Source organism: Stappia taiwanensis (assembly GCF_014635285.1).
Taxonomy (GTDB): Bacteria; Pseudomonadota; Alphaproteobacteria; order Rhizobiales; family Stappiaceae; genus Stappia; species Stappia taiwanensis.
Window position 1 is genome coordinate 399,206 of record NZ_BMCR01000001.1, and the last position, 55,383, is coordinate 454,588.

The following is a 55,383-nucleotide window of genomic DNA, read 5'->3' on the forward strand; positions in this document are numbered from 1 at the left end:
AAACCTTCGCGTCCGCCATTCTCCCCGTCACCCCCCTGCAAACACAGGGGGAAGCCCTCCGTCTCCCGCGCTAGCTTCCCGCATGGGTGGTATGCCGAGGTAGAGAGGGAGTGTGCGATGCGTGATCCTGTATTTTGCGCGCGCGTATCTCCTCCATCCCGCCAAGGCCGGCCGTCTGATGCCGCCAGCAAGGGCTCCACGGATATGACCATGAAGATGAAGTCTGTTTCCGCAGTGGCCCTGGCTCTTGGTCTGACAGGTACGCCCGCTCTGGCGGCCGACGATGTGATGATCGTCTCCGACGGTCTCCATGTGGGGGCAGATCGATGGCATTCCCAAGATCGAGATTGCGCGGGAGGTCATGGGGGATCTGATCGCGACCTGGCCGCAAGTAACCAATCTCGGGTTGATCGCGTATGGCCATCGTCGCGATGGGGATTGCTCCGACATCGAGGTCAAGGTGATGCTCGATCCGGTCGACCGGGCAGCCTTTCGCGATGCCGTCGATGAGGTGGTGCCGCGCGGGTGAAAGCTCCCGATTTCTCGTGGCCTTCTGCGGCTGCCGTCGGAGATGAAAGCCTGATGAAACTGACTATGCCCGACAAACCCGGTCACTCTGAGATCCGCTTCCTCGATCTCGGCGGCCGGAAGATTCTGGGGCGTGCGATTGTGGAGGTGATGGAATGACCTCATGGACCGGCCGGACGCAGCTCCTTGCTGCTCTACTCCTCGCCTCGGCGCTTTGGTCGGGGCAGGGGCAGGCTGAGATCGATGGACATGGACCGGACGCCTGGCGCGTTCGAGGCGTGGCAGCGAACGATGTGCTCAACATGCGCATGGGGCCAGGTACCCACTACGGTGTGCTCGGGGCGTTTCGCGCTCACGAGCGCGGGCTGCAACAGGTGACCTGCGTCCCGTATGTGCCTGCCGCGCGCTACATGGCCCTTTCTGAGGCAGAGCGGGCGTCTCTTCCGCCGCGCTGGTGCCTGATGCGTAGCCGCGACCTGACCAGGGCCGGTTGGGTCCGCGCCACCTATCTGGTGCCCGATCATGGTGGCGGGGAGGCGAGGGCGCCTGCAGAAAATGGCGATGCGCAGATACGCGAAGCCGAAGACGTGGTACGCGCGCTTTATGAGGCACGCAGGATCGAGGATGCTGGCGGCAAGACCGATCTCCGGCGCTCTCGCGGCGCGAGGCGATACTTCTTTGCCGATGTGGCCGCCGATTTCCTGTCCGGGCGCGCCGGGGCGGACCCGGTCTATGGCGGGCAGGATTTCGATGGGAGCTGTCAGGCGCCAAGGCGGGATCCGCAAACCCCGATGCTGCGCGGCATGATCACCGTCAACGTTGATTGCGTGAACTTCGGACGTGCCCAGCGGGCCGTCTATCGGCTGCGCGCGGACCCGGACCAGCCGGGGGCTCCCATCCGCATCTTCCGCATCGAGCATGAAGGTTGGTCCTTCCCATAATGGGCGGACTGTCGACGACAGTCACTTTGTTAGGCATGTAAGGAGCTTGACGTGTTTCAAACCGACATCAAAAGACTTGCCCCCGTGGCGATGGCGGGTGGGTTAGCCACCCTCCTGTCCTTTGGCGCCGAGGCCTTCGACGTGAAAGCGATTGGCAGTGTGACGGCGACCATCGACGAGGCGTCTTACGAAGGCGAGACGCTCCTCGTGTCCGACGATCAGAGCGCTACGGCAACCTTTCGCTCCTTTGGACCCGTAAATCAGATTTCCATCCAGGCCCATGCCAAGGCCAACGAAAACAAGACCCAGAATATTCTGAACATCGAATTTTCCGTTATGGGCAAAGGGGCTGCCGCGACCGTCACGAATGCGAGCGTGTCCTGGTGGCCTGAGGGAATGAATGGGGAGTTTTTCGTTGCCGGTGATGAGGGCGGGACGGCAAGGGTAACGCTCGAAACGTTCGTTCTTGATGCGTCTCCAAATGCTTCGGGAACGTTTGAGGCGGAAGTCTGCGCGAAGGAGAGCTTCTCTGCCGAAGCGGACCTCGCAAAGTGCCTTCCGATCAAGGGAACGTTCCAGACGTCGTTGGCCGAGGGAAAATAAGGTATTTCAGGCGGGGCGGCGGCGCGGCTGCCCAGCCGTGCAGCGGCGAATGATCAGATCTACGCCGCCCGGCCAGCCTGTTCAAATTTCGTGGCCGGCAGCGTCGCTGGGTATCCAAATCGATTTTGGGAAAAATGGTGAGCCCGCAGGGGCTCGAACCCTGGACCTACTGATTAAAAGTTATGAATAATTTCATTGAAAACAATGGCTTATGAGATTCGCGCGGCAAAATCTCACGAGATATGCCGGATGCCAATAGGTGTCCGGCGACGCGCCAACGACTACGGGCCGCCGCCGTTTCGCGAATGAAGCGCAATCACTTTGTCCAGCCGCTCGACGAACTCGCGCCGCATGTCGCGGATATCCCCGCGCATGTCATCCACCGACTTGTCGAGCCGCTGAATGTGGTTGTCGAGATCCGACCGGCGCACATATTCGTCACGGGTGCGGTTGATCCGTTCGTGGAGCTGATCGAGCGCGGATTGCAGGTGGCGCCACATCTGGCGATCGCGCGCCAACAACGCCAGCACCAGACCGACGGCGGAGATCGCCATGCCGATCACCGGCCAGGCCGTACCTTCTCCCATCACATGCACCTCAAGCGATAGTTCGCGTCATTGTTTTTGACCCGTTCCGCCGCCGGCCGGTCGACCCGGATCAGTGCGACATATCCGGCCGGTGAGAGGTCATTGAGGGTTCGGCCGCCGCAGCCGGTCGCACTCGTCGTCTGGCAGGCCGCCAGCGCCAAGGTACTCATGACAGAGATCGTAGTCAGACAGAGAGCGTGCATGGGCATCGTCCTCGCTCCTTTTCCGGTAGGCATCGAGATCGTCGCGGAGCTCGTCCGTCACCCGTGCCTGATAGCCCTCATCCCGCGCCAAGCCGACGCGCCACAGATGCAGGCCGACAGCAAGGATGACCAGAGCCAGTGCCCAGACCAGCCGTGATCCAAACGCCTTGCGAATCGTGGCGCGCGAGATCACGCTGCCACTGCCCGCGCACGCTCCAGCCGATAGACCGCATAGACCCCACCGGCCACCAGCAGTCCGGCGATGGCCCAGGCGACCGGCCCGGAGCTGGTGGCTATGGTCGCCACCGTGCCGGCCAGGCCGGTGATGAGCCCCCACAAGCTCGGTTCCTTCGCGGCCTTCTTGGCGATGGCGATCGCGCTAGTATCCTCGTCCAGCGCCTTGCCAGAGGGCTCTCGGGCCGGTTTGGGCGCGGGGACTGCGGTTGGTCGCATGGTGGCGAGCAACGTCGCGCGGTCGATCACCCCAATGTCATCATCCTGCGCGCCGGCCGTTCGGCCCATGACACGTGCAGTCCAGCCGCGACCGAACGTCGACCAGGTGCGCAAGCCGCGCAAGAAGACCATGCGCCGCTCGCACAGCGCTTTGATCGCGTCGATGATCCGTGCGGACCTGGCAGCCTCCAGCGTCTTCTCGCCCAGGTGACCGTCGACGCGGACACGCAACACCTCCTGCAGGTGGCGGATGCCGCGGCCGGGCCCCGAATTGACCGCATAGTCAAAGACCGCGTAGTCCAGACCGGCGGGCAGGCTGTCGCCCTGCACCGCATCCCAGTACTGCCGACGATAGATCGACCGCACTTCATCGTCTTCGATCTGACGCACCGACCGGGTGGGCAGCTTCTGCCGCCGGCGCCAGGCGGTATAGACCTGCTGGGTCACTCCCTTGTTCGTGGCTCCGCCAGGATCGTTCGGGTGATCCGAGTACCCACCCTCGTGCGCGAGAACCCAAGTCAGGCATGCGCTGAAATTGCCGATGGCCATAGGGAGCCCTCCATTGCTTTAGATCTCAGAATAAAGTGGGTCTGATGAGATCAATTGCGGTCCTCGATCATGTCGGCGACAGCACAAAGGCCGGCAAAATAAGATTGCGAAAATTTGAAATGCAAAATATGGTTGCGTCGCGCAATCGCATGAATTCCAAATTCTTTATTGGCGGACCTGATGCTGAATACTATCGAAAAAGAACGTTGCTATAGAACCTTCCTATCTGAGGATCAGGTTATTTGGGCTTACAGGATAATATTGGATCGTGATCCAGAGTCGCAGGAAGCGATTGAAAGGCATCGCCGCCATTCCTCATTGGAAGAACTTAGGTCTATATTGCTAAATTCCCCAGAGTACAAAGAAAAGAAAGAAAAGGTTTTTTGGGGTGCGTCCGATCTGGACCGTTTTGTTATGGAGGTTGATAATAACGGAGGGCCAGAGGCGCCCAAAACGAAGGAGTTGTACCGAAAGTTCCGTTATATATCATCGGTTTCAGTAGATAGTAGCCTCGATCCGTACTCAGATGCGTATGTGAAACAGCAAATTTCTCTTCATGAAGAAATCTCTAACCGGCATCTAAATCAGCACGAGAACGAACAGACACCTTTTGATATGGATCGTCATATTTGCGCCCCGAACCCTTATGGCCGGCGAAGCGTCGAGAATATTGGTTATCACATCAGTCAACTCGCGAATGTTATGTTCCGCTCAGGTTTGGCGCGGGGCACGAGACTGCTCGATATGGGATGCGGTTGGGGGATGACCAGCGAACTGTTTGCTTTCGCTGGAATGGACGTAACGGCAGTAGATATAAATCCACGATTTGTTGAACTCATAAATAGAAGGCGTGAGAAGTCAGGTCTCCCGATTAAAGCCTTGGTCGGATCTTTCGAAGAAATACCGACAGAGGGAAAATTTGATGCGGTGTTGTTTTATGAATGTCTTCATCATGCTGTTAGGCCTTGGGTTGCGCTGAATCAGGTTCAAAAACTACTAAAGCCTGGTGGTAAACTCCTTCTCGCCGGAGAGCCGATTAATAATGATTGGCCCAATTGGGGGCTGAGACTCGATGCGAGGTCAGTCTACGTCATGCGCAAGCATGGATGGTTCGAAAGTGGGTGGAGCCCTAAGTTTATTCGCGAATGCATAGAAAGGTCAGGTTTCCATGTGACGCGCCTTAGTAAGGATCCACATCCTGTCGATTGGATTGTCGTTGCCGAAAAAATCTAGGCGTGCCGTATCAAGGTAATCTTGAGTGCTCCGGTCACGAGATCTTGCGTTGACGGAGTGCGGTTATGAAACCGCACAGAGATAACGCCTGGGCTGGATACGCATCCGGACAGTTGCATGTTGCTGTTCACGACTGCTGTGTGGTTGACGATTACCGTGTCACCAAGGCGCGCGCCAGGCACGACAACCGTTGTGTTCTGGTGCGCGTCAGCCGCTGTGGATGGTATGTCCCAAGTGGAAGAGACGCGGATGATGTCGGAGCCCTGCAAGACTTCTGTGCATGGGTGTTCGGAATTTATTTCGCCGCTGGTATTATTCGAGAATCTAACGCTTGAGTAGGTAACTCCATGATCGGAGACGTTTGTATTAATTCCGTAGCCACTATTGTCATGAATCGCACTGTCGCCAATATTAATGCGGGCTAGTGCATCATCAACACGTATTCCATCCGCGCCGCAGTTGAAGAACCTGCATCCTCCAGAAATTTCCATTCGTCCACTGAGCCGCCTGACGTGAAGCCCGTGCGTTGCGCTTGATGCAATCCAAGTGCGGCTCATTTGAATGAGAAGGTTACCAGGATCGTTGATGTCGATACATGGCCCGTAATTGGTGACATCGTATGCCCCTCCCAATAGAAAGAGCTCGCGATTGCGCTCGGCAACAATTGATTGATCTACAAGCAGGTGACTATCGTTCTTGATGTAGTCGCCATCGCCGAGATAGAGGCCGCCAAAGCCGCCTGCTAGGTGAACTGCAATGCCGTTGCGCGCGATCTTGTAGGGCGCCCTAAAAAAGAGGCCTGCCTTTGGGCCGGAGAGTGCGCCATTCACGATGACCGCGGTGCCGGCACAGCCCCAAATATTATGGGGATCAAAGATTGTATTATCGACAGCATCAAACCATACGCCATGATTGAGCTTCTGGCCGACAGCGTTCCACCGCTCCTGCGACATGGCGTCGATAGAGAGCTCGCTGTTCACGAATTTTCTGAGGTGGACGGCCGTCCCCGAAGTCATTTTGCGTATGCTGTCAACAGTAATTGATTGGATATGGACATTATGCACCGTGGCGACACCGTCGCCGAGTTCAAACAAGTCCACGACTGCGCTCGGCCCGGCATAGACCAGCCTGACCGAGCCCGCCCCTGCGGTTTGAATCGCATAGGACGATGTGTGCTTCGTAAGCGTTGCAGTGAAAAGCGCCGTGCCAGGGTCGATGCGAGCACCGCCTCCTTCAGGTATAGCGTCGAGCCATGCCTGCAACGCAGCGGTGTCATCACTTCCATAGCAGTACTCTGCGTCAAAAACGCTCGTGCTCGCAGCGTCTGATAATTCTACGCTTGTAGATGAGTTGACGCTGGCGATCACCGTGATGAGTTCAGTCCCTCCGGCGCCAGCTCCCTCTACTCCGATAATCTTGCCAACGTCTTCCGGCTTGAAAATTGCCAATGCGCTGTTGAATGTCGTGGCAGATGCTGAAACGCTTCCAGCGCGACCAAAAACGGCATCGAACCGAGCGCCATACATGCGTGGTGTTGGCTGCCTGACAGATAATCGCCAGAAAGCTCCGTCGGCTGATTTCAACCAACCAGCATTAACCGGTTCACTCGCAAAGCGCGTGTAGAGCCCGCCGCCGCCGTCTCCTGGCAGGTAATATCCGGCGACATAGATAGCTGACACACGCGCGGAGATCCTGGCATTCTGGACGTCGCTACAAGTGTCGAATCTCGCGGTGGCGATCTGTGCAGCCGTCGCAGCCGCATCCGCAGCAGCCATTTGAGCTGCATCTGCGGCGGCCGCTGCCATCACGGCATTTTCAGCAGCGGTCGCAATGTCGTCCGCGCTGCCGCCGTCAACGAGATTGCCGGCCTCATCTGTGACCAGGAAACGACCGGCATTCGCCGGTATGTTAAGCACCGGCGGCGTGCGGTCGTGCTGCACAATCATTGCGCGGCCGAGATCGCGCCGCAGCTCTTGCAACGTGGTGGCTGTTTTGCTCAGCTCCTTTTCCAACTCGGACGGCTTCAGGCCACCACCCATGAAAAGTGCGACGGACCGCTCCGGCGTGCGGGCGCTGTAGACGACGAACGAGGTTGTGATCGGATGGACGTGATCAAAGGTGATCGAGAACGTGTCGTACGTTGACCCGCTGGTCTTGGTGACCGTGACGCTTGCGTCGCGGGAGAACCCGGCATCGTCAGAGTGACGGACATCGACCACCACATCCTCGATGTCGAAGATATGAAAATCGAACGGTCCATAGGTTGCGCTGGTGCCGTCGCACACCAGCACACCCGACGAGCGGGTTTCTCGGGGCAGGGGATAGGGTTGCGCCACTTTAGCCTCCATCGTTCACACGATGATGCAGGCGTGACGGAAGAGTTAAGTGGGGTGCTGGCAGGTCGGGATGTCAAGGACGAGCAGCAACGCCAGGTGCCCGGTCGGGCGAGGCATCGCCGGGCTCCCACCAGTATTCCTGACCGGTGCGGCGCTTGAGGTTCTGCTGACGGGCCTTGAAGCTCTTTGCCGCGCCCGGGTCGACCATCCACTGAAGCTGATCGAGCACCATTCGCCGATAGGCGGCGCGCGTGGCCCACCAACTGGAGAGCACCGGCGTGTAGCGCCCGGCGAAATTCACCGCTTCGCGACCGGCGTTTGTCTTCTCACCGCGCGCGCCTTCCAGCGCATTGCCCACGGTCAGGCCGAACAGGTCGGAGCCGAAGTTCAATCCCGGACCAACAAACGACGAGGCGACGCCGCCACCGAAGCGGTTGGAGCTGGCCGAGGCGAAATCTCCGAGCAGGCCGAAGCCGCCACCCTGAAAGGCCGCACGCACCCAGAACTGGCTGTTGCGCGGATCCATCTCCTCAAGGTCCTTGCCGTCGGCCAGGTTCTTGATCTGTATGGCGATGGCGCCGCCGATCGTCAGGCCGATGGCGAGCTGCGCAAAATAGGCCGGGGCCGCGAACCGGCCGGCACTGTCGAGCGCTCCGATCCGCGTCATCGCCTCGATCTGCAATGTGGTCAGCGACAGCCCAAAACTCTTGAACTGGAGGCCGAAATCGGCGAATTCGCCCAAAGGCGTGCCGCGCTCCACACTGCCGGTCACCCAGCTCCGGGCGTTCGGCGTGCCGCTTGGTACCGCCCGTTCGGTCCAGCTCGCGATCAGCTCGGCATATTTCTCGGCGACCAGCCGGTGCGGAATGCGGTCTTGCTCCGCAAGATCCGACAAGCGCCCCTCGCTTGCCATGATCGAGGATGGGGTGATGAAGCCGTGATCATCGACCGAGTCGCGCATGATGTCCCAGTCGTCTGCGGTGATGCCGAACCCCTCCAGCGCCGCGCGCAGACGCTCCGGCAGTGCCTCCAGGCGATTGCCCGCCATGTCCGCCAGCGCGGCATGCCAGCTTCGGGCATGTGCGATCCGCCGACCACTGGTGATCGGCTTGAGGCCGAAGGCCATCATCGAACGGTCGACCATGTATTTCGACCAGTTGGAGCCGAGAACGAGCCCGGCAAAACGCGCCTCGGCTTCCATCACCTGAAGGTATTCGTCCCAGATGGCCCCGTCGCGCAGGACCTCCTTGCGGGTCTTGGCCGAGAGTGTTTTCAGCAAACCGCCAACGTCGCGCATGACCGGGAGGCCAGCGAGCTTCTTCGACATAGCCTCCACGAATGGATCCGTCGCGGCCGCGACGATCGAGGCGGAGCCGAGCAGGGCGGAGTTCATCACGTTCTTGACATTGGCCGTCAGCGTGGCGACCCCGGCAGCCGCGACCGGCCGGCCGCGCAGATGGGCATAGAGGCCGCGCAGGCGCCATTCAGCGTGACTGCCGGGTTGGGTTCCGGTTGCCCAGCGGGCCGTCTGACCGGTCTCGCGCGCGAGCGAAGGGGCGCCCGTGGTCGAGACGGCAACCTCGCGCCGGACGTTCTGGATCATCCATTCAAGCATCGCATCCGGGTTCGGCCCGAGCGTTTCCATCGCGGCGATGTCCTTCGCCATCGAATTTATGTGGTTGAAGATCGTCTCGATCACGTCGCCGGTGCCGAATTCCGCGTTGTAGCTCTGCCAGTGCGCCGGCGATTTGGCCACGAGAATTCGGGCGTCCTGCCGCTGGCTCGCCAATGCGCCCTTGCCGGTCCCGCGCAAGGATGGCTCCATATGCGCCCAGCCTTCGGTTGTGACCTGGTCGAACATGCGGTCAAGGAACCGATCCGCACCGGCATCGCCGATCGGCTCACCGGTGAGCGGGTTCACCGACCGGTCGAAATCGAAGGCTTCCTTGGCTTTCGCGATCCAGTTGGCCTTGGCCTTGACGATCGTTTCCGCGCCGCCGGCCTTGCGCATCTTCAACCCGTCATGCGTATGCGGAAGGCCGAAATCCTTCAGCTTGGCAATCGCGCCGCCGGCGGCATTGAAGCGCTGGCGCAGATCTTCAAACACCTCGGAAATCGACTGCGCCAGGGCGGCGGCCGTCTCATTGCCGGACGGCTCACCGTGAAGATCCTTCACCAGGTCCTCGATGTCGGCGAGGTTATGACGCATGCCCGTGACCGCGCCTCGTCGCCAATGCCACATGGCTTCGTTGAGCCGGCCCTGGGCCAGCATGATGATGGCTTCGGATCGACCACGGATCGAGGAATAGCCCCGATAGCCATAGTGCGACAGCACGCCCATGGCCGCCTCGAACACGTCCGGGCGTCCCTTCTCGTCGCGATAGCCAATCAACTCGCCCTTGAGCCGCTGCCGCGCCCGCTCCATCAGGGCGGCGCGGCGGCGCTTCTCGATCGCTTGCATCTTCAGTTCGCTGGAAAGCCGCTCGCGGGCGAGCCGCGCCGCCTCCTCATCGCCCAGCGACATGCGCGCTTCGGCAAAGCGGGCGTCGAAATCATCGTTGAGCGCCTGCGCTTCCTCGCGTGAGAGCGCGCCCTGTTCGACGGCAGAGATCAGGCAATCGCTGAACGACATGATCAGTCCTTTTCTGCATCACCTGCGCGCTTGCGTAAGTTATTCTCTCTTAGAAGATCATCATATTTTTTCGTATTGGGGCGATCTGTTATAAGGTGGTCAATGATTTTCAGCATAGCATCATCTTTCGTTGCGAATTGCCCCTTCCAGAGACTTCGCTTTATATCGAGGCTGTGCCTTAGAAGCTCTTCTTTCGCCTTCTTTGAAAACGGCACGCCTGAGTACTTTTCCACAAGCTTGATCCCCCAATCTCGTGCGGCAGAAATTCCGTCCTTCCTCGGCGGTTCTCTAAGGATGGCAAGACCAATCTCCACCATTTTGATGTTGTGTTCACGTCTCTTGGCCATCCATTGAAATACTCCTGTAACAGCACCGCCTCCAAGGAATGCACCGAACAGGGTCACGAAGAAGTCCATTGATCAATCCTTGCAACTGTCGACGATGGCTGAAAGGTCATCGTCGCGTGTGGCCCGCGCCACAGCCTCATCACCGGTAGTGAATCGCTGATTGCCATCGCCGTCAACGCCATCGGGCAGCATATCCCACATCGAGCCCTGACCGGCCTCTTCCAGCTCCGCAGCCGTGGCGGGCTGTGGTACCAGCTCGTCAGCCGATCTTGCCGCATCTGGCGAGCCTGGTTCGACTGTCGCGGCCGGCTTCAGCTCCGGCTCGGCAGGCGAGAGCAGGCGGCCAAGTCCGCCTTCGTCGATCATGGTCTTCACATCCGCCACGAATGCGCGCGCCGCTGGTCCGGGCTTCGCCCCTTCCGCAACCTGGCGCGCGGCGGCCGACAACGCATCGGAGACCGGGCCGCGTGTGCGCGCCATCCGATCCAGCAGCTCGCCGATCATCTCGGCGGTCGCCGCGCGGCTTTCATTGCCGCCCGTATCGAGCCGGTTGCCTGCGGCCTCGATCACATCGGCGTTGTCGGCGAGCGTGGCGAACAGGCGCTTGTCCGAACGCAGCGCCTTGATCGCCGCATCCAGCACCTTCACGCGCTCGCCCATCAGCGTCCGTTCGATGCGGAACGAGCCGAACATGTCGTTCTGCACCTCGACCTGGCGGCCAGAGGATAGGCTTTCGCCGATCAACAGCCGTGCCTGGCGATCGGTTTCCGGCGCGAAGTGTGCAAGATCCTGGAGCACACCGGAATGAAGCGCGGGATCGGCGACCATTTCACCGACAAGCGCCGCGTGGTTCTCCGGCACCAGGCCGTTGAGCGTCATTCCGAAGGCATCGTCCGACAGACGTGAAAGGCCCACCGCCTTGCGCATCATCGGGCCGGACACCGGCAGGCTGTCGTCAAGCAGCTCGGGGCTGTCGCGCAGGATCCGCGCGGCGTCGAGCGGCGTTCCGCTGCCCTCCTGCATGTTCTTCTTGGCCGCGAGTGCACGAACGTCGGCAGTCGTCCAGCCATCCGCCTCGCGAAACACAAAGCCGTCCAGCACGACGCCCTCGGCGCCGTCTTGCTGGAGCCGCTTCGCGAGCCCCAGGCGTTGATGGCCGTCGGCGACATAGCGGGCGCCACCGCCCCGCTCATGCACGAAGATCTTCCCGCTGGCGGTCGGGTCCCATTTCTCCACCCCGGCGAGCCGGTCGGTGACGCCGGCGGCATCGCCGCCGCCCTTGTACTGGTATGCGGCTGCGTCCGTCTCCAGCGTGCCGGGATCGAACCGGGAGAAGACCGCCGGCTTGCCCTGCACATCGATGCGGCCGGACGGCGCTTCGGCGGCCTCGTCCAGGACCTGAGCGACGTCGGGTGCCCGCGTCGGCTTTTCGACCGCGCCGGACACCGGCGGGCCATCATCCGCGATCTGGTCAACGGCCTCGGTAGCCATGCGGCCGCTTTCCTCCGGCGTCACGCCCTTCGGTGGATCGGCGAAGGCGGCGGCTTCGTCGCGGCCGACTTCGAGGGCCGCGTCGAACTCAGCTTGCACGTCCGGATCGAGCTTTTCACGCGCCGCCCGAACCTCGGCCGGCGCCGCGCGGCCAGCGCGGATCATTTCGCTGACGCCGGTCATGGCGCCGCCGAGAACGCCACCGAGGCCGGCCGCAATCGCGACATTGCCGGCAGCCTCGCCAACGCCCGCTTCGAGCCCGGCTTCGGCCCGGCCCATCTGGGCGGGCACCTGCAACACGGTTTCCACTCCTGCATTGATCGCCGCGTTCCGTCCGACCGAAGATAGGATCCGCAACGCGACATTCGCGGCGGCGCCGCCTTCGGGGCCGCCGACGAAAAGGGTTCCGACCTGCAAAGGATCGCGCAGGTAGCCGCGCATCGTGCCGGCAAAGCCGGCGAGCCACGAACCATCTGGCGCGTTCGGGTCCGCGTTGACTGCCTCGGCGCGGGCCTCCGCCGCGCGGCCAATCTCGCGCGCCTGGTCATCGATCGACAGGCCGGCGCGGATCCGGTCAGCCTTGTCCGGGTACTGTTGTTGGAGCTGGTGCAGGCGATCGGCGAACAGGCGTTTGCGGGTGGCGACGATGTTTTCGTTCGGATGCCGCCGCCGCAGTTCGTCCATGGTGGGCATGCGGGCCAGCCTGAGAGGGTTTTCAAGCTGCACCCCCGTCGCCTCCTTCACGGCCGCGATGCGCTCGTCATAGGCCCGTTCCCGGCGGGCCAGGAGGTTCATGGCGTTCTGGGTGTAGGTCTGCGCTTCGTCGTTGGCGCGAAAGGCTTCTGCAAAGCCCGCGAAATCCCGATCGCGACGTGCCGCGTCACGCTGGCCGGCTTCCGACCAGTTTCGCGGCGCGGCCTCCGCAAGGCTGGCGTCGCGCGCATCGGCCGCGGGCGTCAGGAAGATGCTCATGGCCGCCACACTCCGGCGGGCAGGCGGTCGCGCAGGGCCGGAATCGCCTCGAAGGACAGCACGAAGGGCCGCCCGTCGGCGCCGCGTACCCACATTGGCGTGTCGCTCTCTGGATCTCCGGTGGCGAAGCGATAGCCGCCAGCCGTGGCGACCGGAAAGGCGCCCTTGATCTGGGCCGCCGGATAGGGGCGACCCTCCGCGTCGACCGGTGGAACGGGAAGGGCGCGAAGGTCGGTTTCGGTGACAGCATCGAGCACCTGGCCGAAGGCGTCGGCGCGGATGCCGGTCGGAACGAGCACCTTGCGCGAGGACCACCACAGGCCCGGATCGTGATCGGCGAAGCCGCCATACTGCACGTCGCCGATGTAGGTCGCGCCGGCCGCTTCGTTGAGCGCGCGTTCATAGACCGGGCGCGCGTCGTCGGACTTGGGATCGATGCCGGCCGCATCGAGCCGCGCGCGGGCGATGGACCCGGCCGCAGCGCGAATGCGCGCACCCTCGGCGGGATGCAGCGAAAAGGCCGTGCCGATCACCTCCGACGAAACTTCACGCTGACGGTCGCGCGGCACCTGCGGCCGCATTCGTCCGTCCTGTCCAGGTCGCGTGCCTTCCAGGACCAGGCGCGCGGCCTCCGGATCGCCGCCGGCGGCGATGATCGCGCCCGCGTGCGACAGCGGCTCGGCATCCTTACCGAGTTCGCGCAGCATAGACGGCAAGGCGTCACCGCCGGCGCTGACCATGCCGGCCGCCAGCGCCATCGCCGCTTCCGGATCGTTGTCGATCAGGCCGCGCAACAGTTTTGCCTCGCCAGCGCGGAAATACAGTGCCGGCACGCCGAACCGCTCTGCCGCCGTCTCCGCTGCATCCAGGCGCTTTTCGAAAGCGGCAGCAGCATCGGCCGGCGTCGGCGCATCGAACGGAAGCGGTTCGACTGGATCGATAGCCCCGAACCGTTCGGCGACGCCGAGCGGATCGGTCGCAAGCTCTTTCTTGTGCCTGTCGATCAGATCGCGGCCGAAGGCCAGATCCGTCGGATTGGCCCGACCGCTTTCGTCACGCACCAGCTCGGGAAGCGCGCGTTCAGCATCCGACAGCGGCATGGTGCGGATAGCCTCTGCCACCTGAAGCCTGCGCAGGGCCGACCGCCCGATTTCGGAGCCGTCCGGCGCCTGGGCCAGTTCGAACTGGAAGGCGGCCAGTTCATCCGCCCCGGTGGTTTCGCCCACCGCATGCCGTTTGGCGAGGTCATCTCCCTCCCGCCGCAGGCGCTTCGAAATCTGCTTGTCCTTCGTCCGCCGGTCGCGCTCCAGCTTGGCTAGTTTCGCGTCGATATCGGCGAAGGCGTGGCGGTCGACGCCGGGCAAGTCACCGGCCGCATAGTCGCTGCGGATCTGGTCGCGCAGGGCAGCGATATCATCGGCCGGCAGCTTCATGCCCTGGCTGACATAGAATCCCGTCATGGTGTCGCGGCGCGAGCGTTCTTTCGCCTGTCGGGCTGCATCGGCGGACATGATGCCGCGCTCGGCCGCGCTGTCGTAATGATCGTCAATCGTGGCCTGTGCGGACAGAAGTTGTTCAAGCGCACCATCTTCCGTGACATCCAGACCGGCCATCAGGCGAGACTTGTCTTCTTCAGCGATGCCGAGCCGGTCGTTAAAGGCCGCGCGGTCGGCTTCCTCGGCGCGCTGTGCCGCCTCGGCCTTCGCGCGGCCGACGGCGGAATTGGCCTGCCTGTCGAACGCAACGGTGTAGTCGGCTGCGATTTCCTCGAACACATGCTCGTTGAGATGTGCCGCCTTCAATTGGCCGAGCGCAGTTTCCAGCTTTGCCGGATCGTCCTTGTAGGTCTCATAGACAGAGCTGATGTCATCCCGCATCGCAGTGTCGAGCATCTGCAAATAGGTGCGGCTGCCCGCCTGGTCATAGGCCCTGCCACGCAATGTGGCGGACCCGGTCGGCTGCCAGGCCGCCGACCGGCCAGCAGCAATCGATGTGGCGCCGCCGGCTTTCGAAATCCACAGGTTGGCAAACTCGCGAGCGGTCATATCCGACCGGCCGCCATTCAGCGCAATCGCCTCAGCGCCGACGAGATCTGCGGCGCGGCGGCCCGGATTGGCCAAGAGTTTGGTTGCGCCGCCGGCCCCTTGCTGGTGTGCCAGATACAACTCTCCAGCGGTCGGCTCACGGCCGAGAGCCTTGCGCAAGGTCGCTGCGTTATCACGAGCGAAGCGCGCGGCCGCATCTGAGGCTTGCGCTGGGTCGAAACGATCGGCAAGGCCATATTGCGCGGCGGTGCCATCAATGAACTGAAACAGGCCACCGGCGGAGGTGGCCGGGTTTTTCGCCGCTGGATTGAAGGAACTTTCCAGTTCGGCGATTTTCAGAAGCGCGGCAGGGTCGATGCCGTGACGCTGCGCCGCAGCCGAAATCATCTGGCGGATGGCACCGGGAGCCTGCACCTGCGCGCGGGAAGGGCGGTCCGAGGCCGTCGCGCCAGCACTACCGTCGATCGACATCGGCCGGCCAGCCAGTGCGTCTGCTTCGCCGCGCCGCCCGCCGTCAAGAATGGCTTCTCGGTCGGCGATCGCGCTGAACTTTCCAGCAAGCCGGCTCATGCCGGCGGCCACGCGGCGCTCAAGGTCGCCGCCTTCGCGAGCGACCGGCAACAGACCTTCCGCAAGCAACGGCCGCGCCTCGAACTTGCGATACTGAACGGGAGTGCGCCTCTTGTTGGTCATTGCTACCCCCGCTCCAACCGGTCGGCACCGTACGAAAAGGCGAGACCGAGCGCGTCCATGAAGCCGCCGCGCCGCGCCCGCCGCGCGCGACCACGAAAGACCGAGGCGCGTTCCGACAGCCGCGCGGTCCGGGTTTCCTGCGTTCCCGCATCCGAGGTCAGCGCATAATCAGCCTCGCGAAACGCCTGTTTCTTCGCGACCCTGGGCGTGCCAAAGCTGAGATCGACGCCGCTTGCCGCATAGGCGGTGTCCTGATCGCCGATCGCCTCGGCCAGTTCCCGCTTGATCGACGCGCGACGGGAGATTCCCTGCAGCGTCTCAAGCGGAATTTGCCGTTCGGCATCCTCCGCCTGAAGCTCCATCATCTCCGCATCCGCGTAACCGGCGCCGATCGCCGAGACGGCCCCGAGCACCGTCGCGGTTCCCTCCAGCAGCGATGCAAGGGAAAATCCACTGCCAGCCGCTGCCGCTCCAGACGTAGCCGCCGCCCCCGCCGTTGCAGCGGCCGTGCTGGTCGCGGCGGTCCCCGTCAACGCTTGAAAGCCGGATGTCAGAAGCCCGATGGCGATTTCCATTACAGCGCGGCCTCCACCGTATAGTCGCGGACCCGCAAGCGGCCGGGACGGTTTTGCGTGATCACCAGTGTCGGAGCGACCGTCATGCCCGGCATGCCGGTCACACGCACGGGTTTCGTTTTCGCCGGTGGTGGCGCGCCTGCAGGATCGGCCGTCGTCAGAAGATCGACCGGCTTTGGCGCACCGCCATTGGCGCCGACGGCGAGACTGTCTGTGTCGATGATGTTGATGGTCACTGAATGAATGCGGCCCGGGCGCAACAGGATTTCATCGTTCGGCAACAGCTTGTGGTAGCCCATCGATTCATGGACCGGCGGTTGCCACAAGCCGGCGCGAACCTCGGCGAATGGGCTTTCAAGATCGATCGCGCCAGCGGTGACAACGAACGGGCCGAGGATATAACCGTCGGCCTCAGCCCAAACCGTGCGCCCTTCCCACAGATCAAGGCCGGACATCTTGCCCGCGAGATCCGTGGTGCCGGTGATCGCGCCCTGGAACAGGTTGGTTTCCTGTTCTTCCATGATTTCATGCGTGACGGTGCCGCCGCGATCGACCGTGAGCCAGACCCGGTTTTGCCCATCCACTGACAACCCAGTAACCTTGCCTGCATCGGCCGCCACCCACTCGACAAGAGCCAGAATTTCCTGGTCGAGCACCACCAGCGCGCAGATGAGGCGACCGGTCGATGACTTCAGCCACCAGCGTGCGGCATCATTTTTCCGGACCTTCTTTTGCAGCGCGTCCATGTCCAGTTCATTGACAAGATGCGAGGCCAAGAGGCTTTCCGGTTTCGAGCTGTAGCGCGTCGAAACGTCGTCATAATTCGCGGAGTAGAGCACCTGACCCTGACTTCGGTCGCCATCGGGTCGATCGTTGCCCGACACATAGAAGACGCGCCCCTCCATTTCGACCGGCGGCACATGCGGCTGGATCCCGTTTGACGAGGTGCGCACCCAGTTCAGCGGTTCGCCTTGTTTGATGGTGCGGTTGGACGCGAACCACTCCCCCTGATCCGTGAAAACGAGAAGATACTTGTCCTCGAAGATCGCAAGGATCCGTTGTGATGTCTGCGTGCGCAGGGCTTCCAACCGGGCGGCGTTGTCCCCTGAAGCTTCGATGTTGAGCCGGAAATACTCCCCCACTTCAGACATCGCGAGAGCCGCCTGCCGGGCCTTCGGGGTGAGATATATTGCGCGATCCTGGTACAGCCCCATACCGGCGAACCATCCGCGTTCGTCGCTGACAATCGGTTCTCCGTCGGTCTCGCCGATCTCCCGATGAAACGATAGAGCGGAGGCTTCCGCCGTGTTCACGATACGTGCATCGACTTGGTATTCGGCGCCAGCCAGGTCCGCACCAAAGGTGATACGCAGGACGCGATAGCGTGACGCTGCCTGTGTTTCATCCTGGGCAACGGTCACGCCATCGGAAAGCGACGGCAGGCTGCGCAGCTCGGCCTGCAGCGCGGTGGCCAACAGATCGTAATGCGCGGCGGTCGAGGCGTCCGGAGCAATCGGGTCTCCCATCGCATCGACCAGTGGGAGCCCCTTCGTCTCTTCACCGTTCACACTGACCGACAAGACAAAGCTCGCGGTGCTACCCGCCCACCGCAACGCGATATCCCAAACATCGTCGGTTTTCGGGTATACGTCGCCAAGATCAACCTTGGGTATCCGGTCATAGGGCCAAAGGTCCTTGGTCCAGACGGTATCGTCCGCGCTGTCGCGCAACAGCCGGATCGTCTCCAGGTCCTCATGGAAGATGCCGACCGTCGCCGCTTCGCCGTAGAATTCCAGCTCAGGCAGAAGCGCAGCGGTGATTTCCGGCAGCGCAATGCTTGCGACAGCCTGCCGGTCGTTTCTGAAAATGTCGCACCAGCCAGCACTGAAGATCAGCGTATACGAGACGCGCGCACTCACGGGCAGCGTGAAATGCCGGACCGAAGCGGATCTGGCAACCGCCACGTGGGCGGTGCCTGGCATAAGCCGGAAACCCGATTGAGGAACAGGCTCGACATTCTTGAAGCGCTTTCCCGCCGAATAGTACTGGCGCATGCCGACCTTGCCATACAGGTCTTCGCTGAATTCACCCGCATTGCAGGATGACTTCTGCGGTCCGGATTGTGTCACCATGCACTAGAACCTTCCGTGCCAGGGGCCCGACCCCGCCAACGTGAGCGGGTTTTGGTCGCTCAACGGCTGGCCGATCGGGGCGGCAGCCTTGTTCTGTGCCATCAGACGGCCGAACATGCCGCCCGTGCCTTCCTTGGACGGCGTGCCAAAGGCTAGCTTGAACTGCTCATCTCGCAGGTTTGTGTTTTGGGTTACGGGGACCGCGAGATATCCGGCAAGCGCGGCCGTGAAGGCGGTTCGAAACGCCGGGTCCCAATGCTCTGGATCCCGCTCGACCTTGATGGTGACCCAGATATCCATGGCCTCCGCGTAGAGGAAATCCCCCTCCAGATCGAAGTTTCGGCAGGGCTGCCGGCTGCGGGGATCGGTCATCACCTTCAGCGGATCGCCGATCCGGCCGCCAGGGAGTGCGAATTCATGCGGCCAGCCATTGACCGGTTGGCGGCCCGTACGGGTCAGCTTGAAGGTCTGCTTACAGAACTTCCAATCAGCAAGGCCAAAGCAATGGTCGACACAACGTTGCCAGGTCCGCTGGATCTGACCGGACAAATCGTCGTCGCCGTCGACGCTGAAGGTCGCGAAGGCTCCGATATCGGTCAGTGCCCAGTTGATGATCACCACCTTGTCGATAACCCCGGTCATGTGCCCCCCTTCGAACCGCAAAAGAGAGGAGGCGCCAGAAGCGCCTCCCGCTCATCATCATGCAGGTGCGTTCACGCCTGCCGTTTCCAGGTTGGCAATGAGTGCGTTGACCGTGGCCTGCACGCTCGCAAACCGCGCGTCGACATCGGCCGCGGACGCCGCATTGCTGCCGGCACCATCAACGCCGGTGACCGGCGTCAGCGCCAGATCCGCCACATTGGCCTGTCCAAGCACGGGACTTTCGAGCTTCACCGTCACGTCGCCAGTGTCCGGGACGCTGGCAAAGGTGAGGACCACGAACGCGGGGCTGCCGTCCTTGTCGATCATCGCCAGGACAACATCGCCCGCGCCGATCGTAGTGCGGCTGTCGTTGAAAAAACCGGCCGAAATCACCTCGGCCAGAGTGTGGTTGCTCGAATAGACGTAGAAGTCGGTCTGGTTGGTGCGGCCCATGTCGGCCGTCATGAAGCGCGAGAGCGCCTTTTTCGAATGTGCCATTTTTTTGCCTCCGGGCAATAGGGACGATGGCGGCCAGGGCGGCCGCCACATGCTGTTATGCCGGGCGTTCAGCCCGGTTGATCGCCTTGAACCGAAGGCGCACGACGCCTTCCGGGAGGATCCCGACCGCGTTGCCGGACAGCCCGACCTTGCCGAGCATCGGCGTCCCTTCGTGGTCTGCATGGGTGGTCAGGCTCATGTCCTCCTTGTCCCACTCTGCTTCCGCACCGACCGCATCCTTCGCCCACATGAAGGTGTCGAGGTAGCCGGTATCATTGAAGGCACGCGATCCGGCGCCCGTGCCAAACTTACCGGTGCCATAGGTGAAATACTCGTTCGGCAGGGCGAGCAGGTGACAGCCCCGAACCGTGCGCTTCTTGACCTTGGTCGCCTTGGCGAAGGGCAGGTTGTCGGGACCGGAGTACTGCGAGTTTTTGATTTCCTCGTACATTTCGAGCTGGCTCATCCAGGCGTGGGGGATCACCCAGGTCATCATGTTGTCGTCGTCGTCATTGCCGGCGCCGGCGACATGATCGATCGCCTCCATCATGTCGACGATGTCGATCCGCGCGCTACCATCGCCAATCTGCAAGCAACTCTGCGGGGCATCCTGAAGCGCCGAAACGCCATTCACGAAGGTGTTGAGCGCATCGAGCTTCAGCGTGTCGCGCTTGCGGCGAATGGCCCCCGTCAGCATACGGCCAATCGCCGCCTGCTCGTTCGGTCCCTGGCGGCGCGCGTCCTGCACACGCATCCAGGCGGACGCCTCGAAGTCACGCATCGACACCTTGATCAGGTCGAGCGACGGATTGGTGTTTGTGATCTTCTGAATCGATCCGGAAAGCTCATACGCTTCCACGCGGCCAACGACAGGAAACTTGATTTCACCCGCGCCGCCATCGCCCTGCACCATCGTGCCGTCGAGATAGCCGCCCATCGCCTGATAGCGCGCGCGGACCTGGTCACGGATTTTTTCCCGATACCAGTTGGGTGCCTGAGTGGTCATTTTGTTCGGACCTCATGTGATTTGCATGGAAACCACCTGGGGCTCGATTGGCCGGAACGGGCAGCGGGTCCGGTGAAGGATGGCTACTGCACAGTCCGGGTCGCTTCCGCCCGGTGAACAGCTTTGGAGTGTGCGGCCTGTCCACCGGGCTTAAATGCAATGCTTCAATTGCCGACGACGCGCTCGTACTCCTTCTGGAGCTGGTCATAGCTTGCCCGGTCGAATTTCGGATTTCCCGGCGTGTTCTCGGGCAGGGCGGCTTTCCGCGCCAGTTCGGCGCGCGGGTCGGCTCCACCGCCATTCGCGCCCCCGCCAAAAGGACCCGTGCTCGTATCGCCGCCGGCAAGCCGGCGCACATACTCGATGAACATGTGACCCTTGGCACTGTCACCGAGCTCGGTTTTCACATAGTCGAAAACCTCCTTCGATACGCCGCCTTCGCGCCCCGCTTCACGGCTTGCAAGCTGATCGAGAAACGACTCGTTCTCCTGCATGCGACGCTCGCGCGCCTGCTGTTGTTCGGCCGGTGACAAATCGCGAGCGTTTTCGGGCGTCAGCGCCTCGCGCTCGGCGTCCACGTCCAGGAACGGCTCCAGCACCCCCATTTCCTGGGCAACGGCATAAAGCTCCGTTGTCAGTGACTGGAAGTCACCGACCGGGATGCCGCGCTCATGGGCGATCTTGGCGACACGCTGGAAAGCCGTATCATCCGAAAGCCCCTTGATATGCGGCGCCAGGGCTTCGGGAACGTCGTCGCCGAAGGTACTGTACGCGGCGGGATCGGCCGGCACCCCGCGATCCGTGTCCTTCTGCCGGTAACCACTCAGCGCTTTCGCCATCTTGTCGATGGTTTCGCGGTCGGATTGACCAAGCATATGGTCAGGCAGGCCATCGGGTCGGTAGATTTCGTTCCGCCCCTGCGGCGGCAGATCGCTGGGCGGAGCGCTGTCATTCGCGCTCCCGCCTTCAGCATCGCCGGGCGGCGGCGCATCATTACCGCTATCGGCCGCGCCGCCGCCGTCTTCCGGCGCCCGCAAGATCATGTTGTGCAGCCGCAGCTTCTCAATAAGCCAGTTGGGCATTGCTATTTCTCCAGCAGTTTCTGACCATGCTCGATGGCGGCGAGCACCGCTTCGCCGACACCGTTGATGCCCTGCCGCGTCGCCGCGCGCAGAGCGGTTTCCTCAAGTGTCTTGCCCGTCGGCCGGAAGGGTTGGCGCAGGGTGATATCCATCAACCATTCGATGACCTCGCGGCTTCCAGAGTGCTGGGCCAGCATCGCCAGGTTCTTTGCGACCAGATCGCTTGGTTGCAGCGGGGCTGTTGCCAGATGCGGCTTGAACAGCTCCTCCAGTCCCTCCCATCCGTCGCCACCGGCACGGCTCACCATGTCGTCAAGCGGTTGCGCCTGACGACCGCCGAAGATGGGGCCGCTCATGCGGCCTCCTTCATCGCCGCGTTGGCGAGCATCCCGGGGGCTTGCTTCGCCATTTCCGCGCCGAACAGCTCCACGATCTGCGACTGTTGCGCCGCCGCCATATCCTTCTCGATCTTTTCGCGTTCAGCTTCGTCTGGGATCAGATCCTTGTCGATCTGAAGGCCGTCTCCGACCCGCTCCATGATCCGGTCGAGATTGGCGTAAAGCGGAACCTTCTCCGGGCCGGCGATCGAGCCGACGAATTCAAGATAATTTGCAATGGAGGCGAGACGATCCGCATTCAATGCGGCCGCCATCGGCGACTGGACTCGGATCGCGACAAGCAAATGGTCGATCGGCATCGGCATTTGCGCGAGAATCCCGAAATCATGCAGGATCTCCGCAACGCGCGGCACCACGACAGGCATGATCTCACGGACGAGCCGGCCGAAAGCGCCGATGTGCACATTGGCCTTCTGTTGCAGCCGAGCCGCGATCTCGCTCGCGGCTTTTGGCGTCCCCTGATATTCTGGCAGACGGGTGTCGAACATCGCATCGCGGATCTGATCTTGCAGGTTGCCGATCAGCATCCGCGCGACATCCATACGGCCGCCGGCCGGATCGATCCGCTGCACGTCCGGACCGAGGATGCCGCCGGTTGATTGCATGCCCCAAAATTCACCGGGCCCCACGCGAACCGTATCGGGGTTGAACGTCCCGCCGGCGCGATACCCCCAGATACCGAGCATCTGGATAGCGGCCGCTTTAAGCGCGATCTCCTGGGCTTTGTTGACCGTCTTGATCGAGGGGAGGGCGGTCAGCACCACGCCCCGACCATAGGGCTCGCCAGGCACGCGGTAGTAGCGCGGCACCGCTATGGGCTGCCTCCGGTAGCGTTCTTGTGTGATGGGTTCAGTCGATTGCGAGACATAGGCGACGAATTGCCAGCCCGAGCGAGGGCCGGGACCGCGCTGATAAAAGTCCTGGTAGAGTTCGATTTCGTCGTTGCCGCGCGTTCGGTTGGCCTCACGAAAGCCATCGGGATACTTGCCATCCGGAAACGCTGCGATGATCTGTTCGCGTGTGAAGGTCTGTCGCCACGAGATGAACACCACGTGGCCATAGGCATCGGTCTTGACGGCGATTTGATCAATAGGAATGGATCCGAATCTGACCGGATCGTCCGGTGTTCCTTTGATCACGATCAGAGCCCCGGTGCCAATGGCCAGATCGATGCACATTTCGTGCACGGCCGAGTCCCAATCTCCGGACAGAAAAAACGGGTGGATCAACTTTGAGGTACCCGCCAACACGCGGTCGAACTTCTCAACGCCGCGCTCGCCGATGGCCGCCGCTGCGATCGGCCCGGTCTCCATGGTGAATGTTGGTTGGCCCGCCGGGAAAAGGTCGCGCTGAAGGTTGCCGGCGAAGTGCATCGCACTGGCGGGCGCCGTCATGTCGAACAGAAAATCGCCGGTACGCTTGGACCGGCTGCGACCGCCGGGCTGACGTTGCGGAATGGCATAGTCGTATGCCTCCTGATAGATCGCATCCCACGGCGCACGGTTTGACCATGCCTCTTGCGCCTTCTTCTTGGTGGCCACGAAGCTCATCATCCGCCACCATTGCCAAGTTTGCTGGGAAGCGCTGCCTTGCCGCCATCCTCGAACAACCGCTTGCCACGTGCCATCCGTCGCGAAACGCCGCTTTTCTTGTCGGCGCGGTTGGCCTCGGCCAACTGGCGGTCATTGGCGACACGTTGCGTCTGCGCGGATCGTTCCGCCGCCTCGCGCGCGCCATTGTCGCCGCCGCCGCCGAACAGCGACTGGATCACTTTTCCCATCGTCAGAGCCTCCAGACGTGAACCCAACATCCCGGTGTTTCCGGATCCGGCACGAAGCCGGTGAGGCGCGCCATGCGCTCGCCCGGCAGGTGGCCAGGCCGAACATGGGTCTTCACCCGCATGCCAGTCTGGGCGATGGCCTGAAGTCTTAACTGCGCAAGCCGGATCAGAGCGCGCATGCGGGTGCGCGCGTCCGGGCGAATGGCAAGACAGAATTCGGTCCAGCCATCGCCGAGCGGCCAGAGATAGGCCACGGCAAGCAATGCGTCGTCGTCGTGGATTGAAACACTGTCACCCCCGCGCCGCATGTGGAGCACGGCCTTGCGCATCCACCGGGTTGGGCTCGCGCAGGCCAGACAGTCGTCGCGGAGCGCCGGCGACCGTGTGGTCAGGGTCACCATAGTTTGATGTCCTGAAGGCGGTTGCGGTTGGCTTTGGCGCGCGCGGTGCGCTGATGGCGCATGCCGACCACGTTGTCTGGCCGGCCGAGCTGCGAGGCGCCATCGATCACACCGAACCGGCCGCGATGGCCGAGGCAGATGTACTGCAAGGCGTCGTGTGGGTGCGAATACTGGTTCTTCTGCACCGCCAGGACATCCGTTGCGCCGACGGACGCTTGCTTGGTCAGCTTGTAGTGCGCGGCGAAGCCGCCCACGATCATCTCGCACACCGGGTCGACCTGCATGCGTTCGGTGTTTCCATCGATCGGTCGGCCGAGATACCAGCGCACCGCCTCTTGGCGGATCGCGGGTTCGTTCGACGGTGCCGGCAGGATGTTGATGTTGAGAGCTCGCGCCACCGTTTCCATGAACGCAAGTTCACCGGCTTGCTTGTCCGCTCCCCAAAACGCCGACGGATCGCCATATGCCTCGCTGATCGCGAAGCCGGAGAAGCGTGAAAGCAACACCTCCATGATCATTTCCGCAAAGCGGGAGGGGCCGGTTCCGGGCATCGCGCAGATCTCCGCGAGGATCCTCAACTGGCCGTTCGGCATGAACTGAACGATCACCGCGGCTGGCGATCCGCCGGCGTCAAGACCGATGCCGAGCGGGACGCCCTTTGCCGGTGTGATTGCCGCGTCTGCCGCGTGGCGGGCAAGCGCGAACTCCGGATAGACGGGCTTGCCGTCGAGCGCATAGCCGAACTCGCCGTGCACCATGCGCCGCACGATGTGTTCTGGCTGGGTCGCCGCCTCCAGCTCGTAGCTGGATCGTGGCTTGCCGACGCGATTTTCCGCGTTGGGCGACAGGCCGGACGGCTGCCGGAACAGATTGAAACCGGCGATCTTTTCCTTGATGCAGAAGCGATAGACCCAGTTGTCGATGTCCGGTGGATTGAGGTCACCCCACACCATGCGCGGCAGGATGATTTCATTCTCATCGTAGCTCAGCCCCATCAGATCGAACGACTTGCGGCCATCACGCGACACACGCTCAAGCTCGCTTGGCGCGATATCGCTCACCCTCGGGTAGCGGCCCGTGCGCTGGAACAGCAGACCAGGCACGCGCTCGTCGAGCATGTCGCACTCGTTGATCCAGCCGTAGGTGATCTCGTAGCCCTTGATGTATTGCTCCACATTCGCATCGCCGATGGCGCCGGTCTGCATCTCGTAGTCGATGACCACTTCGCCGATACCTGGTCGCCGGGCCCGCCATTTCAGGCGATGGCGCACCGGCCGGTCCTGCCCACCTTCATGGCTCACGGTCCAGGGGTGATTGATCGGGAAGGTCTCGTACCAGGACGCAAGCGCGGTGCGCGCGAAGTCGCGATAGGTATCGCGGATACAGGCTGCCTTGACCCGCACCACGCCATCGCGGCAGACGGGCGCATATGCGGCCGCCAGCGCCGGCCCCTTGACGACGCTGACCACGGTCTTGCCCGAGCCCGCTGGCCCCATGATCAGGTCGATCGGCCCTTTCGAGTGCAGAAACCGCTCACCAACCGGCCCCGGTGGTTTGTAGCGCTGAACGTCGATTCCCAAGACCCTGACCCCGCTCCCGGCGCGCGCCCGCGCCCGCTCCCGGTGAACGAGAGTATTTTCGTGGGCCACCCCTTCAGTGCGGGGCAGGACAGGCAAGCGGAACAGGTCGTGTGTGTGAGGCGGCATACCCCGCCCAGGGGTGCCCGCGCCGGTTTTCGAAGCCGGCGGCCGGCCATCGGCCGCCGCGCCGAGGGGCACCCCCACAGATCGGCGATACGCCAACCGGCCGCGAGGGGTTGACGGCTCCAGGTCGAAACTGCCCAGCGTAGACCTACTGATTTTCAATCACTTGGACTGTCGACATAATGTCAATTAAATCAATACCTTGGGTTGATCGTGAGACGGCGTGTCAGCCCGTCGCACATCGCCGCGAAAGCTAAGTGCTTGATCCGTCATCGCTTTCCGAAATTTCGCCGGTCAGGCTGATAACCCCATCCGGCGGACGCTGCCCGCCGCTCTCGACCTGCTGGAACACCATCAGGCCAAGGCGCTCCTCGCGGTGCACGGTCTCGGTCGGTCGCTTGCTCTCGAAATAGGGCAGCAACTCAGCGTTTGCCTTGACGATCAGGTCCGCCGCCTCCTTCGGTTTGCATCCCAGTTCCACCGCGAGCGCGGCCGGGCTGGCGTTCGCCAGGTCTGCGAGGTTCTGGCCGGGGTGGCGGTAGCCTTGTTTCAGCAGGTAATCGCGAAAGAGCTGATTGCGCTTGTTTTTGGAGCCTTTCGGCCTCCCGCGCCCGCCAGCTCGCTCCAGAGTTTTCGCCACATGGCGGACCGGGCCGGCGAATAGGCAGGGTTCATCATCGAGCAAGGACGCCTGGTCGGCCTCGTCCTGCAGATCGATCAGCGCCGCCAAGTCATCCAGCGCGGCCTCGGCGGTCGCGGCCATGTCGCCGACCTTCGCGGCGCGCTCGGCGTCCGGCTCGACCGGCCGCGCCTGGTCGGCCGGATCCGCCGGTGTGTGTGCCCCCGCCAGCGTCTCCTTCGGGTCCTGGTCATCGCCCATCGGATTGATCCCCATTTGTTTAATCCGCTGGCCACGGAACGGTGTTCCTAACCGCAACCTAACCGCGAAACCGTAATGAAATCAGGAATATATTTCTCTCGGTTAGAGGTTATGAGGTTAGGAAGGTCCCGCGTATCCGCACACGCGCGCGCGTGAAACTCTCCCTAACCGCGCCATCCGCCTAACCATTCCGTCAACATCCTGATTTTGTTAGAAAAAGCCGGTTAGGTAGCGCCTAACCACGTCTAACCGACGCTAACCCCCGCGCCCGCCGGCAGCGGAAATCCAACCTCGCACACGCGCGCCCTCATCAAGTGCCCGCGCCGGCCTTGAGCTAGCCAAGTGCGAATGCCGCAGGCGCGCGAAAGCGCGGCGGAGGCGGGCAGATGAGGACCGGCGCGGGCTCCGTTTAGAGCCCAGCGGGGCGGGGGGGAATGGATATCAAGTGCAGCGACGGTTTTTAGGCTCGGAACAGGGGGGCGCGGGCGTCGTGTCGACTAAAAGCATAGCCAATGGTTATATTCTCTCTTGACGTAAAATGATACCATTGGTTATATTATGACCGTCAGAAGCGCCATTGAGGCGCGCCAACAAGGGAAAATGACAATGTCGATTTACGCAAACACCGCTCGTTTCGATGGCGCTAAGGTTCTCGGTGAGGATGAGTTGCGCCGCCTGGCGCCGTCGGTCTTCGCCACATCCGCCCACGAAAGCCGTTCCGACCGGTTCCAACCGATCCCGACAATCGAGATCCTGCGCGGCCTGATGGCCGAAGGGTTTATGCCGGTCGGCGCGAAACAGTCTCGCAGCCGCGACGCAAGCAAGGTTCACTTCACAAAGCACATGCTGCGGCTGCGTCGCATCGACGAGGATAGTAGTCTTCGTGTTGGCGATACGGTCTGCGAGATCCTGTTGAAGAACGCGAACGACGGCTCCAGCGCCTACGACCTGATGGCCGGTCTGTTCCGCATCCGCTGCCTCAACTCGCTGGTCGCGCAAACGGGCACAATCGACAGCGTGAAGGTTCGCCATTCCGGCGACGTGCAAGGGAAGGTGATCGAGGGCACCTATCGCGTCATGGAAGAGGCGCAAAAGGCGCTTGTCGCGCCGGCGGAATGGTCCGGCCTGGCGCTATCTCGTGACGAGCGCATGGCCTTCGCCGAAGCCGCTCATGTGCTCCGCTTCGGCGACGCGGAAGGCAACGTCGACACGCCGATTACGCCTGACCAGCTCTTGCAACCCCGCCGCCGCGATGATCGCGCGGCCGACCTCTGGACCACGTTCAACGTCGCGCAGGAAAACGTCATTCGCGGCGGGCTGCGCGGTGTCACCCGCAATGCCAACGGCCGGCGCCGGCGCGTCTCGACCCGCGCTGTGAACGGAATCGACCAGGACGTGAAGCTGAACAAGGCCCTTTGGATCCTCTCGCAGCGCATGGCGGAGATGAAAGGCGTGGACAGCCTGGCGGCCTGATGCTTGGCAGTGCGGCCGCCATACCGGCGACCGCATCCCCGGCAACAGGCCGAGAAAGCGCCATTGAGGCGCGCCGAAAGGAGACGACAGATGACACCCAACCGCATGCGCACGATGGCCGACAAACTCCAGCACCAGATCGATGACAAGTTTTCGGATCGGCTTTCGAACACGCCTCGCCGGCAGCGTCAGGCCGCAGCGGCCGTTCTGGATGGACTCCACCTGGAGCGGACGCAAAGCGCGCTTCGCTGGTTGGCAGACGCCACGGAGGCCAATACGCTCCCTTCATGCCTTGCGGGTCTCCGGAGCAAAAAGGCGGTGCATGAGTTGACGCGAGCGAGAATTGTGCGTTCCGGCGGATACTACGATGCCGGCGTCGAGACCGGAGAGCCTGCCAGCGAGAGCGAGGCCGCGCGGGTGCTCTGGCATGCGCTGGCAGATCGGCAGAGGGAGCGCCTGGAGAAAGAACGCATCAGGCGCGCACTCGATGACGCCCGTCTCGCGCGGATCCCCGGCTATTTTCCGACACCGGCCAATCTTGCGGCGACAGTCGTGCAGGTGGCTGAGATCGGGCCGCGAGACTGTGTTCTGGAGCCGTCGGCCGGCTCCGGCGCACTGGTGGATGCGGTGGTGAGCGAGGCCCCAAGCGCACCGGTAACCGCCTATGAAATTGCGCCGCGCTTGCGAGCGATTTTGGAAATGAAGGGGCATGGGGCAGCGCTTGCAGGCAGCGACTTCATGGAGGTCACGCCGCGCCAAGTGTATGATCGCGTGATCATGAACCCGCCATTTGAGAATGGCCAGGATCTCGCACATGTCCGCCGCGCATTCGAATGGCTGATGCCCGGCGGTCGCCTGGTTGCTATCATGTCCGGCAATGCTTTGGAGAGGTCTGGGCGTAGGTGGGACGAGTTTCGCGCGTGGTTTGAGAGCAAGAACGGTAAAGCCGAATTGCTGCCTGCCGGATCGTTTGCCGAGAGCGGAACCGGCGTTTCCGCGCTGCTGGTTGTCGTGGATGCACCGGCAGTCGCCGCGCGGCTGGTTGTTGAGCCGACACGATCCGGCTTGCAATACGTCCTTCCCGGATGCGAAAAGGTGGGTGCGAGCGCTCCCCCTGCACAGATGGACCTTTTTTAGCCATGCCTGAGACCATGTCACCGACAGATATTCAGAAAGCCCGGGTGCAGCTCGGGCTTTCGGTTGCTGACATGGCGCGGATGCTCGGTCATTCGGATTTGCACCAGCGCCGACTGGAAAGCGATCCGGATATCGAGATGCACCGCCGGGCGCGGCCGACGACGGTGCGCCTCTTGCGCGCCTATCTGGATGGCTACCGCCCGGCCGACTGGCCGGAGTACAGCCGACCGGGCCAGGCTGCGAAACGAATTGACGCTGAGTGATCACCACATATCGAACAGCGCGGCCGCCTGAATCACCACGATCCACAGCAGGATGAAGATGGCGGCCTGCGCGCGGCCGGGCTCCTGGCTCCACGCGAAGGCGAGAAAGGCGAAGAGCGGTAGAAACGCGATTCCCGCGACGGCCGCCAGCCCCTGAAGAAGAACGTCCCACATGGGGCGAGCTTAGCCGCCCGCCTAATCCTCCGCCTTCGGCATCGCGGCATCATAGGCGCCGAGATCCACCAGCAGGCAGTGTTTCGCCGTCCGGTTGATCTTGATCGTGTGATAGCGCTGTTCAAGGCCGCGCAACACGATGTGTTCCGGCGCCTGTTTCAGGGCCAACCACCAGCCCCCTTCAAAAAAGTCCGTCTCCTGGAAGATCTTGAACAGCGCCGGGTGTTTCGCCGGCACCGCCAAGAACGGACCGATGCCGATTTCACCGGCCTTGCGCAGGCCGAGGCCGGCAAGCGCCAGCCGCTCGCGCGCATATTGCAGCTCCAGCGATGCACCGCGCTCATATTCCAGCAGCACGCCGCCGACCGTCAGCCGGTCGCCGCTGCGATGCGCGTCGATCGTGGCCGCCAACAGGTGCTCAAGGCACTCCTGCCATTTTTCCGTTTGCTCCGCGCGTTCGGCCTCGGTGGCGGCGCGGATGATTTCCGCCAGCCGCTCCTGATCGGAGATTTCCAGCCCGAGCGCTTCCAGCGCCTCAGGGCCGACCAGCAATTCGGCGGCCGCGAGCAACGTGCCGTAGGTATCCATCGCGCGCGCGTCGAAACCGGCTTTGTGCAGCGTTTGCTTCCAGTCGGGCAGGAGGCGCGTGCGAAATTCCTGCCAGCCGTCCATGATCTGCCGCAGGATCATGCGGCCGTCCGTGTCCCGCACGACAGGTTCGCGGCCGTGGGCCTTGTCGAGGCGCTTGAGGTTGAGGGTTGCCATCCGCGTCTTGTCCTGGACGCCCATCGGCGGCGGCAAAATCGCAGAGAACATAAAGCTGGATCGCGCCTGGAACGTGGTGCCCTCGTGATTGGCGCCGCCGCGCGCCATCTTGCCGCCGCTCGATGCCAGACGCGCCAGCTCGATAATGCTGGTCGCCTTGGAGCTGCCGCGCTTCGCCTCCAGTTCATCGACCGTCACGGGCAGGCTGTCCTGCTTGACGTGCTGGTAGATGCCGGCGGCGGTCGTGTCGACCAGGGCGATCAGGCTATCGCCCAGGATCGCCTGCGTCAGGCTGTGCAGTGTCGACTTGCCGACACCGGCGCCGCCGGTGGTGAAGACGATCGGCCGCCAGTCGAGCGCCCCCCCCATGAACGCGCAGGCAATCCAACCCAGAAACAGCACCGGATCCAGATATGGACGGTCCCAGTTCCATGTACGCAGATCCTCAAGGATCGAGAGGGCAGGGCTCTCCTCGCGGGCGATCGCGGTTTCCCACGGCCGGTCGATGTCGGGCGATCGCAGATAGAGATATCCGTCATGTTCGGCCGGGCGGGCGGTGATAAGCTTGCCCCTGTCATCGACCGACCACAGGAATTCGCCTGAGTTCCAGATGAATGCGCCGGAATCAACCATCCAGCCACCGCGCCCGCGCACGCGCTTTTCCGGATCGAACAGCCCGCGCCGCTTGCCCTCCGACACCAGGCAGATCATCGCCTTGTCACGCTCGACGCGATCGATCTTGTAGATCGGCTCACCATCTTCATTGGTGCCGACCTTCTTCATCGCCGGCCACCCCCAGTAGAGGTAGTTGATCTTCGGCGCGAACAGACTGGTCAGGATGTGCATATCCCAGCGCTCCACCGCGTGGAGCTGACCGGTGGCTGACCGGCAATAGGTCACCGTGCCATTGTGACCCAAGACTTCTACCGGGCAGTTTGGCGGCATGCGGTCCCAGGGCGCGCCGATCCACTTTCCGGGGAGGATACCATCGCGCGCAAGGTTCGGGTCCGGATCCTCGATATCCGCCCGTTCCTCCAGACGGCGTTGCGCCTCCAGCCAATGCGCGCGGGTTGCCTGTGTCCCGACCTGTGTCCTGCGCTTCGCCATGTTCAGCCATTCCCATTCGAAAAAAAAGCCGCCAGCGATCATGCAAGGATCGCAGGCGGCGGTAATCCCGTTGCGACCGCTCAGCGCCCCTTTGCGGTATCCGTCAGCCCCAGCGGCTCGCGAACGACCTTCAGCGCCAGGTGTCGGGGATCCGATGGCGGGGCATCCGCCGCGCGATCCGCATCGGTCGGCAGCGGGTCGGCCTCGGTCGCTACCTGTTGATCGGCGATCGCCAGGACTGCACGGAACACACGAACCTTGAACCGCAGCAACTCGTCACCGCCGCGCGCCTGGCCGCGCATGGACAGATGCGTCACCACCGCCTCGTCGCTGGCGCCGGGCGCGCGGCGAAGGTACTCGGCCATGCACACGGCCTGGTCAGCGAGACGGCACGGCTCGGCCGGGTCTGCATCCTCACCGATCCAGCCGCGCACGGCCGCCCGCGTGGCGCGGAAGGCCGCCCACGCGGCCAGGTCACCGCCGAACAGGGGAGGGGCGGGTTCAGCGCTCACCACAGCCGTCGACGCCGGTTCCGGTTGCGCTTTCTTTGCCTGTTGCTTGCTCATGCGGCGGTCTCCGTGATCCCAACGACGTTCCAGTCGTCGGCCATGATGTCGGTCTGTGAGGCGAGCCAGGGAACAATGCTCCCGTCCGCCGCGCGCATGTCGATGTGCGGCCGGTAGGTGACTTCCGTCCCCTCTCCGAGGATGGAGGGCAGCGGCTCCCGGCTCACCCGGAAGTTGGAGCCGGCGACGAGGAACACGAACATTCCCTTGCCGTTCCAGCCGGCCCGCGCGAGCCGCTTTCCTTCCTTGATCGCGTTCAACGCATCGCTGAAGTTCATTCCACATCTCCTTTGCCTAGGTCGTTAAAATCGCTGCCGGCGTGCGGCCGCATCAGCTCCACCGGCTTGCCGCTCGCCTCAAGCTGTGCAAGCGCACGGTCGAGCTGGCGCTGTGCTTGCGGCTTGTCCCAATCGTTCTCGCCGGCCACGATCACCGCCGAAATGAAATCGAAATTCACTGGCACATTGCCAATCCCGGTGATCGAGCCACCGGCGGCAACCCGCGCCTCGGGAATGTCCATCGCGATGCGCTCGCCGGTCTCGATGCCCTCAGACAGCACCAGCGGATGCGGCTGGGTGGCCTGCCATGGCGGGACACCTTCCGGACCGTGGCTGATCCAGACGGCCGCGCCTTTGGTCGGCGCTTTCATCAGCCGCGGGCTGTTCTTTGGCCCCAGCACAGCCTTTTCCGGCTTCACAGGGTCAAGAAAGGTCACATGACATGCACGGATCTGGCCGAGCGGCGAGCGCATGGCGGCGAGAATGCCCGGCAGCAAGGGCCCGGGCCGCGTCTTGATCGCACGGCCGCGCTCATCGCGGCTCCACTCGGCAAGCGTCCAGTACTCCACCTGTGCCGCGTAGCGCAGCGATGTGCGGTCACGATTGCGAATCTTGTCCAGGTCGATCGCGCGCGCGCGAAGATAGGCGCGGGCATGAGCCTCGGCCGCAGATCCGGCGCCGTCCATCATTGCCTGATCGAACAGCTTTTCCGCCTGCCGTCTTTCCCATTCCGCCCGGCGGCGGGCCTTCTCATCGTCTTCGGCCGCGCGGACACGCGCCGCCTCCGCGAAGCTTCGGCGCTGGTCGGCGGTCATCTGGGCAAAACCGAGGAAATCGCGCGACCATTGCAGCGCCCCGCGAAAGTCGGTCTGATGCAGGTATTGCACGAGCCCGACGACATCGCCCTTGTCTCCCGAACGCCAGTCTTTCCACGCCCCTTTGTCTCCGGTCAGGGCAACCTTGAGCTCCGGGGTCTTGCGGTGGTCGGCCGTGATCGGATTGTTCGACACCCACAGCCGGCCGATGCGCCGGCCATGGGGCAACAGGCGCCGGCACAGATCCTCGATCCGATCCTTCAGGCCCTGCTTGACGGCCTCCACTTCGCGGCGACGGTCGGACATAGTCAGTGCCCTTCATCCCTGCGATCCGCGCGGAACGGGATACCGAACTGGTCTTCCACTGCGTCCACATGGGCGAGGATCTGCCTGAACAGCTCGGCGGCGGCCGCCTTGGCCTCAGCATGGTCGGGTGCGCAACTGGCGAGCACTTGAGCCATCTGATCGGCCAGCGCCTCCAGAACCGAGCGAGGAGCCCGGCCGGTACAAACCCGGTTAATCACTATGAACAGGTCGTCGCTTTCGCTCATGCTGCTTTCTCCAAAGCGCGAATGATCGGGTGGTTTCTTGGTAGGTCCGAGCATCCCCCGAACCGCAAAATGTCGTAGTCACGCGAAAGTTCGCGCCGGCACGGCGGGATCCATCGAAACAGTGGCGCCGCCGCCGCGATCGACGGCGCCGGGTCGCGCTGCCAGACGATCCAGGCGTAGCTGGTCGCCGTCTTGGCATTGACGGCCCACCGACCGGCGACCATCGGCACCCGCTCGACAAACTGGAACACAGCCGTCGGCGGGTTTTTCAGAAAAAGGTCGGCATGGCGCGTCTGGCCTTCCAGCCAGTTGGACCGCACCAGCGCCGCGACGATCGCCGGCCGGTAGGACAGGGCGTGTTTGACGAACGTGGCCGCCTTGTTGAACGGCGGGTTCATGACAATGGTTTGTGGTCTCGGGTTGGGCCCCGGGCATGTGATCAAGAAGTCTTCAACCATCCGCTGGCCGTAGGGGTGAACGTCGCTTTCGAGCACGCTCCAGAAGAAACCACCCAGCACCTTGCTCATGTGTCCCGCGCCGCAGCACGGATCCCATGCGCCGCGTTTTCTCAACGCGCCCATGCTCTTCACCAGCTGCGGCAGGCAATGCACCAGCAGCGCTCGCGTGGCCCAGGGTGGGGTCGGAAAGAAGTCGAGCCCCGCCGGCGGAGAATGCCGCCGGTTCATCACGGCAAGGGAGGAGCGCACAGTGGCGGTCATAGCAGAGCGCCTTGCGCTTGATCGCGTGTGACAGGGAGCATCCACTTAGCGGGAGCTGGAACAATTGAGGTGTCGGCGGGTGACCAGCGGAAATACCCGAGTGCGCCGACAGCAGGGATGAACGGAACCGCCCGCGCATCCGCCAGAACAAGGCCACGTGGACCAAAGAACCAGCGGCTTGAATGCTCCTTCACGACATCAACGACAGTTGCGACACCGATGATGCCGCCACGCAGGAGCGCGGCCGGAGGCGGGCATTCGACACCGACCGACGCCATGAAATCGGCCGCTTCCTCGTACTCGCTGCGGGTCATCCCTTTGGCTGCATGGATGCAGACCGGGCCGCGACGACGGAGCCCATGATTCACGGCCTGCCATGAGCGGTTTTCGATGTCCTTGCCAGCGTGGATGATCGACCATGCCCACGGTTGACGGATAGAAAGAGCCAGCTCGGGGAGCTTCATCACCCACCCCTCCCAGCGCGGTCCAGCCGCTCGATTTCGGCGAGGATCAACGCGCCGGCTTTCACCAGGTCTCGGCGTGGACCTTGCGGCTTGAACCAAGCCCAGGACCACGACCAGCCCGGCCACCAGGTGCGCGCGCCGTTCGGGTTCACCAGGGCCATGAGGTAGGCGATAGCTGCGAATGTCAGCTCGCCTCGCCGGTGCTGGTCGTCATGTTCCGCCGTGAACCCTTCCTCGATCGCCTGCCGGGCGCGCTCGTCGAGCACGTCACGGGCCGCGCGCGAGGGCAGGGGCGGCCGGTCGTTCCAGCTCGACACGAGGTTTTCCTTGCGGTCGAAGTGGACCGGCCCACAGGCGCCGCAGCGCTGGCAGACGATGCAGGTCCCGCCGAAGTTGTCGCCGGGCTCATCGATCTCGTGGCGCTCCGCCGGACCACCGCAGAACGGGCAGGGGAGAAGGTCGGTCACAGGCTCCTCCCCTCATCGAGGGCAACCTGTATTGCCTCATCGAGACTGTCTTCCCCACGGAGGCAGCGCTTCATGTCGTCGCACTGGTCGACAACCGTCTGATCCACATCGCCATAGAGGCCGCCGATCTCATCGAGCAGCACTTCTATCTTGCTCACCCGGCGCCGCGCTGCGGCGGCCGCGCTCTTGGGTGTCCAGCGCTTGAGGGAGACATAACCTTTGGGCCGTCGGCTCATGCGTTTCTCCTGTTGTGCCTGACCGGTGGCAGCGGAAATCTCATGTTTCGACCTGCATCACCCGCTCGATGGCGCTGATCACGGATCCGTCGTCATCGCTTTCGCGCGTGTCCTCGATCGCATTGACGGCCAGGCTGACCGCCGCCGCCGTCATGCCCGAGACGCGGGCCAGATCGGCCTGGCTGACACCGCAGCAGACATGCGCGATATAGAGCGCTCGCCGACGCACTTGCGCCGCTGTCATCCATTCAGGATCACTGGTCGCGCGCCGCGACGGATCATGCGCCAACACTTGCATCGGATCGGCCTGCGCCTCCTGCGCCACCAGGACCACCGCCAACCGGTAAAGTTGAAAGGCCTGGCCAGCATCGTTCGCGGAGCCGTTGCACAGCCGCCGCAACCCGATTGCCAGGCTCGATAGCGTTGCGGGGCGGGGTGCGTGCTCGCCCCCGCGCAGGCGACCATAGTGAGCCAAACTCACCCCCGACGCGGAGCAGAGCTGTAGCAGCGTCCAGCCTTGAGACTGTCGCCGCGCCTCGATATCGCGAACGGAGAGTGTCATTCGGCAGCCTCGTCCGGAAGGCGATAGCCCGTATGCAGATCGTTGGCCGTTACATCGCCATCGGTCGCCTTCACGATGCGGGTGATGCTTCCCGGCGAGGGGAAGCGCCGCCGGTACTCCCAATCGGCAATGGTGCCGGCTTTGCATCCGATGATTTTTGCCGCCTCCGCGCGCGTCAGATTGCGCTCGGATCGCCACTTGGTCAGTGGGTGCATGCCGCAAGGCTCCCGATTGAGTGATTCGTGCTTCTTGCAGATTAGGGCAATATGCCATATCGTCGTCAACATCAAAATATGGCATTCCGCCAGAAGATTGGTGTTGCGAGGATTTGTATGCTGTCCCTCGCTATGGCAGATACGGCTCAACAGAATGCCCAGTACGACGTCTTCGTCTATGAATGGAGGCGGCATCTGGATGTGACTGTCTCGAAGCTCGCAGAGGATGCGGGCATCGACCAGGGCACGCTGTCCAAGCTCGAGAGCGGCAAGCGTCGCCTCAACCTAGATCATATTTTTGGAATTGCTCGGGCGCTCGGCTTGAAGCCCTATCAGTTGTTCTTGCGGCCGGATGACGAGGCCTCGGCTACCGATGCTCGGTTCCTGCAAATGCCTTTCGAGATGAAGCGCAAGGCGCTTCGCATACTTGACGCGCTGGCATCTCCGGACGCCGCATAGCGCTTCCCTGGTGAGTGTGTTGAGCAATAGTGATTTCGATACACGGGCTTGGCTTCGCGCCGTTGTGGAGTGCACGGGCCTGACGTTGTCGGAGATTGCCACCGGTGCCGGCCTGTCCCCATCGACGCTCACCCGTTATGTCAACCAACCTGCCAGCGGTCGGACGATTACCGACAGGACCCTTTCCCGGATCGAGCGACGCTTCGGGTTGTCGCGTCGCCGCATGCCTGGCGGCCCTGCAGCTGGCGCCGTCATATGGCCTGATGCCGTCCCCGCGGACGAGAATGGCGGGTCCCTGAAGGCTTGGTGTAAGGCTGCTGTCGAGGAAGCGCGCAAGGGCCGGAGTGGCGTCGCTCCGTGGATCATGCGCGGGCACGCGCTGGATCTCGAAGGTATACTGCCTGGTGACATCCTGATGGTCGACATCAACAGGCGCCCCGCGCCGGGCGACATCGTTTGCGCCCGGGTTACCGATTATACGAGCGGCGCTGCCGAAACCGTGTTCCGGCTATTCCAGCCACCCTACGTTATCGCGCACTCCGCCAGGCTTGGCCCGGTCCGCCCGGAGCAAGTGGACGAGGTGCGCGTCTCGATCTTGGGTGTGGTTGAGGGGCTGATCCGCCCCTTCTGATCCGCACTTGAGAAACGGGGTCCCGTTTCACATATTCCCGCACTTGAAAAACGAGATCCCATCTCGCCGCCAAGCACAGCCTCCGTGTGCGTGTGACACTTGAAAAATGGGATCTCGTTTTCGGCCCAACTCGCCACTGTTTTGCGCCGACCGCCACGAACTGGAATCTCTCTTTATTTGCGTGGCGTTTCAAAATATGGCGTTTTGCCATAGTTTTTGATTGACAAGAAATATGGCAGATTGCCAATATCCCCCTGTCACCACACAGATGGAGATTGGCATTATGCCCTGTCATAAATCACAATCCCCCGACACTACCTTCTGGCCGACGGTCATGATCGGCATTGACGAGCTGGCCCGTGAGCTCGGCACCACACCTGCGAAACTCAAGCGTGTCTGGCCGGAGCTGCACCGGCGCAAGGGGATGCCGCGCAAGCATTCGGCCGGTTGGGTCTGGCCGCGAGCGCTGACGGTCGCCTGGTTGACCGGTCAGGCCGGCATTCGGATCGACGTCGGCGGGAACGACAATGATGAGACGCCATCGCTCGGCGCGCATCAGGCAATGGTCGATGCGCAGCGCGCGGCCTTGCATGCGCGGTATGGAGGGCGGTCATGAGCGCGGCCACCGCAACCCGCTCGCCCCTCACGAAGGCCCAGGCACTGCTGCTGATGCGCCTGCGCGACAAGCGCATGGCTTTCAAAGGCGCACGCGGTTGGCGCTTCCAGGGCGATCCGGTCCCGGTTCAGAGGGTGGTGGGCGAAGGCTTGATCACGCGCCATCTGGCCGTGGAAGAAGCGGGCCATGGCGCGGCGCGCCTCCGGCTTACCGCGGATGGCGCAAAAGAGGCCGAACGGCTCGCGCTGCGGCGAAGGAGGGCGCGATGACCTACGACGAGCGCATTCGCAATCTTCAGGACAAGGTGTCGACCGAAGTCCTTATCGAGCGCGCGGAGTATGAGCTCGACCTGGTGCGTCGGCATATTGAGCGCACCGAGCATCTGATCGCCGCGCTGAAGGCGAAGGAGCTGGCGGCGTGATCTCGCCCTTATGCCCGATGACCGAGGCCAAGGCCGTGGTCGCATTCCTGACCTTTATCATCTTCTGCCTCGGCGTGGTGCTTCTCTGGAATGCGCGCGCATTGGCGCGTGCTGCACGGCCAGGCACGAAGGTCAGGCCCGCACGGCGGCGGACCTGACGACCTCCCTGACTGGGCGGCCTGTGTGCTGAGTAGCCGCCCGCTTTTTTGGAGGGGACATGACGTTCAGCATCACGACAGTCTTGGCCGTGCTCGGCGGGCTCTTGATCCTTGGGCTGATGGCCCTTGGCCTGATCATCTGGGCGCAGAGTGTCCGACTGCAAAGATATCACGATGAAATCATGCGCTTGCTGGAGGCTTCGCCCGGAAGCTGGCGCGGACCAGGCTCACCAGATCGCACTCCCCATCGAACCACGTGCGATACCGGTCCGGACGGGGCGCAAGACCCCGCCGGATCCGGCCCCACCACCAATCAGGAGTTTCCCAATGACTGACACCGGCGGCATTGCCTCCGATCAGCTTCGCGCCTTCGTGGAGCGGATCGAGCGCCTTGAGGAAGAAAAGAAGGTTCTCGCCGACGATATCAAGGATGTCTATGCCGAGGCCAAGGGCAACGGCTTCGATGCGAAGATCCTTCGAAAGGTTGTTATGTTGCGGAAGAAGAAGCCGCATGAGCGCGAGGAAGAAGAATCGATCCTCGATCTCTACAAGCATGCGCTTGGCATGGACAGCGGGAGGGAGTGACATGCGCAAGCGGCAACTGAAAATCCCTTATGTCTCTTGGCGCGAAGGGCGCCCGCGCTTCGCGCCGGGTCCGAAGATGCGCGACGCCGGCCATGCGCCGACGGATCTTCGCCATCCCACAGCCGGTCGCATTGATCCGTCCACGCTATTGCCGGGCATGAAGAACGAAGGCGCCTGGTTCTCCGCCGGTGAGGCGACGGACTGGTCGGTCGCGTTTTCGAAGCGGCTTGAAGCGCAAGCCGCCGCGCCGAAAAAATCCCCGGGCCGGCCGCGCGCGGCAGCGCCGCGTGTGCGCTATTCCGTCCAGAAGCTGATCGACGACTGGCTCGCGTCGCCGGCCGTCACCGAGGATCTGGCGGAGAAGACGCGCTATGACTATCGCGCGAAATCCCGCGTCATCGAGCAGGCCGCACCGGACATTTGGGGCGCCGACGTGGACGTGCTCGACCAGACCATTCTTTTTGGCCTGTATGAAGACCTGCGCATGCAGCGTGGCTTGTCGACAGCGAACGGCGTGGTGCGCGTGATATCGGCCGCGATCTCCTGGGGCTTGCGTCGCGGCAAATTCCGCCTCCTGAAAGCCAATCCGGCAATGCGGCTCGGCATGAAGACCCCGGCGCCGCGCGTGCGCTTTGCCACACGAACCGAGCTGCAAACGCAGATCGACGTTGCCGATGCGGTCGGCCGGCCGGAGATGGGCGACAGCTTCGTGCTCGCCGTGTGGTCCGGACAGCGACAGGGCGACCGGCTGGAGCTGACGATGCGCGGCGAGATCCGCGACCGGATCGTGCTTCGGCAGCAAAAGACCGGAGCGATCGTGCAACTGCCGGCGTCACCGGAGCTGACGCGCCGGCTCGATGGTGCGGCCGCGCGTCGCCGTGCCGCCGGGATCGTCGACAGGCATGTGCTTTTGTTCGAAAAGACTTGGCAGCCGTTCAAGCCCGATCACTATCGCAAGATCTATGCGGAGATCCGGCGCATCGGTGTGCATGGCTTGTGGCGCGAGACGACAGGCGAGGGCGGATCGCGCCTTCTGTGCCCGTCGAAGGAGCGGTTCAAGCATCTGCCCGTCGAGAACGGTCGAATCGAAGGCCCGCCCGTCGTAGCACCATGTCCGACGCTTGCCAGTTTTTGGGAGATGGACTTCCGCGATACGGCCGTCACCTGGCTTGCGCTCGCTGGTGCGACGATCCCGGAGATTGCCGCCGTCACCGGCCACTCTCACGAAAGCTGCACGCAGATCCTCAAGCACTACCTGGCGCAACATCCGGAAATGGCTTCATCGGCCATCGCGAAAATGATCGCTTGGTATGACGCTGAGGGCGAAACGGAGATCGGCCTGTGAGGAACGTTCTCGGAACCCGTGTGACGTGTGACCGAAAGAGAAAGTCACAAATTGTCACATGTTCTATCTTCGTTCATGGTCGCCGCTTTCGGCAGAGAACTGAATTGTTTAATTTTTTCAATTACTTAAAATGGTGAGCCCGCAGGGGCTCGAACCCTGGACCTACTGATTAAAAGTCAGTTGCTCTACCAACTGAGCTACAGGCTCACATTTGCGGTTTGTGTAATCACTCCACCGGGCTGAGGCAAGGGAGAAATGTCGCCATGCCGATCAGGCTCACCGGTTTTCCCATGTTTCTTTCTTCCTTGCAATTGCCACGCACAGAGCGGCGGGACGGGGGAGGGAGCATGGGCCTTCATGAGCGGAAGGCGCCTCTGCCTTGCGAAAAATGTCCCCGTTCAGGGCGTTCCCTAAGGGAAAGCTTGTGAAAAAACACGGATTCCACTTTGCGCGGAAAGCTGTCATTGTTCTGTTCGTCGGTGAGCGGGCCCTGTCGGGGCCGGCGACCCGGGTTAAGGTGATAGAGGCGGAGCGGTTGACCGGTCAGGAGGCGGCGGCCATACTCTGCGGCCCTGACAATGGAGGTGGTCATGTCTGACACACCAACAGGATATTCGAGCGGCTCGGCGGAGTTCGCCTTTCTCAAGGGGCATATCGCCGCGACCATGGCGCTCATTCACGGGCTGATTGCGCAAAATGCGATCAACCGGGATGCGCTTGATGACTTTTTTACCGACTATCTCAGCCATCTGCCGCATACTCGGGAGACCATCGCCTTGCGTCTGGTCATCGACCAGTGGCGCCAGGGGCTGCGGGATGGCGTCGACGAAGCCCAGCTCCGCCGCCAGTTCCTCGAAGTGATTACCGGCGGTCGCTCCTCCGACTGACGGAGCCTCCAGTTCGCGGAAACCGCCGACTTTCCCACCCCCCGCATTGTCTCGCCGGTCCGGCTTCCCGTTTGCTCGGCCGACTGATCCCCTTGGGTGCGTTGGCAGGATGGGCCGCGCCTGCACATACGCTTGCAAGCCGGCTGTGGCCGAATGTTCGGTCATGGTCGAATGGGCTTGGAATACCGTAGCTTTTCGGTCTAACCTCTGGTTATCCGCACTTGCGCGGGTTCGCGGTTGGCGCTTGCCGTTTCGCGAACGTGGTTCGAAAGACCGCTTGTCCGGGAAGGCGAATGCCAGGCCGGGGAGACGGTTTTCGGTGGGAGCCCTCACCGGTCGGAGGCGGGCATGGATGTGTCCGGATGCCGGCAGGAGGAGGCTGGCGGCTATTTCGCCGCGCGGTCGTGGGCTGCCCGCAGTCATTGAACAGGAGGTGTTCCAGTGAAGTTTTTCAAATCCACCGTGATCGGTGCGGCCATGACCGGCGCGATGATGCTGACAGGTGCCGCCCAGGCGGAGACCTTCGTCACCATCGGCACGGGCGGTCAGACCGGCGTCTACTATCAGGTTGGCGGCGCGATCTGCCGTCTGGTCAACCGGGGCACCAAGGATCACGACATCAAGTGCACCCACACCACGGGTGGCTCCGTCGCCAACATCAACGGCATTCGCGCCGGTGATCTGGACATGGGCGTGGCCCAGTCGGACTGGCAGTATCATGCCTATAACGGCACCGCACCGGAGAAGTTCCCCGAGGGCAAGTTCGAAGAGCTCCGGGCCGTGTTCTCGGTCCATCCGGAGCCGTTCACCGTGGTGGCCCGCGCCGATTCCGGCATCAAGACCTTCGAGGATCTGAAGGGCAAGCGCGTCAACCTCGGCAACCCCGGTTCCGGCGCCCGCGCGACCTTTGAGGTCGTCATGGAAAAGATGGGCTGGACCGCCGACGATTTCGCGCTCGCTGCCGAGTTGAAGTCGGCGGAGCAGGCGGCCGCGCTTTGCGACAACAAGATCGATGCGATCGTCTTTACCGTCGGTCACCCGGCCGGCACCATCAAGGAAGCGACCACGTCGTGCGAATCCAAGCTGATCAACGTCGACAATGACGTGATCCGCAAACTGGTGGACGACAACGCCTTCTATGCGATGGCAACGATCCCGGGCGGCACCTACACCGGCACGGACGAGGACACGACGACCTTTGGCGTTGGCGCCACCTTCGTTTCCTCGAGCAAGACCTCGCCGGAAGTGGTCTACGAGATCACCAAGGCGGTGTTCGAGAACTTCGACCGGTTCAAGCAGATGCACCCGGCTTTCGCCAATCTCAAGGAAGCCGACATGATCACGAACAATCTGTCGGCACCGCTGCATGATGGCGCGGTCAAGTACTATAAGGAACGCGGCTGGATGTAACCGGCGGCATCAGGACGGCGCGGAAAATTTCCGCGCCGTCCTTGTCTTGGGGGCTTCGCGAGGCCCCTTGCGCCGGAACGGCTCCCTTGAGGAAAAAGCCCGGCGGAAAACTGCTTTTTGAGGGACATCTGCGCGGCTTCACCCGCGAATCCGATGTGCTGGAGTGTTTTGTTTTGCATGCGTGGGGGGCGCAATGAGCACGGACTCGAAACCGGAAACCTACAGCGCCTCGGAGCTCGATGATCTTGTCGCCTCGGTCGATACCGGCGGGCGCAATCCGAGCAACCGGCAGGTCGCTCTTCTGATCGCCGGCGTGGCGCTGGCCTGGTCCATCTTTCAGATCTGGATCGCCTCGCCGCTGCCCTACACCTTGGGCATCGGCGTCTTCTCCAGCCGTGAGGCGCGGCCGATCCATCTGGGGTTCGCCCTGTTTCTTGCCTATCTGGTGTTTCCCGCGTTCCGTGGGTCGCCGCGCCGCACCGTGCCCTGGGCCGATTGGCTGCTGGCGATTGGCGCCACCGCCAGCGCGCTTTATCTGTTCGTCTTCGACACGGCCCTGATCAAGGCGCTGACTGGCACCCAGCTCGCCGACCGGCCGAACAACCCGAACGGGCTTGACGTGGTCGTCGCCGTCGCCGGCATCTTGTTCCTGCTGGAAGCGACCCGCCGCTCGCTCGGTCCCCCGTTGATGGTGGTGGCCATCGTCTTCCTCGGCTACACCTTCCTCGGCCCCTACGCTCCAGGCATCCTCGCCTGGAAGGGTGCCAGCTTCAACGCGGTCGCCTATCACCAGTGGTTGTCGACGGAAGGGGTGTTCGGCATTGCCCTCGGCGTGTCGACCGATCTTGTGTTCCTGTTCGTGCTGTTCGGCGCCCTGCTCGACAAGGCCGGTGCGGGCAACTACTTCATCAAGGTGGCCTTTTCGCTGATGGGCCATTTCAGCGGTGGCCCAGCCAAGGCAGCCGTCGTCGCCTCCGGCATGACCGGGCTGATCTCCGGCTCCTCCATCGCCAATGTGGTCACCACCGGCACTTTCACCATCCCGATGATGCGCCGGGTCGGTTTCTCGCGGGAGAAGGCGGGGGCGGTCGAGGTCGCGTCCTCGGTCAATGGCCAGATCATGCCGCCGGTCATGGGCGCCGCCGCCTTCCTGATGGTGGAATACATCGGCATTTCCTATTTCGAGGTGGTCAAGCACGCCTTCCTGCCGGCGGTCATCTCGTACATCGCCCTGGTCTACATCGTGCACCTTGAGGCGATGCGGCAGGGCATGGAAGGTTTGCCGCGCTCCGGCACGGTCAAGCCGGTGAAATGGGCGCTGCTTTCCTTCGGCGTCACCATGGCCGTTCTGCTGGCGGTCGCCAGCGGCATCTACTATCTCTTCCTCGCCTTCCAGGCGCTCGGCAGCACCGGCGGTCAGTTGCTGGCCGTGTTGATCGTGCTCGCGGTGGTGTTTCTCATCAGTCGGTTGATCCGGTCGCTGACCAGCGCGGACACCCGCATGAAGACCATGTCGACTGGTGCGATGGTCATCGGGCTGACGGTTGTTTGCGCCTTTGGCCTGTTCCTGTTCATGGACCTGCTGCAGGCCGCCGCCGGCAACGCGACCATCTGGGCGGTCGCCGCGCTGATCGGCCTCGTCTACCTGGCGATCGTGCGCTACTGCGCCAGCTTCCCCGATCTGGAAATGGACGACCCGAACGAACCGGTGGTGCACCTGCCCGAACCCGGCCCGACCGTGAAATCCGGCCTGCATTTCCTGCTGCCGGTCGGTGTTCTCATCTGGTGCCTGATGGTTGAGCGGCTGTCGCCCTCGCTGTCGGCCTTCTGGGCGACGGCGCTGATGATCTTCATTCTGCTGACCCAGCGGCCGTTGTTCGCCCTGTTCCGCGGGGAGGACAAGACCGGCACGGTGCAACAGGGCTGGTCGGAACTGATCGACGGCATGATCATGGGCGCGCGCAACATGATCGGCATCGGCATTGCCACCGCTGCCGCCGGCATTATTGTCGGCGCAGTGTCGCAGACCGGTGTCGGCTCGGTGCTGGCCGCGCTGGTGGAGTTCCTCAGCCAGGGGCAGATCCTGCTCATTCTGATCCTGACAGCGGTGCTCAGCCTGATCCTCGGCATGGGGCTGCCGACAACGGCGAACTACATCGTCGTCTCGTCGCTGCTCGCACCGGTCATTGTCGCCCTGGGCCAGCAGAACGGGCTGATCGTGCCGCTGGTGGCGGTGCATCTCTTCGTCTTCTATTTTGGCATCATGGCGGATGTGACGCCGCCGGTGGGACTTGCCTCATTCGCCGCTGCGGCGGTGTCCGGAGGCGATCCGATCCGTACCGGGTTCGTTGCCTTCTTCTACTCGCTGCGCACCGCGTTGCTGCCGTTCCTGTTCATCTTCAACACGGATCTGCTGCTGATCGATGTGACGCTGGTGGAAGGCGCGATTGTCTTCGTGGTGGCGACCGCGGCGATCCTGGTGTTCACAGCCGGCGCGCAAGGATTCTTCATTGTCCGCTCCCGCCGTTGGGAATCGGCGGCGCTGATTCTGATCGCCTTCACCCTGTTTCGTCCCGGTTTCTGGATGGACATGATCTCGCCGCCCTACCAGCAGGTCGATCCGGTCGCCATTACCCAGGTGATCGGTGAGGCCAAGCCCGGGTCCGAGCTGCGGGCCACCGTCGATGGGCTCGACGAGGTCGGCGATCCGGTGACGCTCACCATGATGATCCCGGTGGGTGACGAGCCCACGGGTGAGGAGCGGCTGGAGGCCTTCGGTCTTGCGGTGCTGGAGCAGGACGGCAAGCTGATCGTTGACAATGCGCTGTATGATTCCAAGGCGCAGGCCGCTGGTTTCGACTTCGACCAGACGATTGCTACACTGGAAACGCCAATCGATCAGCCCATGCGCGAGTTGCTCTACATTCCGGCGCTGCTGCTGCTTGCCGGTATCTACGCCCTGCAGCGCCGCCGCCGGACGGCGGCGGGGGCTGCGGCGCAAAAGTCCGTGGCGGGAGGAACCCCATGAGCAACTTCTTCAAGCACGTCATGGCCTGTGTCGATCTCGGCGATCTGCCGACCTCCCGCCAGGTGATCACGGCGGCGATGGAAACGGTCACCGAAGGGGACACGCTGCATGTGTTCACCGTGGTGCCGGATTTCGGCCGCAGCATCGTCGGCTCATTCTTTCCCGACAATTTCGAGGAAGAGGCGATCGAGAAAGCCCGCCGGGCCCTGCATGCCTTCATGGACACCCAGGTCCCCAAGGGGACGCGGGTGCAGGCGGTGATCGGCCATGGCAACATCTACGAGGAGATCATCGCCGCCGCCGAGAAGGTGTCGGCGGATCTCATCGTCATCGGGTCGCACCGGCCGGAACTGAAGGACTATCTGCTTGGACCCAATGCGGCGCGGGTGGTGCGCCACGCAACAACCTCGGTGCTGGTCGTCCGCTCCTGAGGGGCGCATGAAAGCGCCGGCAGGCACCGGTCAGAGGGGCCTGAGGCCCCCTGCCTAGCCGTCGCCGGATGATCGGACATAACCGCCGATGAGGCCCGCGAGACTGCCTTCCAGCAGCCAGGCGAGGCCGAGGCGGCTGCCCGCCACGATCGACAGGAGCACCACCGGCGCGGAAACCGACAGGGTGGAAAACGCCGAGATGCCCTGGCCGATGGTGCAGCCGAAGGCCATCACCCCGCCGGTTCCCATCAGGAAGGCGCCGACCATGTGCCGGCGCAATTCGCGCACGTCGTCGCAAGCCTCCCAGCGGAACTCGCGCTTGAAGAGGGCGCCGGCCAAGGCACCGGCGACGACGCCGAAGACCGAGCCGATGCCAAAGCTGATGGTCGCACCGCTGAAGGTCATCAGATAGACCAGCGCGTCGCCGAGCGGCCGCACGAAACTGAAACTTTCCAGCCGCTGCGGCGCGAAGGGATCGCTGCCGACGAGACCGGTGGCAAGCCATCCTCCGGTGACCGCGAGACCGACGGCAACGCCGCTGATCACAAGGCGCGGCTCGCCGCGGAAGGCGGCGTCCCGCAAGGCCCAGATCGCCAGGGCAACCGCGATGAGAAGACCAAGGGCGGGGCCGGTGTCCCGGCCGATGACAGTGTCGACCACCGCATCAAACCCCATGCCATTGCTGAACTCGAAGGACAGAACCCAAGGGGCGATCAGGCTCTGGCGCGCGAGCCCGGTGACCCCGCGCATGGCCATGTAGGCGCAGACGGCCATCACGAGGAAGGTCACGACCGCGCGCAGGTCGCCGCCGCCGATTCGGGCCAGCGTGCCGTAGCCGCAGGTGCCCACGAGGGCCATGCCGACCCCGAACATCAAGCCGCCGACAATCGCACCCAGCCACTGGAAGTCCGTGGCGAGATAGATCGATCGGGAGAGGTCGATGACGCCGAAAAACGCCAGGGTCTGGGTCAGTGCGAGGGCGACGGCAATCGCCAGCGCCCAGCTGCGCAGCCGGCGCAAGTCATTGCCGATAAAGGCATCCTCCAGCGCGCCCATGGTGCAGAAACGGCCGACCCGCGCGGCCAAGCCGAGGATGGCGCCGCCGGCGAAGCCGAAAAGCGCCACCAGTTGTGGCGTCGTGAACTCCATGACCGCGCCTCCCTCACGTTCGGTCATTGTTACGGCGGGACGGCGGTTTTTCCGCTTTCGTTGGAGCCGTTGGCTCCTTGTGTCCGTCGCCGCTCAGTCTCGGCAGAAGACGTCGTAGACGGCCTCGATGATCCGCCGGGCGTCGTCATTTGCCAGCCGGTAGTAGACGGTTTTTCCTTCCCGGCGGGTGATCACCAGTTTGTCCATCCTGAGTCGCGCAAGCTGCTGCGAGACCGTCGGCTGGCGCAGCGACAGCAGCGCCTCAAGCTCGGTGACAGATTTCTCTCCCTCCGCCAGGATACACAGAATCAGAAGGCGGCTTTCATGGGCGAGCGCCTTCAGAAAGTCGCTCGCAATTTTGGCACGGTCGATGATTTTCTCAAGATCCGAGGAGCACTCGAGATCTTCTACGCGCGGAAGAGACAAAACCCGGTCCTTTTTTCGTAAATTTTGGAACTGAAATTGTCGCAGGAAGCACAAGTTTCAGTCCAAGGGTGGCCAGCCTCTAACATATAGGGCGGGGCGCCAACAGCGACTTGGCTTTCGTCAAGCCGCCCGCCTCAACCTGCGGGAGCCGGGCGCCCGTCCACCGGCGCCGCAAGCCCCGAGACGGCGCTGCGAAGTTTCACGACCATCTGCGCCAGCAGGCCCCAGAAAAAATCCTCGCCCGGATATCCCCGGATGCGCCCGTATTCCTTGCCCTCATGCACCAGGGCAAAGCTCGGCGTGAACCGCTCGCCGCGCATCCACGAAAGATCCTCCGGCATGGGCTTGTGAATATCGACCCGGCGCAGTGGCGCCAGCGCGCCTTCCTCCGTCTTGGGATAGATCGGTGCGATCTGTTCGTCCCAGATTTCGCACCAATGACACCCGGCCTGTTCGAACATCACCAGCTCCGCCGCCCGCGCGGACGGTGCGGCCAGCCCCAGAACGAGACCGAAAGCGAGGGACAGCGCCGCGGCGTGGCACTTCATCCAACTGGAGATCTCTGGCAAAACGGTCATCAAGGGCTCGCGGAATGGTGAGAAGACAGACAGCTACAGGTTGCCTATACCGGAATAGCTTGATCATATGCAAGAAATGGAATGCGTAAATGGTGCAAACGGTCACATTGCCGTGTGGTCCGCAACATGAAAGGGTGCGCGGAAGTGAGATTGCGGTCCGTTGCCGCGATCGGCCATCAGGCGCGCAGGCATTGACGCACCCGCGCGAGGCAAGCAACAGGCGAAAAGCCAGGAGTTGAACGAACACATGTTTCAGGATGTCACGATCTATGGCGCCTTCCTGGCGGGTCTTCTGTCTTTTGTCTCCCCTTGCGTCCTTCCCCTGGTTCCGCCTTATCTCGGCTTTCTCGCCGGCGTGTCGCTGGATGAGTTGACTGGTGAGGGGGAGGAGAAGGCCGACAGCCGGCGGGTGTTCTTCGCCTCGCTCGCCTTTGTTCTGGGCTTTTCCACCGTGTTCGTCGCCCTTGGCGCCAGCGCCTCTTTCATCGGCCAGGTCGTCACCGAGCATCTTCAGGTGCTGAGCTATGTGGCCGGTGCGGCGATCATCGTCATGGGTCTTCACTTCCTCGGCGTGTTCCGGATCGGGCTTTTGTACCGGGAGGCGCGGGTGCAGGTGGAGCGCAAGCCCGCCGGGCTGATCGGCGCCTATGTCATCGGCCTTGCCTTCGCCTTTGGCTGGACGCCGTGTGTTGGTCCGATCCTGGCCGCGATCCTGTTCGTTGCCGGGTCTGAAGAGTCCGTGTCGCAGGGCGCCTTCCTGCTCTCCGCCTATGCGCTGGGGATCGGCGTGCCGTTTCTCACCGCCGGCCTGTTCGCCGGACCGTTCATGCGGTTCATGTCGCGCTTCCGCAAGCACATGGTGACGGTGGAGCGGCTGATGGGCCTGTTCCTGATCATCACCGGTATTGCCTTCATGACCGGCCAGATGGCAGCGCTCTCGTTCTGGTTGCTGGAGACCTTCCCAGCCTTCGCCGTGATCGGCTGAGGCGAGCCGCCCGCTTTCCCTTCCCGAGCGGGCGCACGCGCTGGCGGCGGATCGGTCCGAAAGACGTATCCTAAAATATGAATATGTGAATTGAACGCTGGCGAGGGAGCTGTTACGCTTCTGCCGGTGCTGCGGAATCGTGGCCGCGTGACAAAAGAACCACGTGAAAAAATAAAGGCCGGGACAGCCGGCAGAGGGAAGGAACATTGCCCATGAATGCCATTCTCCGGAGCTCGATTGCCGGCTACGCGCTTCTCCTCGGGGCCGCGACGGCATCGGCCGAGGGACTCGTCGCCTATGAAATCGTGGATGGTGCCATTCCGGCGTCCCTGACCGGAAAACCGGGGGATCCGGAGGCTGGGCGCGCCGCGCTGGTCAATCGCAAGCTCGGCAATTGCCTCGCCTGCCACACGGCCACGGACCTTGGCGACGAGCCGTTTCACGGTGAAGTGGGGCCCTCGCTCGATGGGGTCGCCGACCGCTGGGACGAGGCGTCCCTGCGCATGCTCGTGGTCAACGCGAAGATGATCTACGAGGGCACGGTGATGCCCGCCTTTCATCGCGAAGCCGGCTTGAACCGGGTGATGGACTCCTTTGCCGGAAAGCCGATCCTGACCGCTCAGCAGGTCGAGGATGTGGTCGCCTATCTGAAAACGCTGAAGGAATGAGGCCTGCGAAGAGGCCCGCTCAATACGACAACTTAAAGAGGAAACGAACATGAACATCACACGACGCCAGGCGCTTGCTCTGGGCGCCGGGGCCGCCGTCGTCACCATGACCGCATTGCCGCGGCTCTCGCTCGCCGACACCGACGCGGTCAAGGCAGCGATCGACGCCGTGGCCGGCGGCGCCACGCCGGAGGTTGCCAATGTGACGCTGACCGCGCCGGAAATCGCCGAGAATGGCAACACCGTGCCGATCACCGTGGCCATCGACAGCCCAATGACCGACGACGATTACGTGACCGACGTGACGATCCTGGCCGCCGGCAACCCGGCGCCGGGCGTTGCGACCTTCCACTTCACGCCGATGTCGGGCAGCGCCGAGGCCACCACCCGTATGCGCCTGGCCAAGACCCAGGACGTGATCGCGGTCGCCAAGACCTCGACCGGCAAGGTCTACATGGATCGCAAGACGGTGAAGGTCACCATCGGCGGCTGCGGCGGCTAAGCGCTGCCTGCCCCACGAGTGATCCCCGACACGTCTCTTTTATTCAGGAGTGCCCGATGGCCAAATCCAAGCCCCGCGTCAAGGTGCCCAAGAGCGCCGACAAGGACGAAGTAATCACGATCAAGACCCTGATTTCGCACAAGATGGAATCCGGCCAGCGCAAGGACAAGGAAGGCAACCCGATCCCGCGCCAGATCATCAACAAGTTCACTTGCGAGTTCAACGGCAAGCCGGTGTTCTCCTGCGATCTGGAGCCGGCGATCTCCGCCAATCCGTATCTGGAGTTCAGCGCCAGGGTGCCGGAGAGCGGCGTCTTCACCTTCACCTGGGTGGATGACGACGGCTCCGTCTATTCCAAGGAATCCAAGATCAAGGTGAACTGATCCGATGGACCGGCGGCCGCCCGGTCGCCGGTTCCGCATTGCCTGAACCAGCCTCTTTACGAAAACGAGAACAAGACGAACCGCAGCGGTTCGCGCAGGAGGGAAAGCCACATGAGGAAACTCCCGGGTCTGCTTGCCGGCGGAGTTGTCGCGGCGGCGATGACCGCCGCGGGCGGAGCAAGTGCCGACGAGACCAATTTGCCCAGCATCGACGGTGTCACCCTGCAAACGCGGGCGGAGGCACCGGAAGGGCACCCGCTGACGGAAATCATCTCCGGTTTCGAATTCCGGACCAAGGAAACCCAGGCGCTGGAGCTCGATGACTTCAACAACCCCGGCTTTCTGATGGTCGAGCTGGGCGAGGAGGCCTGGTCGACGGTCGAGGGCACCGCCGGCAAGTCCTGCGAATCCTGCCATGGTGATGCCTCCGAGAGCATGCGGGGCGTGCGCGCCGCCATGCCGAAGTGGAATGAGGCCGCCGGTCGTCCCTTCACGCTGGAAAACCAGATCAACGCCTGCCGTACCGAGCAGATGGGCGCCGACGCGTGGAAGTGGGAGTCCGATGCCATGCTCGGCATGACCGCCTACATCGGCCTGCAGTCGCGCGGCATGCCGGTCAAGGTGGACATGGAAAGCGGCGAGATGCGCACGTGGTGGGAGAAGGGCAAGGAGCTCTACTACACCCGCTTCGGCCAGCTCGACATGGCCTGCGCCAACTGCCACGAGAGCAACTACGGCAACTACATCCGCGCGGACCTTCTGAGCCAGGGTCAGTCGAACGGGTTCCCGACCTATCGGTTGAAGTGGCAGAAGATGGGCTCGCTGCACCGGCGCTTCAAGGGGTGCATGGACAACATCCGGGCCAAGGCGTTCAAGCGCGGCTCCGATGAGTTTGTCGCGCTGGAAGCCTATCTTGCCTGGCGCGGGCAGGGGCTTTCGGTGGAGACACCTGCGGTCCGCAACTGACGCCAGCGCCCCGCCGCCCCCGGACCCGACGCAAGAACGCTGCCGGGTCCGGCGAAAGAGGGCGGAAGGGGCGTCCGGACTGCCCAGGCCTCCGCCCGCACACGGGTGGGGCTGGGGGCGCCGGGCACATCCAGAACAGAAACTGCGTGGCGGCCGCAAGGCGCGCGACGGCACCCTATTGCCTGCCGCAAGGCGGCGGAACGAGGATGGAACGGGCACATGATTTCTCGGCGTGAATTCCTGATGGCGGCGGTCGCGACGGCCGCAATGACCAGCGGCACCGGTTTCGGCGGGCTTGGCCGGCTCGCCGCGCAGCAAGCGCTGCGCGAGGAGGACCTTCTCGCCTTCCGGCCGCTTGGCAATGTCACGCTGGTGCATCTGACCGACATTCACGCCCAGCTCATGCCGGTCTATTTCCGCGAGCCTTCGGTCAATCTCGGGGTCGGCGCGGTGAAGGGGCTACCGCCCCATGTGACCGGCGCCGATTTCCTCAAGATGTACAATCTGGAGCCGGGCTCGCCGGAAGCCTATGCGCTGACCTCCGTCGACTTTGAGGGGCTGTCGCGCGCCTATGGCCGCATGGGCGGCATCGACCGCATCGCCACGGTGCTGAAGTCGATCCGGGCGGACCGCGACGCCAACACCCTGTTCCTTGATGGCGGCGACACCTGGCAGGGCAGCTACACCTCGCTGAAGACCGGCGGCAACGACATGATCGCGGCGATGAACGCCCTGAAGCCGGACGCCATGACCGGCCACTGGGAGTTTACCTATGGTTCCGACCGGGTGTCGGAAATCGTCGAAAGCCTGCCGTTCTCCTTCCTGGGCGGCAATATTCGCGACACCGAATGGGACGAGCCGGTGTTCGAGCCCTACAAGATCTTCGAACGCGGCGGCGTGCGCATCGGCGTGATCGGTCAGGCCTTCCCCTATACCCCGGTGGCCAATCCGCGCTGGATGTTCCCCACCTGGTCCTTCGGCATTCGCGAGGAGGAGGTGCAGGCCAATGTCGACGCGGTCCGGGCCAAGGGCGCCGACGTGGTCGTGCTGTTGTCGCACAACGGCTTCGATGTCGACCGCAAGCTGGCCGAGCGGGTCAAGGGCATCGACGTGGTGCTGACCGGTCATACCCATGACGCGCTGCCCGAGCCGGTCAAGGTCGGCAAGACGCTGCTGATCGCCACCGGCTCGAACGGCAAGTTCCTGTCGCGGCTCGATCTCGATGTGCGGGACGGCGAGGTCAAGGACTTCCGCTATCGCCTGATCCCGATCTTCTCCGACGTGATCACCCCCGATGCGGAGATGACCAAGCTGGTGACCGAGCTGCGGGCGCCCTATGCCGATGAACTTTCCCGCGAATTGGCAACCACGGACTCCCTGCTGTACCGGCGCGGCAACTTCAACGGCACCTTCGACGATCTGATCTGCGAGGCGCTGATCGACAAGCGCGATGCGGAAATCGCCATGTCGCCGGGCTTCCGCTGGGGGACGAGCGTGCCCGCCGGCCAGCCGATCACGGTGGAGGACCTGCACAACGCCACCTCGATGACCTACCCGGAGGCCTACCGCTCGGAGATGTCCGGCGCGCTGATCAAGGAGATCCTGGAGGACGTCGGCGACAACCTGTTCAACACCGACCCCTATTACCAGCAGGGCGGCGACATGGTGCGCGTCGGCGGTATGGCCTACACCATCGACCCCTCGGCCACCATCGGCAACCGCATCTCCAACATGACGCTTCTGAAGGACGGGTCGCCGATCGACCCGGCGCGCAACTATGTCGTCGCCGGTTGGGCCAGCGTCAATGAGGGAACCGAAGGCCCCGCGATCTGGGATGTGGTCGAGGAGCACCTGAAGGATCGCAAGTCGGTGACACTGGAGCCGAACCGCGCGGTCAAGGTGGTGGGCGCCTGATCGGGCGCGCCTGCCGCCTGCGGCGGCTCTCATGACTTCACGTATCTGAATGTAGGAATTTGAAGGTTTGAACCCGGAGTAACAGAATGTCGAGATCTTCGAAGTCTCACGACGGGCCCGCCAACCCATCGCGGCGCGGCCTCCTGAAGGCTGGAATTGCCGGCGCCGGTCTCGTGGCTGGCGCGGGGCTGGCCCGGGCCGCGGGCGGGGACCCCGCCAACCTGCCGCCCAATGTGGCCGACTGGAGCCGCTATCTGGGGCCGGGCGTCGATGCGGCGCCCTATGGCATGCCGTCGGAGCATGAGGCGCAGGTGGTGCGCCGCAGCGTGGAATGGCTGACCGCTTCGCGGGAAAGCTCGATCAACTTCACGCCGCTGCATGAGCTGGATGGCATCATCACGCCGAACGGCCTGTGCTTCGAGCGCCACCATGGCGGTGTCGCCGAGATGAACCCGACCGATTACCGGCTGATGATCAACGGTCTCGTCGACAAGCCGCTGATCTTCACGCTGGAGGATCTGAAGCGCTTTCCGCGCGTCAACCGGCTGTACTTCCTGGAATGCGCGGCCAACTCCGGCATGGAGTGGCGCGGCGCCCAGCTCAACGGCTGCCAGTTCACCCACGGCATGGTCCATTGCGTGATGTATACCGGCGTGCCGCTGAAGTACCTGCTGGAAGAGGCCGGGCTGAAGACCAATGCCAAGTGGATCATGCCCGAGGGGGGCGATGCCGCCGGCATGAACCGTTCCGTACCGATCGAAAAGGCCCTCGACGACTGCATCGTCGCCTTCAAGATGAACGGCGAGGCGCTGCGTCCGGAGCAGGGCTACCCCGCCCGTCTGGTGGTGCCGGGTTGGGAAGGCAACATGTGGGTGAAGTGGCTGCGCCGCATTGAGGTCGGGGACATGCCCTGGCACGCCCGCGAGGAAACCTCGAAATACACCGACCTTCTGGAAGGCGGCAAGGCCCGCCGCTTCACCTGGGTGATGGACGCCAAGTCGGTGATCACCAGCCCCAGCCCGCAGGCGCCGATCCTGCATGCGAAGGGCGCGACCGTGCTGACCGGGCTTGCCTGGTCCGGCAATGGCCGCATCACCCGGGTCGATGTCACCCTCGACGGCGGCAAGAACTGGCATGAGGCGCGGATTGACGGGCCGAGCCTGCCGAAGGCGCTGCACCGGTTCTATTTCGAGTTCGACTGGGATGGTTCAGAACTCTTGCTGCAATCGCGGGCCCATGACGAAACCGGATACGTGCAGCCGACCAAGGACGCCTTGCGCGCGGTTCGCGGCACCAATTCCATCTACCACAACAACGGGATCCAGACCTGGTACGTGAA

General features: G+C 63.1%; 61 protein-coding genes and 1 tRNA gene (1 of these 62 running past the window's edge). 26 read left to right on the plus strand and 36 right to left on the minus strand.

Annotated features, from left to right (window positions below; genetic code table 11):
• Positions 1-310 precede the first annotated feature (310 nt).
• The 3 genes from IEV83_RS01745 (at position 311) to IEV83_RS01755 (ending at position 2,072) form a co-directional block, all read left to right on the plus strand.
• Positions 311-529 carry a vWA domain-containing protein gene (locus IEV83_RS01745; protein ID WP_181758536.1) on the plus strand — a complete coding sequence of 73 codons (219 nt, stop codon included), beginning with the start codon at positions 311-313 and terminating at the stop codon, positions 527-529.
• Positions 530-683: 154 nt separating this feature from the next.
• Positions 684-1,469 (plus strand): SH3 domain-containing protein, encoded by a 786-nt coding sequence (locus IEV83_RS01750; protein ID WP_181758537.1) that lies wholly within the window; start codon positions 684-686, stop codon positions 1,467-1,469.
• A 51-nt stretch (positions 1,470-1,520) separates the two neighbouring features.
• Positions 1,521-2,072 carry a hypothetical protein gene (locus IEV83_RS01755; RefSeq protein ID WP_181758538.1) on the plus strand — a complete coding sequence of 184 codons (552 nt, stop codon included), beginning with the start codon at positions 1,521-1,523 and terminating at the stop codon, positions 2,070-2,072.
• Between the two features lie 281 nt (positions 2,073-2,353).
• Here IEV83_RS01755 and IEV83_RS01760 read toward each other — a convergent pair whose 3' ends face one another.
• From IEV83_RS01760 to IEV83_RS01770, 3 genes are all read right to left on the minus strand, one after another.
• A complete protein-coding gene (locus tag IEV83_RS01760; protein ID WP_181762052.1) occupies positions 2,354-2,659 on the minus strand; it encodes a hypothetical protein in 306 nt (101 codons plus the stop codon).
• A gap of 99 nt (positions 2,660-2,758) precedes the next feature.
• Positions 2,759-3,055 carry a hypothetical protein gene (locus tag IEV83_RS01765; protein WP_181762051.1) on the minus strand — a complete coding sequence of 99 codons (297 nt, stop codon included), beginning with the start codon at positions 3,053-3,055 and terminating at the stop codon, positions 2,759-2,761.
• Positions 3,052-3,864 (minus strand): glycoside hydrolase family 108 protein, encoded by an 813-nt coding sequence (locus tag IEV83_RS01770; RefSeq protein ID WP_181762050.1) that lies wholly within the window; start codon positions 3,862-3,864, stop codon positions 3,052-3,054. Before IEV83_RS01770 ends, IEV83_RS01765 begins: the two co-directional genes overlap by 4 nt.
• A 180-nt stretch (positions 3,865-4,044) precedes the next feature.
• On the opposite strand from IEV83_RS01770, the gene IEV83_RS01775 reads away from it, so the two are divergent.
• Positions 4,045-5,097 (plus strand): class I SAM-dependent methyltransferase, encoded by a 1,053-nt coding sequence (locus tag IEV83_RS01775; RefSeq protein ID WP_181762049.1) that lies wholly within the window; start codon positions 4,045-4,047, stop codon positions 5,095-5,097.
• Here IEV83_RS01775 and IEV83_RS01780 read toward each other — a convergent pair.
• From IEV83_RS01780 to IEV83_RS01860, 17 genes are all read right to left on the minus strand, one after another.
• On the minus strand, positions 5,094-7,433 hold the full coding sequence (locus IEV83_RS01780; RefSeq protein WP_188478579.1) for a right-handed parallel beta-helix repeat-containing protein: 2,340 nt from the start codon (positions 7,431-7,433) through the stop codon (positions 5,094-5,096). The genes IEV83_RS01775 and IEV83_RS01780 overlap by 4 nt on opposite strands.
• Positions 7,434-7,506: 73 nt before the next feature.
• Positions 7,507-10,065 (minus strand): hypothetical protein, encoded by a 2,559-nt coding sequence (locus IEV83_RS01785; RefSeq protein WP_181762048.1) that lies wholly within the window; start codon positions 10,063-10,065, stop codon positions 7,507-7,509.
• Between the two features lie 2 nt (positions 10,066-10,067).
• Entirely contained in the window at positions 10,068-10,481 is a 414-nt protein-coding gene (locus IEV83_RS01790) for a hypothetical protein (RefSeq protein WP_181762047.1), read from the minus strand.
• 3 nt (positions 10,482-10,484) lie between these two features.
• Entirely contained in the window at positions 10,485-12,968 is a 2,484-nt protein-coding gene (locus tag IEV83_RS01795) for a flagellar biosynthesis protein FlhF (protein ID WP_181762046.1), read from the minus strand.
• A complete protein-coding gene (locus IEV83_RS01800; protein WP_181762045.1) occupies positions 12,872-15,613 on the minus strand; it encodes a transglycosylase SLT domain-containing protein in 2,742 nt (913 codons plus the stop codon). Before IEV83_RS01800 ends, IEV83_RS01795 begins: the two co-directional genes overlap by 97 nt.
• A gap of 2 nt (positions 15,614-15,615) precedes the next feature.
• The gene (locus IEV83_RS01805) at positions 15,616-16,188 is read right to left on the minus strand and encodes a hypothetical protein (RefSeq protein WP_181762044.1); all 573 of its coding nucleotides are present in this window, start codon (positions 16,186-16,188) and stop codon (positions 15,616-15,618) included.
• Positions 16,188-18,320 (minus strand): phage tail protein, encoded by a 2,133-nt coding sequence (locus IEV83_RS01810; protein WP_181762043.1) that lies wholly within the window; start codon positions 18,318-18,320, stop codon positions 16,188-16,190. The genes IEV83_RS01805 and IEV83_RS01810 overlap by 1 nt, the downstream gene beginning before the upstream one ends.
• Before the next feature lie 3 nt (positions 18,321-18,323).
• The gene (locus tag IEV83_RS01815) at positions 18,324-18,962 is read right to left on the minus strand and encodes a phage connector family protein (protein ID WP_181762042.1); all 639 of its coding nucleotides are present in this window, start codon (positions 18,960-18,962) and stop codon (positions 18,324-18,326) included.
• A 57-nt stretch (positions 18,963-19,019) separates the two neighbouring features.
• Entirely contained in the window at positions 19,020-19,460 is a 441-nt protein-coding gene (locus IEV83_RS01820; RefSeq protein ID WP_181762041.1) for a hypothetical protein, read from the minus strand.
• A gap of 55 nt (positions 19,461-19,515) precedes the next feature.
• A complete protein-coding gene (locus IEV83_RS01825) occupies positions 19,516-20,466 on the minus strand; it encodes a phage capsid protein (protein ID WP_181762040.1) in 951 nt (316 codons plus the stop codon).
• A 164-nt stretch (positions 20,467-20,630) separates the two neighbouring features.
• Positions 20,631-21,548: a hypothetical protein gene (locus IEV83_RS01830; RefSeq protein WP_181762039.1), complete on the minus strand. Its 918-nt coding sequence runs from the start codon at positions 21,546-21,548 to the stop codon at positions 20,631-20,633.
• Between the two features lie 2 nt (positions 21,549-21,550).
• Entirely contained in the window at positions 21,551-21,904 is a 354-nt protein-coding gene (locus tag IEV83_RS01835; protein ID WP_181762038.1) for a hypothetical protein, read from the minus strand.
• Positions 21,901-23,487, minus strand: coding sequence for a portal protein (locus IEV83_RS01840; RefSeq protein ID WP_181762037.1), 1,587 nt, complete (start codon positions 23,485-23,487; stop codon positions 21,901-21,903). The genes IEV83_RS01835 and IEV83_RS01840 overlap by 4 nt, the downstream gene beginning before the upstream one ends.
• An 8-nt stretch (positions 23,488-23,495) precedes the next feature.
• Entirely contained in the window at positions 23,496-23,726 is a 231-nt protein-coding gene (locus IEV83_RS01845; protein WP_181762036.1) for a hypothetical protein, read from the minus strand.
• Positions 23,727-23,728: 2 nt separating this feature from the next.
• Positions 23,729-24,127 carry a hypothetical protein gene (locus IEV83_RS01850; protein ID WP_181762035.1) on the minus strand — a complete coding sequence of 133 codons (399 nt, stop codon included), beginning with the start codon at positions 24,125-24,127 and terminating at the stop codon, positions 23,729-23,731.
• Positions 24,121-25,905 carry a hypothetical protein gene (locus tag IEV83_RS01855; protein ID WP_181762034.1) on the minus strand — a complete coding sequence of 595 codons (1,785 nt, stop codon included), beginning with the start codon at positions 25,903-25,905 and terminating at the stop codon, positions 24,121-24,123. Before IEV83_RS01855 ends, IEV83_RS01850 begins: the two co-directional genes overlap by 7 nt.
• Positions 25,906-26,083: 178 nt before the next feature.
• Entirely contained in the window at positions 26,084-26,710 is a 627-nt protein-coding gene (locus IEV83_RS01860; RefSeq protein ID WP_181762033.1) for a hypothetical protein, read from the minus strand.
• A 558-nt stretch (positions 26,711-27,268) separates the two neighbouring features.
• Here IEV83_RS01860 and IEV83_RS01865 point away from each other — a divergent pair.
• From IEV83_RS01865 to IEV83_RS01875, 3 genes are all read left to right on the plus strand, one after another.
• Positions 27,269-28,183, plus strand: a complete 915-nt coding sequence (locus IEV83_RS01865; RefSeq protein ID WP_244628024.1) for a DUF932 domain-containing protein — start codon at positions 27,269-27,271, stop codon at positions 28,181-28,183.
• 90 nt (positions 28,184-28,273) lie between these two features.
• Positions 28,274-29,320 (plus strand): methyltransferase, encoded by a 1,047-nt coding sequence (locus tag IEV83_RS01870; RefSeq protein ID WP_181762032.1) that lies wholly within the window; start codon positions 28,274-28,276, stop codon positions 29,318-29,320.
• A gap of 14 nt (positions 29,321-29,334) precedes the next feature.
• Positions 29,335-29,583 carry a hypothetical protein gene (locus IEV83_RS01875; RefSeq protein WP_181762031.1) on the plus strand — a complete coding sequence of 83 codons (249 nt, stop codon included), beginning with the start codon at positions 29,335-29,337 and terminating at the stop codon, positions 29,581-29,583.
• On the opposite strand, the gene IEV83_RS01880 is transcribed toward IEV83_RS01875, so the two are convergent.
• The 12 genes from IEV83_RS01880 to IEV83_RS01940 form a co-directional block, all read right to left on the minus strand.
• Complete coding sequence (locus IEV83_RS01880; RefSeq protein ID WP_181762030.1) at positions 29,584-29,757, minus strand: hypothetical protein; 174 nt, start codon at positions 29,755-29,757, stop codon at positions 29,584-29,586.
• A gap of 21 nt (positions 29,758-29,778) precedes the next feature.
• A complete protein-coding gene (locus IEV83_RS01885) occupies positions 29,779-31,629 on the minus strand; it encodes a hypothetical protein (protein WP_181762029.1) in 1,851 nt (616 codons plus the stop codon).
• Between the two features lie 80 nt (positions 31,630-31,709).
• A complete protein-coding gene (locus tag IEV83_RS01890; protein WP_181762028.1) occupies positions 31,710-32,195 on the minus strand; it encodes a hypothetical protein in 486 nt (161 codons plus the stop codon).
• Positions 32,192-32,473, minus strand: a complete 282-nt coding sequence (locus IEV83_RS01895) for a DUF2829 domain-containing protein (RefSeq protein ID WP_181762027.1) — start codon at positions 32,471-32,473, stop codon at positions 32,192-32,194. The genes IEV83_RS01890 and IEV83_RS01895 overlap by 4 nt, the downstream gene beginning before the upstream one ends.
• Positions 32,470-33,594 (minus strand): DUF7146 domain-containing protein, encoded by a 1,125-nt coding sequence (locus tag IEV83_RS01900; RefSeq protein ID WP_181762026.1) that lies wholly within the window; start codon positions 33,592-33,594, stop codon positions 32,470-32,472. Before IEV83_RS01900 ends, IEV83_RS01895 begins: the two co-directional genes overlap by 4 nt.
• Before the next feature lie 2 nt (positions 33,595-33,596).
• Complete coding sequence (locus IEV83_RS01905; RefSeq protein WP_181762025.1) at positions 33,597-33,839, minus strand: hypothetical protein; 243 nt, start codon at positions 33,837-33,839, stop codon at positions 33,597-33,599.
• Complete coding sequence (locus IEV83_RS01910) at positions 33,836-34,558, minus strand: SAM-dependent DNA methyltransferase (protein ID WP_181762024.1); 723 nt, start codon at positions 34,556-34,558, stop codon at positions 33,836-33,838. The genes IEV83_RS01905 and IEV83_RS01910 overlap by 4 nt, the downstream gene beginning before the upstream one ends.
• The gene (locus tag IEV83_RS01915) at positions 34,555-35,022 is read right to left on the minus strand and encodes an ASCH domain-containing protein (protein WP_181762023.1); all 468 of its coding nucleotides are present in this window, start codon (positions 35,020-35,022) and stop codon (positions 34,555-34,557) included. The genes IEV83_RS01910 and IEV83_RS01915 overlap by 4 nt, the downstream gene beginning before the upstream one ends.
• Positions 35,022-35,489, minus strand: a complete 468-nt coding sequence (locus IEV83_RS20015) for a Lar family restriction alleviation protein (RefSeq protein ID WP_209002932.1) — start codon at positions 35,487-35,489, stop codon at positions 35,022-35,024. Before IEV83_RS20015 ends, IEV83_RS01915 begins: the two co-directional genes overlap by 1 nt.
• Positions 35,486-35,725, minus strand: coding sequence for a hypothetical protein (locus IEV83_RS01930; RefSeq protein WP_181762022.1), 240 nt, complete (start codon positions 35,723-35,725; stop codon positions 35,486-35,488). The genes IEV83_RS20015 and IEV83_RS01930 overlap by 4 nt, the downstream gene beginning before the upstream one ends.
• A 40-nt stretch (positions 35,726-35,765) precedes the next feature.
• Entirely contained in the window at positions 35,766-36,287 is a 522-nt protein-coding gene (locus IEV83_RS01935; protein WP_181762021.1) for a hypothetical protein, read from the minus strand.
• Positions 36,284-36,574, minus strand: coding sequence for a helix-turn-helix domain-containing protein (locus tag IEV83_RS01940; protein ID WP_188478580.1), 291 nt, complete (start codon positions 36,572-36,574; stop codon positions 36,284-36,286). The genes IEV83_RS01935 and IEV83_RS01940 overlap by 4 nt, the downstream gene beginning before the upstream one ends.
• Before the next feature lie 45 nt (positions 36,575-36,619).
• Between IEV83_RS01940 and IEV83_RS01945 the strand changes: the two genes are divergently transcribed.
• The 8 genes from IEV83_RS01945 to IEV83_RS01980 all read left to right on the plus strand — a co-directional run bounded on the left by IEV83_RS01945 (position 36,620) and on the right by IEV83_RS01980 (position 40,717).
• Positions 36,620-36,961 carry a helix-turn-helix domain-containing protein gene (locus IEV83_RS01945; protein ID WP_181762019.1) on the plus strand — a complete coding sequence of 114 codons (342 nt, stop codon included), beginning with the start codon at positions 36,620-36,622 and terminating at the stop codon, positions 36,959-36,961.
• Between the two features lie 19 nt (positions 36,962-36,980).
• Positions 36,981-37,592, plus strand: coding sequence for a LexA family protein (locus tag IEV83_RS01950; RefSeq protein WP_181762018.1), 612 nt, complete (start codon positions 36,981-36,983; stop codon positions 37,590-37,592).
• Between the two features lie 334 nt (positions 37,593-37,926).
• Positions 37,927-38,208 carry a hypothetical protein gene (locus IEV83_RS01955; protein WP_181762017.1) on the plus strand — a complete coding sequence of 94 codons (282 nt, stop codon included), beginning with the start codon at positions 37,927-37,929 and terminating at the stop codon, positions 38,206-38,208.
• Positions 38,205-38,477, plus strand: coding sequence for a hypothetical protein (locus IEV83_RS01960; RefSeq protein ID WP_181762016.1), 273 nt, complete (start codon positions 38,205-38,207; stop codon positions 38,475-38,477). Before IEV83_RS01955 ends, IEV83_RS01960 begins: the two co-directional genes overlap by 4 nt.
• Complete coding sequence (locus IEV83_RS01965; protein WP_181762015.1) at positions 38,474-38,629, plus strand: hypothetical protein; 156 nt, start codon at positions 38,474-38,476, stop codon at positions 38,627-38,629. Before IEV83_RS01960 ends, IEV83_RS01965 begins: the two co-directional genes overlap by 4 nt.
• Positions 38,630-38,846: 217 nt before the next feature.
• On the plus strand, positions 38,847-39,122 hold the full coding sequence (locus IEV83_RS01970) for a hypothetical protein (RefSeq protein ID WP_181762014.1): 276 nt from the start codon (positions 38,847-38,849) through the stop codon (positions 39,120-39,122).
• Positions 39,115-39,372, plus strand: coding sequence for a DUF2312 domain-containing protein (locus IEV83_RS01975; RefSeq protein ID WP_181762013.1), 258 nt, complete (start codon positions 39,115-39,117; stop codon positions 39,370-39,372). Before IEV83_RS01970 ends, IEV83_RS01975 begins: the two co-directional genes overlap by 8 nt.
• Before the next feature lies 1 nt (position 39,373).
• Positions 39,374-40,717 (plus strand): site-specific integrase, encoded by a 1,344-nt coding sequence (locus IEV83_RS01980; RefSeq protein WP_181762012.1) that lies wholly within the window; start codon positions 39,374-39,376, stop codon positions 40,715-40,717.
• Between the two features lie 131 nt (positions 40,718-40,848).
• Here IEV83_RS01980 and IEV83_RS01985 read toward each other — a convergent pair.
• Positions 40,849-40,924 (minus strand) — tRNA-Lys (locus IEV83_RS01985).
• A 383-nt stretch (positions 40,925-41,307) separates the two neighbouring features.
• On the opposite strand from IEV83_RS01985, the gene IEV83_RS01990 reads away from it, so the two are divergent.
• The 4 genes from IEV83_RS01990 (at position 41,308) to IEV83_RS02005 (ending at position 46,473) form a co-directional block, all read left to right on the plus strand.
• Positions 41,308-41,604, plus strand: a complete 297-nt coding sequence (locus IEV83_RS01990) for a hypothetical protein (RefSeq protein ID WP_181761408.1) — start codon at positions 41,308-41,310, stop codon at positions 41,602-41,604.
• A 441-nt stretch (positions 41,605-42,045) separates the two neighbouring features.
• On the plus strand, positions 42,046-43,014 hold the full coding sequence (locus IEV83_RS01995) for a TAXI family TRAP transporter solute-binding subunit (RefSeq protein ID WP_371873386.1): 969 nt from the start codon (positions 42,046-42,048) through the stop codon (positions 43,012-43,014).
• Between the two features lie 193 nt (positions 43,015-43,207).
• Complete coding sequence (locus IEV83_RS02000) at positions 43,208-46,042, plus strand: TRAP transporter permease (protein ID WP_181761407.1); 2,835 nt, start codon at positions 43,208-43,210, stop codon at positions 46,040-46,042.
• A complete protein-coding gene (locus tag IEV83_RS02005; protein ID WP_209002933.1) occupies positions 46,039-46,473 on the plus strand; it encodes a universal stress protein in 435 nt (144 codons plus the stop codon). Before IEV83_RS02000 ends, IEV83_RS02005 begins: the two co-directional genes overlap by 4 nt.
• A gap of 54 nt (positions 46,474-46,527) precedes the next feature.
• Here IEV83_RS02005 and IEV83_RS02010 read toward each other — a convergent pair whose 3' ends face one another.
• The 3 genes from IEV83_RS02010 to IEV83_RS02020 all read right to left on the minus strand — a co-directional run bounded on the left by IEV83_RS02010 (position 46,528) and on the right by IEV83_RS02020 (position 48,626).
• Complete coding sequence (locus IEV83_RS02010) at positions 46,528-47,622, minus strand: YeeE/YedE family protein (RefSeq protein WP_181761406.1); 1,095 nt, start codon at positions 47,620-47,622, stop codon at positions 46,528-46,530.
• Positions 47,623-47,715: 93 nt separating this feature from the next.
• Complete coding sequence (locus IEV83_RS02015) at positions 47,716-48,048, minus strand: ArsR/SmtB family transcription factor (protein ID WP_181761423.1); 333 nt, start codon at positions 48,046-48,048, stop codon at positions 47,716-47,718.
• A 134-nt stretch (positions 48,049-48,182) separates the two neighbouring features.
• Positions 48,183-48,626 carry a transcriptional regulator gene (locus IEV83_RS02020; protein ID WP_308683719.1) on the minus strand — a complete coding sequence of 148 codons (444 nt, stop codon included), beginning with the start codon at positions 48,624-48,626 and terminating at the stop codon, positions 48,183-48,185.
• 247 nt (positions 48,627-48,873) lie between these two features.
• Here IEV83_RS02020 and IEV83_RS02025 point away from each other — a divergent pair, with 247 nt between their 5' ends.
• The 7 genes from IEV83_RS02025 to soxC all read left to right on the plus strand — a co-directional run.
• Positions 48,874-49,611: a cytochrome c biogenesis CcdA family protein gene (locus tag IEV83_RS02025; protein ID WP_181761405.1), complete on the plus strand. Its 738-nt coding sequence runs from the start codon at positions 48,874-48,876 to the stop codon at positions 49,609-49,611.
• A 212-nt stretch (positions 49,612-49,823) separates the two neighbouring features.
• Positions 49,824-50,279 carry a sulfur oxidation c-type cytochrome SoxX gene (gene soxX / locus IEV83_RS02030; RefSeq protein ID WP_181761404.1) on the plus strand — a complete coding sequence of 152 codons (456 nt, stop codon included), beginning with the start codon at positions 49,824-49,826 and terminating at the stop codon, positions 50,277-50,279.
• 49 nt (positions 50,280-50,328) lie between these two features.
• Positions 50,329-50,781: a thiosulfate oxidation carrier protein SoxY gene (soxY, locus tag IEV83_RS02035; protein WP_181761403.1), complete on the plus strand. Its 453-nt coding sequence runs from the start codon at positions 50,329-50,331 to the stop codon at positions 50,779-50,781.
• A gap of 56 nt (positions 50,782-50,837) precedes the next feature.
• Complete coding sequence (soxZ, locus tag IEV83_RS02040) at positions 50,838-51,164, plus strand: thiosulfate oxidation carrier complex protein SoxZ (RefSeq protein ID WP_181761402.1); 327 nt, start codon at positions 50,838-50,840, stop codon at positions 51,162-51,164.
• A 111-nt stretch (positions 51,165-51,275) separates the two neighbouring features.
• Positions 51,276-52,130, plus strand: a complete 855-nt coding sequence (gene soxA, locus IEV83_RS02045) for a sulfur oxidation c-type cytochrome SoxA (protein WP_181761401.1) — start codon at positions 51,276-51,278, stop codon at positions 52,128-52,130.
• Positions 52,131-52,349: 219 nt separating this feature from the next.
• Complete coding sequence (gene soxB, locus IEV83_RS02050) at positions 52,350-54,044, plus strand: thiosulfohydrolase SoxB (RefSeq protein WP_181761400.1); 1,695 nt, start codon at positions 52,350-52,352, stop codon at positions 54,042-54,044.
• 86 nt (positions 54,045-54,130) lie between these two features.
• Positions 54,131-55,383: the 5' portion of a sulfite dehydrogenase gene (soxC, locus tag IEV83_RS02055; protein WP_181761399.1), read on the plus strand. The gene runs 37 nt beyond the window's last position; only the first 1,253 of its 1,290 coding nucleotides appear in the window; it begins with the start codon at positions 54,131-54,133; the stop codon falls past the right edge of the window.

Coding starts and splice junctions, on each gene's coding strand:
- IEV83_RS01745 (WP_181758536.1), top strand. CDS start 311: ATGTGGGGGCAGATCGATGGCATTCCCAAGATCGAGATTGCGCGGGAG.
- IEV83_RS01750 (WP_181758537.1), top strand. CDS start 684: ATGACCTCATGGACCGGCCGGACGCAGCTCCTTGCTGCTCTACTCCTC.
- IEV83_RS01760 (WP_181762052.1), bottom strand. CDS start 2,659: ATGGGAGAAGGTACGGCCTGGCCGGTGATCGGCATGGCGATCTCCGCC.
- IEV83_RS01770 (WP_181762050.1), bottom strand. CDS start 3,864: ATGGCCATCGGCAATTTCAGCGCATGCCTGACTTGGGTTCTCGCGCAC.
- IEV83_RS01775 (WP_181762049.1), top strand. CDS start 4,045: ATGCTGAATACTATCGAAAAAGAACGTTGCTATAGAACCTTCCTATCT.
- IEV83_RS01785 (WP_181762048.1), bottom strand. CDS start 10,065: ATGTCGTTCAGCGATTGCCTGATCTCTGCCGTCGAACAGGGCGCGCTC.
- IEV83_RS01790 (WP_181762047.1), bottom strand. CDS start 10,481: ATGGACTTCTTCGTGACCCTGTTCGGTGCATTCCTTGGAGGCGGTGCT.
- IEV83_RS01800 (WP_181762045.1), bottom strand. CDS start 15,613: ATGACCAACAAGAGGCGCACTCCCGTTCAGTATCGCAAGTTCGAGGCG.
- IEV83_RS01805 (WP_181762044.1), bottom strand. CDS start 16,188: ATGGAAATCGCCATCGGGCTTCTGACATCCGGCTTTCAAGCGTTGACG.
- IEV83_RS01810 (WP_181762043.1), bottom strand. CDS start 18,320: ATGGTGACACAATCCGGACCGCAGAAGTCATCCTGCAATGCGGGTGAA.
- IEV83_RS01815 (WP_181762042.1), bottom strand. CDS start 18,962: ATGACCGGGGTTATCGACAAGGTGGTGATCATCAACTGGGCACTGACC.
- IEV83_RS01820 (WP_181762041.1), bottom strand. CDS start 19,460: ATGGCACATTCGAAAAAGGCGCTCTCGCGCTTCATGACGGCCGACATG.
- IEV83_RS01825 (WP_181762040.1), bottom strand. CDS start 20,466: ATGACCACTCAGGCACCCAACTGGTATCGGGAAAAAATCCGTGACCAG.
- IEV83_RS01830 (WP_181762039.1), bottom strand. CDS start 21,548: ATGCCCAACTGGCTTATTGAGAAGCTGCGGCTGCACAACATGATCTTG.
- IEV83_RS01835 (WP_181762038.1), bottom strand. CDS start 21,904: ATGAGCGGCCCCATCTTCGGCGGTCGTCAGGCGCAACCGCTTGACGAC.
- IEV83_RS01845 (WP_181762036.1), bottom strand. CDS start 23,726: ATGGGAAAAGTGATCCAGTCGCTGTTCGGCGGCGGCGGCGACAATGGC.
- IEV83_RS01850 (WP_181762035.1), bottom strand. CDS start 24,127: ATGGTGACCCTGACCACACGGTCGCCGGCGCTCCGCGACGACTGTCTG.
- IEV83_RS01860 (WP_181762033.1), bottom strand. CDS start 26,710: ATGGGCGATGACCAGGACCCGAAGGAGACGCTGGCGGGGGCACACACA.
- IEV83_RS01865 (WP_244628024.1), top strand. CDS start 27,269: ATGACCGTCAGAAGCGCCATTGAGGCGCGCCAACAAGGGAAAATGACA.
- IEV83_RS01870 (WP_181762032.1), top strand. CDS start 28,274: ATGACACCCAACCGCATGCGCACGATGGCCGACAAACTCCAGCACCAG.
- IEV83_RS01875 (WP_181762031.1), top strand. CDS start 29,335: ATGTCACCGACAGATATTCAGAAAGCCCGGGTGCAGCTCGGGCTTTCG.
- IEV83_RS01880 (WP_181762030.1), bottom strand. CDS start 29,757: ATGTGGGACGTTCTTCTTCAGGGGCTGGCGGCCGTCGCGGGAATCGCG.
- IEV83_RS01885 (WP_181762029.1), bottom strand. CDS start 31,629: ATGGCGAAGCGCAGGACACAGGTCGGGACACAGGCAACCCGCGCGCAT.
- IEV83_RS01890 (WP_181762028.1), bottom strand. CDS start 32,195: ATGAGCAAGCAACAGGCAAAGAAAGCGCAACCGGAACCGGCGTCGACG.
- IEV83_RS01895 (WP_181762027.1), bottom strand. CDS start 32,473: ATGAACTTCAGCGATGCGTTGAACGCGATCAAGGAAGGAAAGCGGCTC.
- IEV83_RS01900 (WP_181762026.1), bottom strand. CDS start 33,594: ATGTCCGACCGTCGCCGCGAAGTGGAGGCCGTCAAGCAGGGCCTGAAG.
- IEV83_RS01905 (WP_181762025.1), bottom strand. CDS start 33,839: ATGAGCGAAAGCGACGACCTGTTCATAGTGATTAACCGGGTTTGTACC.
- IEV83_RS01910 (WP_181762024.1), bottom strand. CDS start 34,558: ATGACCGCCACTGTGCGCTCCTCCCTTGCCGTGATGAACCGGCGGCAT.
- IEV83_RS01915 (WP_181762023.1), bottom strand. CDS start 35,022: ATGAAGCTCCCCGAGCTGGCTCTTTCTATCCGTCAACCGTGGGCATGG.
- IEV83_RS01930 (WP_181762022.1), bottom strand. CDS start 35,725: ATGAGCCGACGGCCCAAAGGTTATGTCTCCCTCAAGCGCTGGACACCC.
- IEV83_RS01935 (WP_181762021.1), bottom strand. CDS start 36,287: ATGACACTCTCCGTTCGCGATATCGAGGCGCGGCGACAGTCTCAAGGC.
- IEV83_RS01940 (WP_188478580.1), bottom strand. CDS start 36,574: ATGTTGACGACGATATGGCATATTGCCCTAATCTGCAAGAAGCACGAA.
- IEV83_RS01945 (WP_181762019.1), top strand. CDS start 36,620: ATGCTGTCCCTCGCTATGGCAGATACGGCTCAACAGAATGCCCAGTAC.
- IEV83_RS01955 (WP_181762017.1), top strand. CDS start 37,927: ATGATCGGCATTGACGAGCTGGCCCGTGAGCTCGGCACCACACCTGCG.
- IEV83_RS01960 (WP_181762016.1), top strand. CDS start 38,205: ATGAGCGCGGCCACCGCAACCCGCTCGCCCCTCACGAAGGCCCAGGCA.
- IEV83_RS01965 (WP_181762015.1), top strand. CDS start 38,474: ATGACCTACGACGAGCGCATTCGCAATCTTCAGGACAAGGTGTCGACC.
- IEV83_RS01970 (WP_181762014.1), top strand. CDS start 38,847: ATGACGTTCAGCATCACGACAGTCTTGGCCGTGCTCGGCGGGCTCTTG.
- IEV83_RS01975 (WP_181762013.1), top strand. CDS start 39,115: ATGACTGACACCGGCGGCATTGCCTCCGATCAGCTTCGCGCCTTCGTG.
- IEV83_RS01980 (WP_181762012.1), top strand. CDS start 39,374: ATGCGCAAGCGGCAACTGAAAATCCCTTATGTCTCTTGGCGCGAAGGG.
- IEV83_RS01990 (WP_181761408.1), top strand. CDS start 41,308: ATGTCTGACACACCAACAGGATATTCGAGCGGCTCGGCGGAGTTCGCC.
- IEV83_RS02000 (WP_181761407.1), top strand. CDS start 43,208: ATGAGCACGGACTCGAAACCGGAAACCTACAGCGCCTCGGAGCTCGAT.
- IEV83_RS02005 (WP_209002933.1), top strand. CDS start 46,039: ATGAGCAACTTCTTCAAGCACGTCATGGCCTGTGTCGATCTCGGCGAT.
- IEV83_RS02010 (WP_181761406.1), bottom strand. CDS start 47,622: ATGGAGTTCACGACGCCACAACTGGTGGCGCTTTTCGGCTTCGCCGGC.
- IEV83_RS02020 (WP_308683719.1), bottom strand. CDS start 48,626: ATGACCGTTTTGCCAGAGATCTCCAGTTGGATGAAGTGCCACGCCGCG.
- IEV83_RS02025 (WP_181761405.1), top strand. CDS start 48,874: ATGTTTCAGGATGTCACGATCTATGGCGCCTTCCTGGCGGGTCTTCTG.
- soxX (WP_181761404.1), top strand. CDS start 49,824: ATGAATGCCATTCTCCGGAGCTCGATTGCCGGCTACGCGCTTCTCCTC.
- soxY (WP_181761403.1), top strand. CDS start 50,329: ATGAACATCACACGACGCCAGGCGCTTGCTCTGGGCGCCGGGGCCGCC.
- soxZ (WP_181761402.1), top strand. CDS start 50,838: ATGGCCAAATCCAAGCCCCGCGTCAAGGTGCCCAAGAGCGCCGACAAG.
- soxA (WP_181761401.1), top strand. CDS start 51,276: ATGAGGAAACTCCCGGGTCTGCTTGCCGGCGGAGTTGTCGCGGCGGCG.
- soxB (WP_181761400.1), top strand. CDS start 52,350: ATGATTTCTCGGCGTGAATTCCTGATGGCGGCGGTCGCGACGGCCGCA.